This window comes from Streptomyces parvus (genome assembly GCF_032121415.1).
GTDB classification, from domain to species: Bacteria; Actinomycetota; Actinomycetes; order Streptomycetales; family Streptomycetaceae; genus Streptomyces; species Streptomyces globisporus_A.
The window spans coordinates 3982004-4037442 of sequence record NZ_CP135079.1; the positions used below are offsets into that span (position 1 = coordinate 3982004).

Annotated in this window: 52 protein-coding genes and 7 pseudogenes (2 of these 59 running past the window's edge); 33 read left to right on the forward strand and 26 right to left on the reverse strand. The window is 72.9% G+C overall.

Annotation, left to right across the window (positions count from 1 at the left end):
* From RNL97_RS18990 to RNL97_RS19040, 11 genes are all read left to right on the forward strand, one after another.
* Positions 1 to 1649, forward strand: the 3' portion of a protein-coding gene (locus tag RNL97_RS18990) for an acyclic terpene utilization AtuA family protein (protein ID WP_243316372.1). 58 nt of this gene lie to the left of the window's left edge; the window shows 1649 of its 1707 coding nt (coding positions 59–1707); its start codon lies off the left edge, out of view; its stop codon occupies positions 1647 to 1649.
* On the forward strand, positions 1646 to 3244 hold the full coding sequence (locus RNL97_RS18995) for an acyl-CoA carboxylase subunit beta (RefSeq protein ID WP_030591447.1): 1599 nt from the start codon (positions 1646 to 1648) through the stop codon (positions 3242 to 3244). The genes RNL97_RS18990 and RNL97_RS18995 overlap by 4 nt, the downstream gene beginning before the upstream one ends.
* A gap of 34 nt (positions 3245 to 3278) precedes the next feature.
* On the forward strand, positions 3279 to 5270 hold the full coding sequence (locus tag RNL97_RS19000; protein WP_030591451.1) for an ATP-binding protein: 1992 nt from the start codon (positions 3279 to 3281) through the stop codon (positions 5268 to 5270).
* Positions 5267 to 6436 carry an acyl-CoA dehydrogenase family protein gene (locus tag RNL97_RS19005; RefSeq protein ID WP_243314723.1) on the forward strand — a complete coding sequence of 390 codons (1170 nt, stop codon included), beginning with the start codon at positions 5267 to 5269 and terminating at the stop codon, positions 6434 to 6436. Before RNL97_RS19000 ends, RNL97_RS19005 begins: the two co-directional genes overlap by 4 nt.
* A gap of 182 nt (positions 6437 to 6618) precedes the next feature.
* Positions 6619 to 8220, forward strand: a complete 1602-nt coding sequence (locus RNL97_RS19010; protein WP_313750976.1) for a 4-coumarate--CoA ligase family protein — start codon at positions 6619 to 6621, stop codon at positions 8218 to 8220.
* Complete coding sequence (locus tag RNL97_RS19015; protein ID WP_030591461.1) at positions 8217 to 8951, forward strand: enoyl-CoA hydratase family protein; 735 nt, start codon at positions 8217 to 8219, stop codon at positions 8949 to 8951. The genes RNL97_RS19010 and RNL97_RS19015 overlap by 4 nt, the downstream gene beginning before the upstream one ends.
* On the forward strand, positions 8939 to 9544 hold the full coding sequence (locus tag RNL97_RS19020; RefSeq protein WP_030591464.1) for a TetR/AcrR family transcriptional regulator: 606 nt from the start codon (positions 8939 to 8941) through the stop codon (positions 9542 to 9544). Before RNL97_RS19015 ends, RNL97_RS19020 begins: the two co-directional genes overlap by 13 nt.
* 443 nt (positions 9545 to 9987) lie before the next feature.
* Positions 9988 to 10284 (forward strand): ice-binding family protein, encoded by a 297-nt coding sequence (locus tag RNL97_RS19025; RefSeq protein WP_313750977.1) that lies wholly within the window; start codon positions 9988 to 9990, stop codon positions 10282 to 10284.
* A 5-nt stretch (positions 10285 to 10289) separates the two neighbouring features.
* Positions 10290 to 11144 (forward strand): ice-binding family protein, encoded by an 855-nt coding sequence (locus RNL97_RS19030; protein ID WP_313750978.1) that lies wholly within the window; start codon positions 10290 to 10292, stop codon positions 11142 to 11144.
* A gap of 213 nt (positions 11145 to 11357) precedes the next feature.
* Positions 11358 to 11930, forward strand: coding sequence for a DUF5819 family protein (locus RNL97_RS19035; protein ID WP_050500192.1), 573 nt, complete (start codon positions 11358 to 11360; stop codon positions 11928 to 11930).
* Positions 11923 to 13074, forward strand: coding sequence for an HTTM domain-containing protein (locus RNL97_RS19040; protein WP_106978464.1), 1152 nt, complete (start codon positions 11923 to 11925; stop codon positions 13072 to 13074). Before RNL97_RS19035 ends, RNL97_RS19040 begins: the two co-directional genes overlap by 8 nt.
* A 126-nt stretch (positions 13075 to 13200) precedes the next feature.
* Here RNL97_RS19040 and RNL97_RS19045 read toward each other — a convergent pair whose 3' ends face one another.
* From RNL97_RS19045 to RNL97_RS19060, 4 genes are all read right to left on the reverse strand, one after another.
* On the reverse strand, positions 13201 to 14424 hold the full coding sequence (locus tag RNL97_RS19045) for a serine hydrolase domain-containing protein (protein WP_032766583.1): 1224 nt from the start codon (positions 14422 to 14424) through the stop codon (positions 13201 to 13203).
* 157 nt (positions 14425 to 14581) lie between these two features.
* Positions 14582 to 15781: an alanine--tRNA ligase-related protein gene (locus tag RNL97_RS19050; RefSeq protein ID WP_313750980.1), complete on the reverse strand. Its 1200-nt coding sequence runs from the start codon at positions 15779 to 15781 to the stop codon at positions 14582 to 14584.
* A gap of 520 nt (positions 15782 to 16301) precedes the next feature.
* Positions 16302 to 17024, reverse strand: coding sequence for a nucleoside/nucleotide kinase family protein (locus tag RNL97_RS19055; RefSeq protein ID WP_234313505.1), 723 nt, complete (start codon positions 17022 to 17024; stop codon positions 16302 to 16304).
* A 10-nt stretch (positions 17025 to 17034) separates the two neighbouring features.
* On the reverse strand, positions 17035 to 17676 hold the full coding sequence (locus RNL97_RS19060) for a helix-turn-helix domain-containing protein (protein ID WP_050500193.1): 642 nt from the start codon (positions 17674 to 17676) through the stop codon (positions 17035 to 17037).
* 96 nt (positions 17677 to 17772) lie between these two features.
* Here RNL97_RS19060 and RNL97_RS19065 point away from each other — a divergent pair, with 96 nt between their 5' ends.
* Together RNL97_RS19065 and RNL97_RS19070 are read left to right on the forward strand one after the other, a co-directional pair.
* Complete coding sequence (locus RNL97_RS19065; RefSeq protein ID WP_030591486.1) at positions 17773 to 18438, forward strand: SAM-dependent methyltransferase; 666 nt, start codon at positions 17773 to 17775, stop codon at positions 18436 to 18438.
* 507 nt (positions 18439 to 18945) lie between these two features.
* Complete coding sequence (locus RNL97_RS19070; RefSeq protein ID WP_313750981.1) at positions 18946 to 19113, forward strand: hypothetical protein; 168 nt, start codon at positions 18946 to 18948, stop codon at positions 19111 to 19113.
* 65 nt (positions 19114 to 19178) lie between these two features.
* Here RNL97_RS19070 and RNL97_RS19075 read toward each other — a convergent pair whose 3' ends face one another.
* Entirely contained in the window at positions 19179 to 20282 is a 1104-nt protein-coding gene (locus RNL97_RS19075) for a citrate synthase 2 (RefSeq protein WP_010061084.1), read from the reverse strand.
* 266 nt (positions 20283 to 20548) lie between these two features.
* Between RNL97_RS19075 and pdxH the strand changes: the two genes are divergently transcribed.
* Positions 20549 to 21190 (forward strand): pyridoxamine 5'-phosphate oxidase, encoded by a 642-nt coding sequence (pdxH, locus tag RNL97_RS19080; RefSeq protein ID WP_243316373.1) that lies wholly within the window; start codon positions 20549 to 20551, stop codon positions 21188 to 21190.
* 408 nt (positions 21191 to 21598) lie between these two features.
* Positions 21599 to 23020, forward strand: coding sequence for a PAS domain-containing protein (locus RNL97_RS19085; protein ID WP_243314731.1), 1422 nt, complete (start codon positions 21599 to 21601; stop codon positions 23018 to 23020).
* Here RNL97_RS19085 and RNL97_RS19090 read toward each other — a convergent pair.
* Positions 23014 to 23769, reverse strand: a complete 756-nt coding sequence (locus tag RNL97_RS19090; RefSeq protein ID WP_030591498.1) for an SIS domain-containing protein — start codon at positions 23767 to 23769, stop codon at positions 23014 to 23016. The two genes, RNL97_RS19085 and RNL97_RS19090, sit on opposite strands and share 7 nt — an antisense overlap.
* A 222-nt stretch (positions 23770 to 23991) precedes the next feature.
* On the opposite strand from RNL97_RS19090, the gene RNL97_RS19095 reads away from it, so the two are divergent.
* Together RNL97_RS19095 and RNL97_RS19100 are read left to right on the forward strand one after the other, a co-directional pair.
* On the forward strand, positions 23992 to 24684 hold the full coding sequence (locus RNL97_RS19095) for a metal-dependent transcriptional regulator (RefSeq protein ID WP_030591501.1): 693 nt from the start codon (positions 23992 to 23994) through the stop codon (positions 24682 to 24684).
* 522 nt (positions 24685 to 25206) lie between these two features.
* Positions 25207 to 26100 carry an alpha/beta fold hydrolase gene (locus RNL97_RS19100; RefSeq protein WP_030591504.1) on the forward strand — a complete coding sequence of 298 codons (894 nt, stop codon included), beginning with the start codon at positions 25207 to 25209 and terminating at the stop codon, positions 26098 to 26100.
* Positions 26101 to 26127: 27 nt separating this feature from the next.
* On the opposite strand, the gene RNL97_RS19105 is transcribed toward RNL97_RS19100, so the two are convergent.
* Genes RNL97_RS19105 through RNL97_RS19115 form a run of 3 tightly spaced genes read right to left on the reverse strand, consistent with a single transcriptional unit; the run spans position 26128 to position 29337 of the window.
* Positions 26128 to 27768, reverse strand: coding sequence for a hypothetical protein (locus RNL97_RS19105; protein WP_030591507.1), 1641 nt, complete (start codon positions 27766 to 27768; stop codon positions 26128 to 26130).
* Entirely contained in the window at positions 27765 to 28592 is an 828-nt protein-coding gene (locus RNL97_RS19110) for an ABC transporter ATP-binding protein (RefSeq protein ID WP_030591509.1), read from the reverse strand. Before RNL97_RS19110 ends, RNL97_RS19105 begins: the two co-directional genes overlap by 4 nt.
* Before the next feature lie 58 nt (positions 28593 to 28650).
* A complete protein-coding gene (locus RNL97_RS19115) occupies positions 28651 to 29337 on the reverse strand; it encodes a bifunctional DNA primase/polymerase (RefSeq protein WP_030591513.1) in 687 nt (228 codons plus the stop codon).
* A 289-nt stretch (positions 29338 to 29626) separates the two neighbouring features.
* On the opposite strand from RNL97_RS19115, the gene RNL97_RS19120 reads away from it, so the two are divergent.
* Both RNL97_RS19120 and RNL97_RS19125 read left to right on the forward strand, forming a co-directional pair.
* On the forward strand, positions 29627 to 31009 hold the full coding sequence (locus RNL97_RS19120; RefSeq protein WP_030591517.1) for a hypothetical protein: 1383 nt from the start codon (positions 29627 to 29629) through the stop codon (positions 31007 to 31009).
* Between the two features lie 197 nt (positions 31010 to 31206).
* On the forward strand, positions 31207 to 32673 hold the full coding sequence (locus RNL97_RS19125; RefSeq protein WP_030591520.1) for a hypothetical protein: 1467 nt from the start codon (positions 31207 to 31209) through the stop codon (positions 32671 to 32673).
* Between the two features lie 6 nt (positions 32674 to 32679).
* Here the strand turns inward: RNL97_RS19125 and RNL97_RS19130 are convergent, their stop codons facing one another.
* Positions 32680 to 33951: an ABC transporter substrate-binding protein gene (locus RNL97_RS19130; RefSeq protein WP_030578503.1), complete on the reverse strand. Its 1272-nt coding sequence runs from the start codon at positions 33949 to 33951 to the stop codon at positions 32680 to 32682.
* A gap of 174 nt (positions 33952 to 34125) precedes the next feature.
* Here RNL97_RS19130 and RNL97_RS19135 point away from each other — a divergent pair, with 174 nt between their 5' ends.
* The gene (locus RNL97_RS19135; protein WP_030578501.1) at positions 34126 to 34572 is read left to right on the forward strand and encodes an SCO4402 family protein; all 447 of its coding nucleotides are present in this window, start codon (positions 34126 to 34128) and stop codon (positions 34570 to 34572) included.
* A gap of 28 nt (positions 34573 to 34600) precedes the next feature.
* Positions 34601 to 35497 (forward strand): formyltetrahydrofolate deformylase, encoded by an 897-nt coding sequence (purU, locus tag RNL97_RS19140; protein WP_030578499.1) that lies wholly within the window; start codon positions 34601 to 34603, stop codon positions 35495 to 35497.
* A 52-nt stretch (positions 35498 to 35549) separates the two neighbouring features.
* Here purU and RNL97_RS19145 read toward each other — a convergent pair whose 3' ends face one another.
* Positions 35550 to 37028 carry a zf-HC2 domain-containing protein gene (locus RNL97_RS19145; protein WP_243314734.1) on the reverse strand — a complete coding sequence of 493 codons (1479 nt, stop codon included), beginning with the start codon at positions 37026 to 37028 and terminating at the stop codon, positions 35550 to 35552.
* Entirely contained in the window at positions 37025 to 37618 is a 594-nt protein-coding gene (locus RNL97_RS19150; protein ID WP_030578495.1) for an RNA polymerase sigma factor, read from the reverse strand. The genes RNL97_RS19145 and RNL97_RS19150 overlap by 4 nt, the downstream gene beginning before the upstream one ends.
* Positions 37619 to 37947: 329 nt before the next feature.
* Between RNL97_RS19150 and RNL97_RS19155 the strand changes: the two genes are divergently transcribed.
* The 4 genes from RNL97_RS19155 to RNL97_RS19170 all read left to right on the forward strand — a co-directional run bounded on the left by RNL97_RS19155 (position 37948) and on the right by RNL97_RS19170 (position 40786).
* Positions 37948 to 38322: an STAS domain-containing protein gene (locus tag RNL97_RS19155; protein WP_030578493.1), complete on the forward strand. Its 375-nt coding sequence runs from the start codon at positions 37948 to 37950 to the stop codon at positions 38320 to 38322.
* Positions 38323 to 38406: 84 nt separating this feature from the next.
* A complete protein-coding gene (locus tag RNL97_RS19160; RefSeq protein WP_030578491.1) occupies positions 38407 to 38928 on the forward strand; it encodes an EF-hand domain-containing protein in 522 nt (173 codons plus the stop codon).
* Positions 38929 to 39143: 215 nt separating this feature from the next.
* Positions 39144 to 39881, forward strand: a complete 738-nt coding sequence (locus RNL97_RS19165; protein WP_398866953.1) for an acyl-CoA dehydrogenase family protein — start codon at positions 39144 to 39146, stop codon at positions 39879 to 39881.
* 407 nt (positions 39882 to 40288) lie between these two features.
* Positions 40289 to 40786: an ATP-binding protein gene (locus RNL97_RS19170; RefSeq protein ID WP_030578489.1), complete on the forward strand. Its 498-nt coding sequence runs from the start codon at positions 40289 to 40291 to the stop codon at positions 40784 to 40786.
* A gap of 37 nt (positions 40787 to 40823) precedes the next feature.
* Here RNL97_RS19170 and RNL97_RS19175 read toward each other — a convergent pair.
* Positions 40824 to 41134: pseudogene (locus RNL97_RS19175) on the reverse strand (cyclase family protein); the annotation flags it as partial.
* Here RNL97_RS19175 and RNL97_RS19180 point away from each other — a divergent pair.
* Positions 41053 to 41739, forward strand: a pseudogene (locus tag RNL97_RS19180) (zinc-binding dehydrogenase); the annotation flags it as partial. The pseudogenes RNL97_RS19175 and RNL97_RS19180 sit on opposite strands and share 82 nt — an antisense overlap.
* Positions 41740 to 41771: 32 nt before the next feature.
* Here RNL97_RS19180 and RNL97_RS19185 read toward each other — a convergent pair.
* Both RNL97_RS19185 and RNL97_RS19190 read right to left on the reverse strand, forming a co-directional pair.
* Positions 41772 to 42764: a GlxA family transcriptional regulator gene (locus tag RNL97_RS19185; protein WP_030578485.1), complete on the reverse strand. Its 993-nt coding sequence runs from the start codon at positions 42762 to 42764 to the stop codon at positions 41772 to 41774.
* A gap of 212 nt (positions 42765 to 42976) precedes the next feature.
* The gene (locus RNL97_RS19190) at positions 42977 to 43360 is read right to left on the reverse strand and encodes a hypothetical protein (RefSeq protein WP_030578482.1); all 384 of its coding nucleotides are present in this window, start codon (positions 43358 to 43360) and stop codon (positions 42977 to 42979) included.
* A 179-nt stretch (positions 43361 to 43539) separates the two neighbouring features.
* Between RNL97_RS19190 and RNL97_RS19195 the strand changes: the two genes are divergently transcribed.
* Complete coding sequence (locus RNL97_RS19195; RefSeq protein WP_313750982.1) at positions 43540 to 44856, forward strand: MFS transporter; 1317 nt, start codon at positions 43540 to 43542, stop codon at positions 44854 to 44856.
* Here the strand turns inward: RNL97_RS19195 and RNL97_RS19200 are convergent.
* Positions 44846 to 45025 (reverse strand): annotated as a pseudogene (locus RNL97_RS19200) (flavin reductase family protein); the annotation flags it as partial. The gene RNL97_RS19195 and the pseudogene RNL97_RS19200 sit on opposite strands and share 11 nt — an antisense overlap.
* Positions 45026 to 45199: 174 nt before the next feature.
* Between RNL97_RS19200 and RNL97_RS19205 the strand changes: the two are divergent.
* Entirely contained in the window at positions 45200 to 46078 is an 879-nt protein-coding gene (locus RNL97_RS19205; protein ID WP_050499953.1) for an NAD(P)H-binding protein, read from the forward strand.
* Between the two features lie 95 nt (positions 46079 to 46173).
* Here the strand turns inward: RNL97_RS19205 and RNL97_RS19210 are convergent, their stop codons facing one another.
* The 4 genes from RNL97_RS19210 to RNL97_RS19225 all read right to left on the reverse strand — a co-directional run bounded on the left by RNL97_RS19210 (position 46174) and on the right by RNL97_RS19225 (position 49357).
* On the reverse strand, positions 46174 to 47133 hold the full coding sequence (locus RNL97_RS19210) for an AraC family transcriptional regulator (RefSeq protein ID WP_030578471.1): 960 nt from the start codon (positions 47131 to 47133) through the stop codon (positions 46174 to 46176).
* Between the two features lie 80 nt (positions 47134 to 47213).
* The gene (locus tag RNL97_RS19215) at positions 47214 to 47561 is read right to left on the reverse strand and encodes a VOC family protein (protein WP_030578468.1); all 348 of its coding nucleotides are present in this window, start codon (positions 47559 to 47561) and stop codon (positions 47214 to 47216) included.
* Positions 47561 to 48058 (reverse strand): hypothetical protein, encoded by a 498-nt coding sequence (locus tag RNL97_RS19220; RefSeq protein ID WP_030578465.1) that lies wholly within the window; start codon positions 48056 to 48058, stop codon positions 47561 to 47563. Before RNL97_RS19220 ends, RNL97_RS19215 begins: the two co-directional genes overlap by 1 nt.
* 99 nt (positions 48059 to 48157) lie before the next feature.
* The gene (locus tag RNL97_RS19225) at positions 48158 to 49357 is read right to left on the reverse strand and encodes a flavin-containing monooxygenase (RefSeq protein ID WP_313750984.1); all 1200 of its coding nucleotides are present in this window, start codon (positions 49355 to 49357) and stop codon (positions 48158 to 48160) included.
* A gap of 190 nt (positions 49358 to 49547) precedes the next feature.
* On the opposite strand from RNL97_RS19225, the pseudogene RNL97_RS19230 reads away from it, so the two are divergent.
* A pseudogene (locus tag RNL97_RS19230) lies at positions 49548 to 49625 on the forward strand (DoxX family protein); the annotation flags it as partial.
* Entirely contained in the window at positions 49625 to 50050 is a 426-nt protein-coding gene (locus tag RNL97_RS19235) for a Zn-ribbon domain-containing OB-fold protein (RefSeq protein ID WP_313750985.1), read from the forward strand. The pseudogene RNL97_RS19230 and the gene RNL97_RS19235, both read left to right, overlap by 1 nt.
* 25 nt (positions 50051 to 50075) lie before the next feature.
* Here the strand turns inward: RNL97_RS19235 and pspAB are convergent, their stop codons facing one another.
* The 5 genes and pseudogenes from pspAB to RNL97_RS19260 form a co-directional block, all read right to left on the reverse strand.
* Positions 50076 to 50660: a PspA-associated protein PspAB gene (pspAB, locus tag RNL97_RS19240; protein ID WP_243314746.1), complete on the reverse strand. Its 585-nt coding sequence runs from the start codon at positions 50658 to 50660 to the stop codon at positions 50076 to 50078.
* Positions 50661 to 50688: 28 nt separating this feature from the next.
* Complete coding sequence (gene htpX / locus RNL97_RS19245) at positions 50689 to 51597, reverse strand: zinc metalloprotease HtpX (protein ID WP_030578453.1); 909 nt, start codon at positions 51595 to 51597, stop codon at positions 50689 to 50691.
* A gap of 79 nt (positions 51598 to 51676) precedes the next feature.
* Entirely contained in the window at positions 51677 to 52360 is a 684-nt protein-coding gene (locus tag RNL97_RS19250) for a pyridoxine/pyridoxamine 5'-phosphate oxidase (protein ID WP_030578451.1), read from the reverse strand.
* A 67-nt stretch (positions 52361 to 52427) separates the two neighbouring features.
* A pseudogene (locus RNL97_RS19255) lies at positions 52428 to 52625 on the reverse strand (thiolase C-terminal domain-containing protein); the annotation flags it as partial.
* Position 52626: 1 nt separating this feature from the next.
* Positions 52627 to 52869: pseudogene (locus tag RNL97_RS19260) on the reverse strand (acyl-CoA dehydrogenase family protein); the annotation flags it as partial.
* A 14-nt stretch (positions 52870 to 52883) separates the two neighbouring features.
* On the opposite strand from RNL97_RS19260, the pseudogene RNL97_RS19265 reads away from it, so the two are divergent.
* Positions 52884 to 53086: pseudogene (locus RNL97_RS19265) on the forward strand (acyl-CoA dehydrogenase family protein); the annotation flags it as partial.
* Complete coding sequence (locus RNL97_RS19270) at positions 53083 to 53565, forward strand: nitroreductase family deazaflavin-dependent oxidoreductase (RefSeq protein WP_313750986.1); 483 nt, start codon at positions 53083 to 53085, stop codon at positions 53563 to 53565. The pseudogene RNL97_RS19265 and the gene RNL97_RS19270, both read left to right, overlap by 4 nt.
* 119 nt (positions 53566 to 53684) lie before the next feature.
* Here RNL97_RS19270 and RNL97_RS19275 read toward each other — a convergent pair whose 3' ends face one another.
* A complete protein-coding gene (locus RNL97_RS19275) occupies positions 53685 to 54332 on the reverse strand; it encodes a TetR family transcriptional regulator (protein WP_006126763.1) in 648 nt (215 codons plus the stop codon).
* 383 nt (positions 54333 to 54715) lie between these two features.
* Here RNL97_RS19275 and RNL97_RS19280 point away from each other — a divergent pair, with 383 nt between their 5' ends.
* A protein-coding gene (locus RNL97_RS19280) for a VOC family protein (RefSeq protein WP_313750987.1) crosses the window boundary here: on the forward strand, positions 54716 to 55439 show its 5' portion. 86 nt of this gene lie beyond the right edge of the window; 724 of the gene's 810 nt are visible here — the first part of the coding sequence; it begins with the start codon at positions 54716 to 54718; the stop codon falls past the right edge of the window.

The following is a 55439-nucleotide window of genomic DNA, read 5'->3' on the forward strand; positions in this document are numbered from 1 at the left end:
CCGGCGGGCCCCTCGACGTCCTCACCGGTGACTACCTCGCCGAGCTGACCATGCTCATCCTCGGCCGCAGCCGCCTCAAGGACCCGCAGAAGGGCTACGCCACCACCTTCCTGCGCCAGTTGGAGGAAGGGCTCGGCCTCGCCCACGAGCGCGGGGTGAAGATCGTCGCCAACGCGGGCGGCCTCAACCCGGCCGGACTCGCGGCCGCGGTGAGGAAGTTGGCGGGCAAGGTCGGCGTGCCCGTCACCGTGGCGTACGTCGAGGGCGACAGCCTGCCCGTCCCGGACGGGTTCCTCACCGCCAACGCCTACCTCGGCGGCTCCGGGATCGCCGCCTGTCTGCGGGCCGGGGCCGATGTCGTCGTCACGGGCCGGGTCACCGACGCGGCACTGGTCACCGGGCCCGCCGCCGCCCACTTCGGCTGGGGCCCGGGAGACCTGGACGCGCTGGCGGGGGCCGTGGTCGCCGGGCACGTCCTGGAGTGCGGTACGCAGGCGACCGGCGGGAACCACGCCTTCTTCGGCGAGCACGACCCCGCCCGCCTCCGCCGCCCCGGCTTCCCGCTCGCCGAGATCCGCGCCGACGGCTCGTCCGTCATCACCAAGCACGACGGTACGGGCGGGGTCGTCGACCTCTCCACCGTCACCGCCCAACTCCTGTACGAGACCGGCGGAGCCCGGTACGCGGGCCCCGACGTCACCGCCCGGCTCGACACCGTGCGCCTCGCCACCGACGGCCCCGACCGGGTCCGGATCGACGGCGTACGCGGTGAGGCCCCGCCGCCGACCCTCAAGGCCGGGCTGACCCGGCTCGGCGGCTGGCGCAACGAGGTCGTCTTCGTCCTCACCGGCCTCGACGTCGAGGCCAAGGCCCGCCTCGTGCGCGACCAGTTCGCCGACGCCCTGGAGCGGGGCGGCGCCCGTCCGCCCGCCGAGGTGCGCTGGGAGCTGGCCCGTACCGACCACGCCGACGCCGACACCGAGGAGCGGGCCAGCGCCCTGCTCCGGCTCGTCGTCCGCGACCAGGACGCCGAGGCGGTCGGCCGCACCGTCTCCGGGGCCGCCATCGAACTGGCCCTCGGCAGCTACCCGGGGTTCCACGTCACCGCCCCGCCCGGAAAGGGCGCGCCCTACGGGGTGTTCGAGGCCCGGCCCGTACCGGCGGCGGAGGTCGAGCACATCGCCGTGCTGCCGGACGGAACCCGGCAGGAGATGAGACCGCCGCCCCGTACGCAGGAGTTGGCCGAGGTCGAGGACCCGCCGCTCCCCGCCCCGTACCCCTCCGGCCCAACCCGCCGCGCCCCCCTCGGTCTGATCGCGGGCGCTCGCAGCGGCGACAAGGGCGGCGACGCCAACGTGGGCGTCTGGGTGCGCGACGACGACACGTGGCGATGGCTCGCGCACGAGCTGAGCGTCGAGCGGTTCAAGCACCTGCTGCCGGAGACAGCCGACCTCACCGTCATCCGTCATGTCCTGCCCAACCTGCGCGCCCTGAACTTCACCGTCCACGGCCTCCTGGGCGAAGGCGTCGCCGCCCAGGCCCGGTTCGACCCGCAGGCCAAGGCGCTGGGGGAGTGGCTGCGGTCCCGGTGGCTTCCCATCCCCGTCTCCCTGCTGGCAGACGGCCCCATCCCGGAGGTGACCGCATGACCGTCCTGCCCACCGCACTCGACACCAACAGCTCCGAATACGCGGCGAATCGGGCCGGCATGGTGGAGAAGCTCGCCGAGCTGGAGGCCGAGCACGCCAAGGCGCTCGCGGGCGGCGGCGAGAAGTACGTGACCCGGCACCGGAAGCGCGGCAAGCTTCCGGCCCGGGAACGGATCGAGCTGCTCCTCGACCCCGACACCCCGTTCCTGGAGCTGTCGCCGCTGGCCGCCTGGGGCAGTGACTACGCCGTGGGGGCCTCCCTCGTCACCGGGATCGGGGTGGTCGAGGGCGTCGAGTGCCTGATCACCGCCAACGACCCGACCGTACGCGGCGGAGCGTCGAACCCCTGGACACTGAAGAAGGCCCTGCGCGCCAACGAGATCGCCTTCGCCAACCGGCTCCCCGCCATCAGCCTGGTGGAGTCGGGCGGGGCGGACCTGCCCTCCCAGAAGGAGATCTTCATCCCCGGCGGGGCGCTCTTCCGGGACATCACCCGGCTCTCCGCCGCCGGAATCCCCACCGTGGCCGTCGTGTTCGGCAACTCCACCGCCGGAGGCGCGTACGTCCCCGGCATGTCCGATCACACCGTGATGATCAAGGAGCAGTCCAAGGTCTTCCTCGGCGGACCGCCCCTGGTGAAGATGGCCACCGGCGAGGAGAGCGACGACGAGTCCCTCGGCGGGGCCGAGATGCACGCCCGTACGTCGGGGCTGGCCGACCACTTCGCCGTGGACGAGCACGACGCGGTCCGTCAGGCCCGCCGGATCGTCGCCCGGCTCAACTGGCGCAAGGCGCACGTCGATCCCGGACCCGCCGAGCCGCCGAAGTACCACGAGGACGAACTGCTCGGCATCGTCCCCGGCGATCTGAAGGCCCCGTTCGACCCGCGCGAGGTCATCGCCCGCCTGGTCGACGGCTCGGACTTCGACACGTTCAAGCCGCTGTACGGGACGAGCCTGGTCACCGGCTGGGCACGGCTCCACGGCTACCCGGTCGGCATCCTCGCCAACGCGCAGGGGGTGCTGTTCAGCGAGGAGTCGCAGAAGGCCGCGCAGTTCATCCAACTCGCCAACCAGCGCGACATCCCGCTGCTCTTCCTCCACAACACCACCGGCTACATGGTCGGCAAGGAGTACGAGCAGGGCGGGATCATCAAGCACGGCGCGATGATGATCAACGCGGTGGCGAACTCGAAGGTCCCGCATCTGTCGGTCCTGATGGGCGCGTCCTACGGGGCCGGGCACTACGGCATGTGCGGCCGCGCCTACGATCCGCGCTTCCTCTTCGCCTGGCCCAGCAGCAAGTCCGCCGTCATGGGCCCGCAGCAGCTCGCGGGCGTCCTCTCCATCGTCGCCCGCGCATCGGCCGCCTCGAAGGGGCAGCCGTACGACGACGGGGCGGACGCCGGGCTGCGCGCCATGGTGGAGCAGCAGATCGAGGCGGAGTCGCTGCCGGTGTTCCTGTCGGGGCGGCTGTACGACGACGGGGTCATCGACCCGCGCGACACCCGGACCGTCCTCGGGATGTGCCTGTCCGCGATCCACACCGCACCGGTCGAGGGCGCCCGTGGCGGCTTCGGCGTCTTCCGGATGTGAGGCCCAGATGACCACCGCTACCGATGGGGCCCGGATGACCATCACCACGTTGCTCGTCGCCAACCGGGGCGAGATCGCCTGCCGGATCTTCCGCACCTGCCGCGACCTGGGCATCACCACGGTCGCCGTGTACTCCGACGCGGACGCCGACGCCCTGCACGTACGGGAGGCGGACCTCGCCGTACGCCTGCCGGGCGCGGCCCCCGCCGACACGTATCTGCGCGGCGACCTCGTCGTGGCCGCCGCGCGGGCCGCCGGGGCGGACGCCGTGCACCCCGGCTACGGCTTTCTCTCCGAGAACGCCGCGTTCGCCGCCGCCGTGCAGGACGCGGGGCTCGTGTGGGTGGGCCCGCCGGTGAAGGCGATCGAGCTGATGGCCTCCAAGACCCGGGCCAAGGAGCTGATGGCCGGGGCCGGGGTGCCGCTGCTGGCCCCGGTGGACCCGGCGGCTGCGGGCCCCGGCGACCTGCCGCTGCTGCTGAAGGCGGCGGCCGGAGGCGGCGGTCGCGGCATGCGGGTCGTCCGGGAACTCGACGCGCTGTCGGGAGAGTTGCTCGCCGCCGCGGCCGAGGCCGCCTCGGCCTTCGGGGACGGGGAGGTCTTCGCCGAGCCGTACGTGGAGCGCGGCCGGCACGTCGAGGTCCAGGTGATGGCGGACGCCCACGACACCGTGTGGGCGCTCGGCACCCGGGACTGCTCGCTCCAGCGCCGCCACCAGAAGGTCATCGAGGAGGCCCCCGCGCCCGGTCTCGACGACGCCCTGCGCGACCGGCTGCACGAGGCGGCCCTGGCAGCCGCCCGGGCGGTGGGCTACCGGGGCGCGGGCACCGTGGAGTTCCTGGTCTCCGCCGAGGGCCGCCCGTACTTCCTGGAGATGAATACCCGCCTCCAGGTCGAACACCCGGTCACGGAAGCGGTGTTCGGGCTCGACCTCGTCGCCCTGCAACTACGGGTGGCGGAGGGCGAGCCGCTGCCGGCCCCCGAGCCCCCGCAGCCGTCCGGCCACGCGGTGGAGGCCCGGCTCTACGCCGAGGACCCGGCCCGCGACTGGCAGCCGCAGACGGGCACGCTGCTCACTCTGGAGGTGCCGGAGGGGCCCGGCCTTCGCCTGGACACCGGGTACACCGGCGGCGACCCCATCGGCGTGCACTACGACCCGATGATCGCCAAGGTGATCGCCCGCGCCCCGACCCGTGCCGAGGCCGTCCGGCTGCTGGCCCGCGCGCTGGAGAGTGCCCGCATCCACGGCCCGGTCACCAACCGCGACCTGCTCGTACGGTCGCTGCGCCACCCGGACTTCGCGGCGGCCCGTCTGGACACCGGGTTCTACGACCGGCACCTGGCGGACCTCACCGCCCCGGGGGCCGGAACCGGTGACCCCGCCTCCGCCGCCCTCGCCGCCACCCTGGCGCAGGCCGTACGGGGCGCGTCGGCCGGCGGCCCCGCCCCGGCCCGGTTCGGGGCCTGGCGCAACGTGACCTCGCAGCCTCAGCGCAAGCGCTACCGCAGCGAGCCCGACGGCACGGAGCACGAGGTCGCCTACCGCACCTCGCGCACCGGAGTCCCGGAACCGCACGAGGCCCCCGGCACCCGGGTCCTGACCGCCGCCCCCGACCGCGTCACTCTCGAAGTGAACGGTGTGACCCGGCACTTCACCGTCAGCACCCACGCCGAGCGGGTCCACGTGGACGCCGCCGACGCCTCGTACACCTTCACCGCCCTGCCCCGCTTCACCGACCCCGCCACGCACACCGCCCCCGGCTCCCTGCTCGCCCCGATGCCCGGGACCGTCGTCCGCCTCGCGGAGGGCCTGGCCGCCGGGGTTCCCGTCGAGGCCGGGCAGCCGCTGATCTGGCTGGAGGCGATGAAGATGGAGCACCGCATCCTCGCGCCCGCCTCCGGCACCCTCACCGCCCTGCACGCCGCGCCTGGCCACCAGGTCGAGGTCGGCGCACTGCTCGCCGTGGTCCAGGAGGACCCGGCCGCCACCCCCGTACCCGTTCCCGTACCGGAGGAGACCGCATGAGCACCGCACGCACCGTCCTCGAAGCCGAAGAGCACCAGGCCCTGCGCGCAGCCGTCGCCGCCCTCGGAAAGCGGTACGGACGCGACTACATGACCACCGTCATCCGCGAGGGCAACCACACCGACGAGCTGTGGGCGGAGGCCGCCAAACTCGGCTACCTCGGGGTGAACCTCCCCGAGGAGTACGGCGGCGGAGGCGGCGGAATGGCCGAACTCTCCATCGTGCTGGAGGAGTTGGGTGCTGCCGGCTCGCCGCTTCTGATGATGATCGTGTCCCCCGCGATCTGCGGCACGGTCATCGCCCGCTTCGGTACGGAGGAGCAGAAGCGGAGATGGCTGCCGGGCCTCGCCGACGGCAGTCTCACCATGGCCTTCGGCATCACCGAGCCCGACGCCGGATCGAACTCCCACCGCATCACCACCACCGCTCGCCGCGACGGCGACGACTGGGTCCTCACGGGCCGCAAGGTCTTCGTCTCCGGCGTCGACATAGCCGACGCCACGCTGATCGTCGGGCGCACGGAGGACGCCCGCTCCGGGAAGCTGAAGCCCTGCCTGTTCGTCGTGGAGCGCGATGCCCCCGGGTTCGGCCGGAACCGGATCGACATGGAACTCCACGCTCCCGAGAAGCAGTTCGAGCTGGTCCTGGACGACGTACGGCTGCCGGCCGACGCCCTGGTCGGCGACGAGGACGCGGGTCTGCTCCAGCTCTTCGCCGGGCTCAACCCGGAACGGATCATGACGGCGGCGTTCGGCATCGGCATGGGCCGTTTCGCACTCTCCAGGGCCGTGGAGTACGCCCGTACCCGCCAGGTCTGGAAGGCCCCCATCGGCTCCCACCAGGCCATCGCGCACCCGCTCGCCACCGCCCACATCGACCTGGAGCTGTCGCGCCTGATGATGCAGAAGGCGGCGCTGCTGTACGACGAGGGCGACGACGTCGGGGCGGGCGAGGCGGCCAACATGGCGAAGTACGCGGCCGGGGAGGCGTGCGTGAAGGCCGTCGACCAGGCGGTGCACACGCTCGGCGGCAACGGCCTGACCCGGGAGTACGGCCTCGCGTCCCTGATCACCGCGTCACGGGTGGCCCGGATAGCCCCGGTCAGCCGCGAGATGATCCTGAACTACGTCTCGCACCAGTCGCTGGGCCTGCCGAAGTCGTACTAGCGCCATTCGTTCGGATCGTGCCGGGCTCGCGGAGTCCTGGCCGTCCTCCTCGAACCGATCCTGTCCGACCCCTCCCCATCCCTCCCCCACAAGGGTGATTCTGACCCCCACACTCCACACCCGCACGGCGTCCCGCGCCGCCACCCGGGCGGCGCGGGCGACCGCGACGACAGGGGACCGCCATGGTGTTCCGCAGCGAGTACGCAGACGTAACGGCCCTCGACACGCCCATCCACGACGCGGTTCTCGGCGGGGCCGCCGGGTTCGGTGACACCGTCGCCCTGATCGACGGGACGAACGGCATGTCCCTCACGTACGCCCAACTCGACGGTTTCCACCGGCGCATCGCCGCCGCGCTCGCCGAGGCGGGGCTCAGGAAGGGCGACGTCCTCGCCCTGCACAGCCCGAACACCATCGCCTACCCCGCCGTCTTCTACGGTGCGACCCGGGCCGGGGCCTCGGTCACCACGGTCCACCCGCTGGCCACGCCCGAGGAGTTCGCCAAGCAGCTCGCGGACAGCGGGGCGGAGTGGATCATCACGGTCTCCCCGCTCCTGGCGACCGCTCGCCGTGCGGCCGAACTCACGGGCGGGGTAAGGGAGATCTACGTGTGCGACCGGGCGGAGGGCCACACCTCCATCCTGGACATGCTGTCCTCCACCGCCCCCGAGCCAAAGATCGCGATCGACCCCGGCGAGGACGTCGCGGCCCTCCCGTACAGCTCCGGCACGACGGGCACGCCCAAGGGCGTGATGCTGACGCACCGGTCGATCGCGACCAACCTGGAGCAACTGAGACCGTTCATTCCCATGGGCGAGGGCGACCGCATCCTTGCCGTCCTCCCCTTCTTCCACATCTACGGGCTCACAGCGCTGATGAACGTACCCCTGCGCTGCGGCTCGACGGTCGTCGTGCTGCCCCGCTTCGACCTGGCGCAGTTCCTGGAGGCCATCCAGACGCACCGCATCTCCGGTCTGTACGTGGCTCCACCGATCGTGCTGGCACTGGCGAAGCACCCGCTGGTGGGGGAGTACGACCTGTCGTCGCTCCAGTACATCGTCAGTGCCGCCGCCCCGCTCGACGCCGAGTTGGCGGAAGCGTGTTCGGCCCGGCTGGGGGTGCCGCCGGTGCGGCAGGCGTACGGGATGACGGAGCTGTCGCCCGGTACGCACGTGGTGCCGCTCTCCGTCGAGCAGCCGCCGCCGGGCACGGTCGGCAAGCTGCTGCCGGGCACCGAGATGCGGATCGTGTCGCTGGAGGACCCGGCGAAGGACGCGGAGCCGGGGGCCGACGGCGAGATCCTGATCCGGGGCCCGCAGGTGATGAAGGGCTACCTGGGCCGTGCGGACGCCACGGCGGCGATGATCGACGAGGACGGCGGGGTCCACACCGGCGATGTCGGCCGGGTGGACGAGGACGGCTGGTTGTACGTCGTCGACCGGGTGAAGGAGCTGATCAAGTACAAGGGTTACCAGGTGGCCCCCGCCGAGCTGGAGGCCCTGCTCCTCACCCACGAGGAGGTCGCGGACGCGGCGGTGATCGGGGTGTACGACGCGGAGGGCAACGAGGTCCCGAAGGCGTTCCTGGTCCGGGGGCCGGGGGCGGAGGGCCTGACGGCGGAGGACGTCATGGCGTACGTCGCCGAACGCGTCTCCCCGTACAAGAAGGTGCGGCGGGCCGAGTTCATCGAGGCGGTGCCCCGGGCGGCCTCCGGCAAGATCCTCCGGCGCGAGCTCCGCGACCGTGAGAAGACGGATCATTCGGGAACATCGGAGGAACAGTGACCCTGATCGTACGGACGGGGGAGCGGGGCATCGCCACCCTGGCGCTGGACTCCCCGGCCAACCGCAACGCGTTGTCGGCGCGGCTGGTGTCGGAGTTGCGGGATGCCCTCGTGGCCTGCGCCCGAGACGACACCGTACGGGCGGTGGTGCTGGCCCATACGGGGTCGACGTTCTGCGCCGGGGCGGACCTGACCGCTCCGCCGGACCCGGAGGCGTTCGTGGGGCTGATGCGGGAGATCGTGGCGCTGCCGAAGCCGGTGGTGGCCCGGGTGACCGGCCATGTCCGGGCGGGCGGCCTGGGGCTGCTGGCGGCGTGCGACATCGCGGTGGCGGGCGGGACGTCGTCCTTCGCCCTCACCGAGTCCCGCCTGGGCCTGGCCCCGGCGGTCATCTCCCTCACCCTGCTCCCGCGCGTGGACCGCACGGCGGCGAACCGCTACTACCTCACCGGGGAGCGGTTCGACGCGGCGGAGGCGGCGAGGATCTCGCTGGTCACGCTGGCCGCCGAGGACGTGGACAAAGCGCTCGTACCGGTCCTGGACGGTCTGCGCCGGGCCTCGCCCCAGGGGCTGGCCGCATCGAAGGAGCTGGTCACGGCTACGGTGCTGAGGAACTTCGACCAGTACGCCGAAGACCTCATCGCCCGATCCGCCGCGTTGTTCGCCTCCGACGAGGCGAGGGAGGGGATGACGGCCTTCCTCGAACGACGGGACCCGGCATGGGTGCGGTGACCTCTTCCAGCGCGGCGAAGTCCGCTCACGCGCCCAAGCAGGACCGCAGCCGGGCGACGCGGCAGCGACTCCTGGAGGCGGCGGTGGCCTGCCTGGCCGAACACGGCTGGGCGGGCTCCACCGTCTCCGTCGTCGCCGAACGGGCCGGCGTCTCGCGCGGCGCGGCGCAGCACCACTTCCCGACCCGCGAAGACCTGTTCACCGGGGCGGTGGAGTACGTCGCCGAGGAGCGCTCCGCCGCCCTGCGCGCGCTCCCCGTCCAGGGCCGCGCCGAGGTGGTCGCGGCCCTGGTCGACCTCTACACGGGTCCGCTGTTCCGAGCGGCGCTCCAGCTCTGGGTGGCCGCCTCCAACGAGGCCCAGCTCCGCCCGCGCGTGACGGAACTGGAGGCGCGGGTGGGCCGCGAGACCCACCGCATCGCGGTCGAACTCCTCGGCGCGGACGAGTCCCGCCCGGGCACCCGCGAAACGGTCCAGGGCCTCCTGGACATGGCCCGCGGCCTCGGCCTCGCCAACCTCCTCACCGACGACACGGCCCGCCGGGAGCGGGTGGTGGCGCAGTGGGCGGCGCTGGTGGAGGAGGGCTTGGGCTGAGCCTTCGAGGGCCCCTTCAGGTCGGCCGACGGCCGGGACTTCGTTCATTCTGGCGGGAACATGTGACGGAATATTTCCTGATCGGTTATTGGGCGGCTGGGAATGCATTTCCGAGTAAACATTTCTGCAGCGCAGAGAAACGTTTCACGCCGTGTATGGTCGATAAAAGACCGAAGCGGTCTCCTCGGCATTTCCTATAATCGTGAATGAATACTCGAAAAAAAGTCCGGCTCGACACTGTTTATCCAGGTTTAAGAGCTGCCGCTGTGCGTAATGTGCTGCCGACAACACGAGGGCTTCCGGGAAACCGTGAACGACTCGGAAGTCGCCGCCTCGCACAGAAAAATCGGTTTCTGATGAAGCTCAGAACTCCTGATCTTGGAGTACGGCGCATTGTCTCGTCCTGGCTCACCGCAGCTCTCACCACTACGGTCGCCGCAGTCATGGTGGCCGCGACGACGTCCCCGGCGGTAGCCATCGCCACGCCCGTGCCGCTGGGAACCGCGGACAGCTTCGCGGTGCTGGCAGGGGAGTCGGTCACCAACACCGGACCCACCGTGATCACCGGGGACGTCGGCGTCAGCCCGGGAACGGCCATCAGCGGATTTCCGCCGGGGCTCGTGAACGGAGTCCAGCACTCGGCGGACGCCGTCGCTCTCCAGGCCAAGTCCGACCTGGTGGTGGCGTACAACAACGCGGCGGGCCAGGCCACGGACGCCGCGCTGCCGCCGGGGGCCTGACTCTGGTGCCCGGCGTCTACACGGCCTCCTCGACGCTGGGGCTCACCGGCACGCTCACCCTCGACGCCGAGGGCGACCCCAACGCCGTGTGGGTCTTCCAGGTCGGCTCCGGTCTGACGACGGCGTCCGCCAGCCGCGTCAACCTCATCAACGGCGCGCAGCCCTGCAACGTCTTCTGGCAGATCGGAAGTTCGGCCACGCTCGGTACGGATTCGACCTTCATCGGCAACATCCTGGCCCTGACCTCGATCAGCGTGACCACCGGCGCGACCATCGAGGGCCGGGCGCTGGCCCGTAACGGCTCGGTCACCCTGGACAACAACCGCATCACCCGGTCCACCTGCTCCGGCGGCACCACGTCCGGCACCACGACGGGCACGACGACCGGGACCACGACCGGGACCACGACGGGCACGACGACCGGGACCACCACCGGCACCACGGGAGGCGTGCTGGGCGGGGTGCTCGGCGGCGTCCTGACCGGCGGCACCACGGGCGGTACCGGCGGGGTGCTCGGCGGAGTACTCGGCGGCGTCGTGACCGGCGGCACCACCGGTGGCACTCCGGGTGGTTCGACCACCACAGGGACCACCACGGGGAACACCGTCGGCAACACCTCCGGGAACATCGCCGGCAACACCACGGGCGGCGGCAAGGGCGGCGGCACCGGCGGCCACTCGGGCGGTCACACCGGCGGTCACTCGGGCGGTGGCAAGGGCGGCGGCACCGGCGGCCACTCGGGCGGCCACGACAGCGGCGGCTACGGCTACGGCGACGGGCGGCCCGGCGACCACGGCCCCGGCGAGGAGCACGGCGGCTACGGCGAGAAGCCTGAGGGTCCCGGACACCACGAGGGCTGACCGGAGGCGCGGAACGCGAGCCGCCGGATGACCGGCGTGCGGCGGGGCATGTCCTCCTGCCCCGCCGCACGCTTCCACAAGACGGACGACGAACAGAACAGGGCGGGGCACGTGCTGGGTGGAGCCGCGACGGAACATGAACGCACGCAGGTACGCAGTCGGGTGGGCAGTCAGGTGAGAAACCGGTTACGCAGAGGAGTCCTCACCAGCGCCGTGGCGCTCTGTCTGGCCACCGCCCTGGTCCACATCGGTCTGGTCTTCCTGCACGTGGCACCGTCGAACACGGTGTCGCAGCGCTTCAACGCCCAGGTGGACGCCTGGATCTACCCACTCTTCGAGCAGAACTGGCGGCTGTTCGCCCCCGACCCGGACTCCGTCAACCGGCGGATCTCCGCGCGCACGGCGCACACGGCCCCGGACGGATCGGTCCAGGTCAGCGACTGGACCGACCTGACCGCCGTGGACACCTCCGCCATCGAGCACAACGCCTTCCCGAGCCACACCTCGCAGAACATGCTGCGTCGCTCCTGGACGTCCTACGTCGAACTCCACGGCGGCGACGACGTCCCGCGCTCGGACCGGGCCGTGATGATGCAGCGGTACCTGCGCAACATCGCCGCCGACCGCATGGCCGAACGCGACGGCAAGCCGTTCGAGAACATCCAACTCCGGGTCGTCACCCTGCCCGTGGCCGCTCCGGGCAGCCCGGACCGTGACCGCCGTGCCGCCGCGAAGGACGCCGAGACCCGGCTCCTGCCCTGGTGGAAGGTGGCATCGGATGCCTGAGACGGCCAACACTCCGTCCCGCCCTCGCGAGCCGGCCGACGGCCCGGCGTATCCGGCGGCACGGGTGACGGGCGCGGCACGCCGCGCGTGGGCGCTGCTGACCGAACGCCCCCTCTCCCTCTACGCCGTATCGGTCCTGCGTATCGGGTACGGGCTGCTCTACCTGGTCTTCCTGGTGCGCGAGTTCCCCCACCGGGACGCGATCTGGGGACCCGGCTCCCCGTGGACGCCGGACCTGGCCCGTCAGCTCTTCGACCAGACCGGCTGGGTCAGCGTGCTGACCCTCTCCGACAGCCGCCTCTACTTCGAGCTCTGCTACGCGGCCGCGCTCGTCGTCAGCATCCTCTTCCTCCTGGGCTGGCGGACCCGCGCGGTCTCCGTGCTCTTCGCCGTCGTCGTGGCCTCGTTCCACGCGAGGTCGATCTTCATGACGGACGGCGGCGACAACCTGGTCCTCCTGATGGCGCTCTACCTCACCCTCACCGCGTCCGGCCGCCGCTGGTCCCTGGACGCCCTGAGGGCCCGTCGGGCCCCCTCCGGCCGACGCCTGCTCCCGCTCCCGCCCCAACTCGCGGCGGCCGGGCGGACCCTGGTCACGGCCGTGCACAACTGCGGGCTCCTCGTGATCGCCGTCCAGGTGTGCTTCCTCTACGGCGCCGCCGGCCTCTACAAGGTCCAGGGCGGCACCTGGGGGGCCGGGACCGCGCTGCATTACGTCCTCAACCTCGACCTCTTCCAGCCGTGGCCCGCGCTCTCGCACTGGGCGGACGGTCAGGTGCTCGCCATCGCGGTCATCGGCTACCTGACCGTGCTCCTCCAGGTCGCTTTCCCGTTCGTGCTGTTCGGCAGGCTCAAGTACCCGGTCCTGACGATGCTGCTAGGGATGCATATCGGCATCGCGGTACTCATGGGTCTGCCGCTGTTCTCCGGCGCGATGATCATCGCCGACGCGGTGTTCCTGCCCGACCGCTTCTGGGCCGCGGCCGGAAGGCTGGCCCGGCGTGGGCTCGGACGTACGGAGGAGGCGCGGCCCGAACCGGCGGACGTACCGGAGACCTCCGGGGCGCCGGATGAGACGAGGGCCCCGCGCGGCACGGTGCCGAAACAGGGCAGCCCGGTGTCGCGCGTACGCGATCGTCCCTAGGGGACTTGCGCACGCTGCCGCAGCCACGTCCTGGGGCGGGTGAGCTGGGAACGGCCCCGGCGGAGCGTCTGCTCCGCCGGGGCCGCTGTCGTGTGCGGGCGGGCGGCCACGGCCGCCGCCCCGAACTCAGGGGGTGTTGCGCCCCTGGGAGGCGCTGCCGTCGTAGACGTTGTCCGGCGTGGCGAGCTGGGTGACCGCACGGGCGAGCAGCGTGGACGGCTCCTGGCCCCCGCTGAGGGAGTCCGTGTTGATCATGATGACCATCGTGGCCTTCTGCGCGGGCAGGTAGACGGTGACCGTCTCGTACCCCGGCAGGGACCCGTTGTGGCCGATCCACCCGTCGGCGTCGAAGATGCCCAGACCGTAGCTGAGCCCGGGGAACCCGGTCGGCAGGGTCTTGAGCCGCTGCGCCTGGGTCCGGGGGCTCAGCAGCTCCCCGGTGGCGACGACCTCGGCCCAGCGGCGCAGGTCGTGCAGGTCGGAGATCATCGCACCGGCGGCCCAGGCCCAGCTGGGGTTCCAGTCCGTGGAGTCCTCGGTCTCGCCGCTGAGCGTCTGGTCGGTGTAGCCGTGCGCGTGCGGCTCGGGGAACTCGGCCCCGGTCGGGAAGAGCGTGTTGTGCAGCCCGGCGGGACGCAGCACCCGTTCGTGGATGACACGGTCGAGGCGCTGACCGGTGACCTTCTCGATCACCAGCCCGAGCAGGACGAGGTTGGAGTTGGAGTACTGGAACCGCGCGCCCGGCTTGAAGGTGTTCTCGTGCTTCATGCCGTACGCGAGGACGCCCCGGGGGGTGAACGAGCGGTAGGGGTCGCTCAGCAGGTCGTGCACGAAGTCCGCGTCGGCGGTGTACGGGAACAGACCGCTGCGCATCCCGGCGAGCTGGCGCAGGGTGATGCGGTCTCCGTTGCGCACGCCGGAGACGTAGCGGGAGATCGGGTCGTCCAGCTTGACGAGCTTGTCGTCGACGAGTTGGAGCAGCGCGGTGACCGTGAACGTCTTGGTCTCGCTGCCGATCCGGATCCGGGTGTCGGCCGACATCGGCTCACGGGTGACCGTGTTGGCGACGCCGCTCGTGTGGACGTAGCTCCCCTTCCCCGGCATCCACAGCCCGACGACGGCACCGGGGATACCGGCCTGCTCGCGGACGTCGTCGATGGTCCGGTCCAGCTCGGCGGTCAGCGCGGGATCGAGGCCGCCCGGCGGACAGTCCTCCTCGCCGTGCTGTCCGTGCTGGTCGAAGCCCGCGGCGTGCACCGCCGGGGCGGGTGCCACGGCCATCGGGGCCAGGACGGAGGCCGCGAGCAGCGTCGCGGCGAGGAGGCGTCGGGTGGGGGAGCGGCGTCGCATGGCGGAGGGCCTTTCCAGGCGGGGGCGGGGGAGGGGCGGGGCGGGGAGCGGACGGCAACGACACCATCCGGCCACCGGAACACGCGCCGCGTCCCCGCCGCGTCCCGCCAAGACCACTCGTTCGGAGCCGCAGGCCGGGACGGTCCGCTGTGCGTCCTCACTCCCGGCGCAGGCTCCTCACCAGGTCGCGCGGCAGCCCGTGCGTGTCGTGGAGGTAGTGGAAGTCCTCCTCGGTCAGCGGGCCCTGGAAGCGGGGGCGGGCAAGGACGCGGCGGCCGCGTTCCAGGAGGTGGCCGAAGCGGCGCTCCTCGTCGAGCAGGGTCCTGAGCACGTCATCCGGGCTGACGTCCTGGCGGAAGTGGTCCAGGGTGTGCCGGACCAGGTCCTTCGACAGGTCCCCGAGGCTGCGGGAGGCGTCCTGCCGCCACAGCACGGTGAGCACCCGTCGTACCAGGCGGCGCAGCACGTAGCCCCGGCCGGTGCTGGACGGGCGGACGCCGTCGCCGAGCACCACGACGGCCGAGCGCAGATGGTCGCTGACCAGCCGCAGATCGGGCTCCTCCAGGGGCCACAGGGGCGGGACGAGGCGGCGCCAGGGGTCGAAGACGTCGCAGGCGAAGACGGACTGCTCGCCCTGGAGCAGGGCGGCCAGGCGCTCCAGGCCGAGGCCGGTGTCGACGTTGCGCCGGGGGAGAGGCACCAGGGAGCCGTCTCCACGTCGGCGATGGGTCATCGTCACGTGGTTCCACACCTCCACCCAGCGGTCGTCGCGGGTGGGCGTCGACCGCGGCGGGCCGTCGCCGCTCCAGAAGAAGATCTCCGAGTCGGGTCCGCACGGGCCGACGAGGCCGTCGGTGCCGCCACTGCCGGGGTCGTCCGGGCTCTTCGGCCACCAGTTGTCCTCCACCGTGAGTTCCACGGGGACGCCGAGGCCCTGCCACAGCTCGACCGAAGCGGTGTCCGGACCCGTCCGGCCGTCACCGGCGAAGGCGGTGGCGTGCAGCAGGCCCGGGTCGATGCCCAGGCCCTCGGTGAGCAGCCCGTACCCCCAGTCGAGGCTGAGTGGGCCCCCGTAGTCGCCGAGCGACCAGGTGCCCAGCATCTCGAAGACCGTCAGGTGCGTGGCGTCCCCGACCTCGTCCAGGTCCGTGGTGCGCAGACAGCGCTGCACGTTGACCAGGCGCTTCCCCAGGGGATGGGGGCGGCCCTCCAGGTACGGGGTGAGCGGGTGCATGCCGGAGGTCGTGAAGAGGACGGGGTCGCCGGGGGGCGGCAGCAGCGTCGAGCCCGTGATCCGGCGGTGGCCGCGTTCTTCGTAGTACTCGACGAACGTCCTGATGAGGTGGTCCGTACGCATGGGGGTGGCTCCTTCGCGTGGCAGCGGGGGGAGGCACCGGAGAACGGGACCGTTCAGTCACCCGGCCGGGGCCAGAGGCTCCGCGGCACTACCGACGGACCGTTTCCGGTCGCCGGGGGAGAGGACGTCAGGCGGCGGCAACCGGCGAGCTGGTCGCTCGCGCGGTCGCGGTGGTGCTTCGGCCGGTGACGTTCATACGGCGACCCTAGCGCGGGTGCCTCGGCGGAGCACGAGGATTTACGTCGGCGTCGCACCGGCCGGGTCGGGCCGGCGGCATCAGGTCGCTCTCGCTGATGGTGTACGTCAGCGGGGGACTGGAGAAATCCGGGTTCTCGCGACGCCGCAGCCGGTAGAACTCGCTCCTCTGTTCATCGTCGGCCAGGATGAGCCGCGCGCCCTGCGTTCTCCTTCGCCTGCCGGAGAGGGCCCAGGACGATCCTGCGGGTGAAGCGGCGATTCGACGCGACGGAGAAGGCGACCACGCTGTCGTGCGTGACGTGGGACACCTGTGCCGCGTACGTCACGACGCCGCCTGCCCTTTCGCGGACACCAGGCGTGGCCGCGCGAAGTCCGTGTTGTCCACCACCGCGTCCATCCTCGGCAGGGGGTCCACCTCGTCGAGATAGAGGCGCTCCGCCACCAGGTACCGGTCGCGGTGGATCGCCTCCGCGTCCGAGCCCGCCCAGTCCTGGTCGCGTTCCGCGCCGCGGCGTACGGAGAGTTCGGCGTCCACGTCCAGCCAGATCCGGAAGTCCCAGTACGCGTCGATCTCGGGCCGGAACGCGAAGACGCCGTCCACGATGAGGACCGAGTCGGGGGCGAGCGGGGTCGTGTCGGCCGCGTGGCTCTCCTGCGTCAGCGGGTCCAGGGAGCACAGCGCGCAGGCCGTCGCCTCCGGCGAGCGTGCGGGGTCCAGCAGGAGGCGCTTGGCCGAGGCGTAGTCGTACGCGTTGCGGTAGTAGCCCTCGCCCGACTCCCGGTCGTACAGGTGCCGGTCCTTCCACGGGTTCTTGAAGTCGTCCAGCGTGGCCCGGAGCACCGGGCGGCCCGACTCGGCTATCCGCGCCGCCAGTTCGTGGCCGAAGCTCGTCTTCCCCGCTGCCGTGAAGCCGTCGATGCCGACGAGAAGCCGGCCCGGCCCCCGGCTCCGTATGCGGTCCGCCACCGCCTTCGTCAGGGAGCTGCGTTCGGCCGAAGCCGGTGCGGGGCACGGCTGTCGCCAGGTCGAGGGGGAGTGGCTCACGGATGCTGCCTCACGGTGTCCCATCCGCCGATCCTCGCAAAGGCTCCTGGCGGGCCCTCAGGTGGGCCCGTTCGCCCTGGTGGCCGAAGAGGACGAGCAGTTCGACGGTGCGGTCGTCGTCGGGGCCGAGCCAGTGCGGGACATGCGTGTCGAACTCGGCCGCCTCGCCGGGCTTCAGGACGAGCGTCCGCTCGCCCAGGATCAGGCGGAGCCGGCCGGCCAGCACGTACAGCCACTCGAAGCCCTCGTGGGTCCGCAGGGTCGGTTCCGTGCCCGCCGGGCTCGGGCGGATCAGCAGTTTGTGGGCCTGGACCCCTCCCGGGCGGCTCAGCGGTACGTACGTGAGGCCGTCCCTCGTCACCGGGCGGAGGTGGATGCGCGGATCTCCGGTGCGGGGCGCGCCCACCAGTTCGTCCAGCGGGACCGCGTGGACCTCCGCCAGCGGCAGCAGCATTTCCAGTGTCGGCTTGCGCGTGCCGCCCTCCAGGCGGGACAGGGTGCTCTCGTTGATGCCGGTCCGCTCCGCCAGCTCGGCCAGCGTCATGCCGTGCCGGCGCCGCAGTTCGCGCAGGCGGGGGCCCACCGCCGCCAGGACGCCGTCCCGGTCCCTGACGCCCGACACCGATGGTGGCTGTTCTGCCGTGTCTCCCATGCCCCCAGGTTGCCGAAACGGCATGGAAACTTGCAAGGGGGGCAGGCCGCGGCGCACCTTCCTCCCCAGGGAACAGGCTAACGAGAGGAATCAGCCATGAGCAGCGACACCACCGGCACCACCGACTCCGCCGCGTTCTGGGAGGACCACTACGCCGGCGTCGACCCGCGGTGGGGCACCCGGCCCAACGCCGTCCTCGCCGAGGTCGTCACCGCCCTGGCCCCCGAACCGGGCGGTGGAGGCGGTCGTGCGCTCGACCTCGGCTGCGGGCACGGCGGCGACGCCCTCTGGCTCGCCTCGCTCGGCTGGGACGTCACCGCTGTCGACGTCTCGGCGACCGCCCTGGACCGCGTCGCCGCCGGAGCCGCCGCGGCCGGGCTGACCGACCGCGTCCACCCGAGCCGGCACGACCTCGCCCGCTCCTTCCCCGACGGGGCCTTCGACCTCGTCACCGCCTCCTACTTCCACACCCCGGTGGAGATCCCCCGCGAGCAGGTCCTCCGGCGCGCCGCCGAAGCCGTCGGCCCAGGCGGCCTCCTCGTCCTGGTCGAGCACGCCTCGCTCGCCCCCTGGTCCTGGCGGGGCGGCCACGAGGACGTACGGTTCCCCAGCCCCGACGACGTCCTCGCGTCCCTGCGGCTCGACGACGGATGGCACACCGAGCGCTGCCACGCACCCCGGCGCACCGCCACCGGGCCCGGCGGCGAGACGGCGACCGTGACCGACAACGTCATCGCCGTCCGGCGGGGCCGTCCCGCCTGAACTGTCAGAGGCGGGTGGCAGAGTGGAGGCCATCGCAACCGGAGCACCGGAAGGGCCGGGGCGCCGGAAGGGCCGGAGGGGGAGCCGTGGGGGATTACTTCCAGACCGTCGTCGACCGCGATGCCACCGAGGCGGAGGCCGCCCCGCTGGCCGCGCGCGTGGTCGCCTGGCTCGTGGCCGAGGGCGTCATCGGGCCCGACCGCACCGAGCCCGCGCTCGGCAGAGGCCCGGGGTATCCGCCGGGACCGCGTGTCCGGGAGGCCGTCGACAGCAGCGGCTGGGGTGAGCCCTGGCAGGGCGGGCCGCTCCACGTCGACGTCACCCGCACCGTGTTCGACGCCGGGCAGTATGCCGACCCCTCCTCGGCCCGATGCCCGCGCTGCGAGCGGGACATCGCGTTCCACGACAGGGCCCTGCAGGGGATACCGGGGGCCTGGGACCCCTTCTCCGAGGCGATCGAGGACTGGGAGGCGGGCGTCGACGCCCTCGTGCGGTGCGCGCACTGCGATGCGTCGTCCCCCCCTCGTCGACTGGACCGGAATGGGGCACTGCTTCGCCTTCGGCGCTCTCGGCTTCACCTTCTGGGGGTGGCCCGACCTCACTCGGTCCTTCCTCGCGGAGTTCGACCGCCGGCTGGACGGCCACCGTACGGCCGTCGTGAGCGGGAAGATCTGAGGCGCCGGGGACGGGCGGCCTGCCCGCCCGTCCCCGGGACGACGTCCGGCCGGCCCCGAGCCGGCTCAGCCCGCGACGATGTCCTCGTACCCGCTGATCTCGCGCGGGTTCCGCGTGCCCGGACCCACGTACGTCGCCGACGGGCGCACCAGGCGGCCCGTGCGCTTCTGCTCCAGGATGTGCGCCGACCAGCCCGCCGTGCGGGCACAGGTGAACATCGACGTGAACATGTGCGCCGGGACCTCCGCGAAGTCCAGCACGATCGCCGCCCAGAACTCCACGTTCGTCGCCAGGACCCGGTCCGGGCGGCGGTTGTGCAGCTCCTCCAGGGCCGCCTTCTCCAGCGCCTCCGCCACCTCGAACCGCGGGGCCGCCAGCTCGCGGGCCGTGCGGCGCAGGACGCGGGCGCGGGGGTCCTCGGCGCGGTAGACGCGGTGGCCGAAGCCCATCAGGCGCTCGCCCCGGTCCAGGGCCTGCTTCACGTACGCGGTCGCGTCGCCCGTGCGCTCGATCTCCTCGATCATGCCGAGGACCCGGGACGGGGCCCCGCCGTGCAGCGGGCCCGACATCGCGCCCACCGCTCCGGACAGGGCGGCCGCGACGTCCGCGCCCGTCGAGGCGATGACCCGGGCCGTGAACGTCGACGCGTTCATGCCGTGCTCCGCCGCCGACGTCCAGTACGCGTCGACCGCCTTCACGTGCTTCGGGTCCGGCTCCCCGCGCCAGCGGATCATGAAGCGCTCGACCACCGAGTGCGCCTTGTCGATCTCGCTCTGCGGCACCATCGGCAGCCCCTGGCCGCGCGCCGACTGGGCGACGTACGACAGGGCCATCACCGCGGCCCGCGCCAGGTCGTCCCGGGCGGTCGCCTCATCGATGTCCAGCAGCGGCTTCAGGCCCCAGACCGGGGCGAGCATCGCCAGCGCGGACTGGACGTCGACCCGGATGTCACCTGAATGCACGGGGATCGGGAAGGGCTCGGCGGGCGGCAGGCCGGGGTTGAACGCCCCGTCCACCAACAGGCCCCACACATTGCCGAAGGAGACGTGACCGACCAGATCCTCGATGTCGACCCCGCGATAACGGAGCGAACCGCCTTCCTTGTCCGGTTCGGCGATCTCCGTTTCGAACGCGACGACTCCCTCAAGACCGGGTACGAAGTCGGACATCAGGCGGCTCCCTCAGTTCGGCGGGCGACGGGCGGTGCGCGGCGTGCTGGGCTGTGCGGAAGCCACAGCGGCCTGCCCCAAGATATTGGCGGGTTCCTCCGATGCGGGGAAGCGTGACATCCGGCACAGGGCCCCCTTTCGACGGGGCGTGGTTACGGCCCCTCGGCGCCGGGCAGACTCGGCCCCTGCGGCAGGATGGGCCCGTGCCCACACCAGAAGGTTCCACGGGACCCCTCCCGGACGATTCCACCACCGATCCCGCGGCCATGCGCGAGCAGTACCGCTCGGAGGACTTCGTCGAGGGCGACCTCGCCGCCGATCCGATGGAGCAGTTCGCCCGCTGGTTCCGGCAGGTCGCCGTCGGCGGGGTGCTGCACGAGCCCAACGCGATGATCGTCTCCACCGCCGGCCCGGACGGCCGCCCGTCCTCGCGCACGGTGCTGCTCAAGCAGTACGACGACCGGGGCTTCGTCTTCTTCACCAACTACGACTCCCGCAAGGGCCGCGAGCTGACCGCGAACCCCCACGTCTCCCTGCTCTTCCCCTGGCATCCGATGGCCCGCCAGGTGATCGTCGCCGGTACCGCCTCCCGCACCTCCCGCGAGGAGACCGTCGGCTACTTCCGCACCCGCCCGCACGGCTCCCAACTCGGCGCGTGGGCCAGCGCCCAGTCCACCGTCGTGGGCTCCCGCGAGGAGCTGATCGCCCGGTACGAGGAGCTGGCCGCCCGCTACCCCGAGGGCGAGAAGGTCCCGGCCCCACCGCACTGGGGCGGCTTCCGGGTGGTGCCCGAGACGATCGAGTTCTGGCAGGGCCACGAGAACCGGCTGCACGACCGGCTGCGGTACGTCAGGGAGGGCGAAGGGGCGTCCGGGGGCGTGTGGCGGGTGGAGCGGCTCTGCCCGTAACCCCATGAGCTGCGAAGACACCCCGAAAACGCAGAAACCCGCAGGCTCTGGTTCCTCCGTGCACAGAGGAGCCGGCCGGACTTACCGGCGAGCCTGCGGGTCGGTGACTGCTGGGATTGGCCGACGTCCGGCCTTGCACTGCAAAAGAGTGCGACGACGGGCGTCAGCCCGCGGCCACCTCACGAGTCCGAAGAGAAATCACTTCCGGAACACCTCCTTTCCTGTGTGCTCCACAGCCTAGGAGCGCCCCGCACCGGCGTACAACCGATTTGTTTCGCCGGACCGGGCCAGAAGATTTGGGTGAAGTGGATGTGTGCTGGGTCACGTTCGAGTTGAATGGTCTGACGTGCAGCGATACACGCGGTGACGCGTGGGACAACGGCCGACACGTTCTGCGGGAGGTGCGGAGTGGGTGCTTCCAGGAGCAGTGGGACCACCGACGAGCTCGGACCGGACGAGGACTCCGGCGGCGGGCCACCGGGGTGCTCCCCGGATTCCCGGAGCCGGGCCGGCGAGGACGCGATCCCCGGTGCGCCCGACGGCTCCGAGCTGCTGGCGGCGCTGCTCGACGGCATGGACGCGGCGCTCTGCGCGTTCGACGCGGCCGGCACGGTCACCCACTGGAACCGTGAGGCCGAACGCGTCCTCGGCTGGTCGGCGGACGAGGCCGTCGGCCGCAGCGGCTTCGCGGGCTGGGCGGTGCGGCGGGCCGACGCGGACGAGGTGCGGGCCAGGCTGATGTCGGCCATGGAGGCGCCGGGGCGGCAGGTGCACGAGTTCGCGCTGCTGCGCAAGGACGGCGGCCGGGTGCTGGTGCGGACCCAGTCCGCCGGGGTGCGCGGCGCCGACGGGAAGCCGGCCGGGGTCTACTGCGCGTTCAGCGAGGTGCACGCCCAGATCGACCTGGAGCGGGCCATCGCCCTGAGCGAGGTGCTGCTGGAGGACGCGTCCTGGGGCGTGGTCCTCGTCGACGTCGACCTGCGCCCCACCGTCGTCAACGCGCACGCCTCCCGCGCGCTCGGCGGAAGCCGCACCTCCCTCCTCGGCCGCCCGCTCGGTGAGTTGGTGGTCCAGGGCGTCGAGGAGCTGGAGGCCGCCCTGCACCATGTGCTCGCCGAAGGGGCCCCGAGCGCCCCGGCCGACCTTTGGGTGACGCTGCGGACAGCCGAGGGCGAGCGCCGGCGGTGCTGGCGCAGCGGATTCCTGCGGCTCGCCTCGCCGCTGACGGAGGAACCGGTTCCGCTCGGGGTGGGGTGGCTGTTCCAGGACATCACCGCCGCCAAGCTCGCGGAGCAGGAGGCCGACCGGCTGCGGTTCCGCACGAGCCAGCTGCACCGGGCCGCCCGGACGGCCTGCGAGTGCGAGGACCCGATGGAGGCGGCGACCTCCCTGCTGGACTTCGCGCTCGCCGGGTTCGCCGATCACGTCCTGGTCGATCTGGTGGCGGGCGAGCGCCTGGTACGGACGGCCGCCACGCCGTTCGACGCGCCCGGCCCGTGCCTGTTGGTCGCCGGGGGCTCCATCCCGGCCCGGTACTCCCCCGGCCACCCGGCCCTCCAGTCCGTCGAGCGCACCGGCACCGTGCGTACGAGCGCGGGGGCCGGGGCCGCCGCGTCACCGGCCTGGGCCGCGGAGCGCCGCTGGCCCCGGGACGCGGCGCACGCGCTCTGCGCGGTGCTCCGGAGCCGGGGCCGGACGCTGGGCGTGCTGACGTTCCTCCGCGCCGCGAACCGGGCCGCCTTCGAACGTACCGACGCGGCGTACGCGGAGACGGTCGCGGCCCGGGTCGCGGGAGCGGTCGACCTGGCGCAGGTGACGCGGGCTCAGTGACGGTAGAAGATCCGGTCCCGGTTCTCCGTCATGACCCGGCCGTTCCACTCATGGCCGCCGTCCACGTTCCCCGAGCGCAGCATCGGCGGCTCGACGCCCCTGGCCACCAGCCGCTCCACGGCGGCGGCCAGCATCGACTGCATGATCGCGCTGGTCACCACGGTCGAGGCGGGGGCGAAGGGGGCATCGACGCCGGGGGCCGTCAGCTCCGCGTCGCCGATCGCGATCTTGCTGTCCAGGACGATGTCGCAGTGGTCCCGCAGGAAGCCGCCCGAGGCGTGCCGGGACCGGGTGTTCTCCGCGTAAGCGACCGAGGTGACGCCGATGACCTTCAGCCCGAGGGCGCGGGCGTTCTGCGCCATTTCGACCGGCAGGGCGTTGCGCCCGGACAGTGAGACGACCACCAGGAGGTCCCCGGCGGTGGCGGGGCTGGAGTCCAGGACGGCCGAGGCGAGCCCGTCGACCCGCTCCAGCGCCGAGCCGAGCGGCGCGGGCATGACGTCCACGCCGACCACGCCGGGCACGGTGAGCAGGTTCATCAGGGCGAGGCCGCCCGCGCGGTAGACGACGTCCTGGGCGGCCAGCGAGGAGTGGCCCGCGCCGAACGCGAAGAGCCGCCCGCCGGATTCGACGGTGTCCGCGACGGCCGCGCCCGCGGCGGCGATGTTCTCCGCCTCCTCGTCCCGTACCCGCGTCAGCAGGCCGATCGCCGCATCGAAGAACTGACCGGCCAGCTTGCTGTCGCTCATGGGGGAGAGCCCTTTCGACGGGGTGTGGGGCAGGTGTTCGGCGGCCCGGGAATGCCTGTGCCGCCGATCACGTTGCGGTCTGGACCAGTGGGCTGTCAATACCGCCCCGCGTCCCCGCCCGCACCCCCTTCCACCGGGACGCCACGGTTGTCGGCGCTATGCGTCAGAATTGGTGCAGGGCCATCGCACGACGTTCTCTAGTCACTCCATCGAGGGGCACGTATGTCCGGACTGATCGACACCACGGAGATGTATCTCCGCACCATCCTCGAACTGGAAGAGGAAGGCGTCGTCCCCATGCGCGCCCGGATCGCTGAAAGGTTGGACCAGAGCGGTCCGACCGTCAGCCAGACGGTGGCCCGCATGGAGCGCGACGGTCTGGTCCGGGTCGCGGGGGACCGCCATCTGGAGCTGACCGAGGAGGGCCGCCGCCTCGCCACCCGCGTCATGCGCAAGCACCGGCTCGCCGAGTGCCTGCTCGTGGACGTGATCGGCCTGGAGTGGGAGCAGGTCCACGCCGAGGCCTGCCGCTGGGAGCACGTGATGAGCGAGGCGGTGGAGCGGCGGGTGCTGGAGCTGCTGCGCCACCCGACGGAGTCGCCGTACGGGAATCCCATCCCGGGCCTGGAGGAGCTGGGCGAGAAGGCCGAGGCCGAGTCGTTCCTGGACGCCTCCATGGTGAGCCTGGCCGAGCTGGACCCGGGCGCCGAGGGCAAGACCGTGGTGGTGCGGCGGATCGGGGAGCCGATCCAGACCGACGCCCAGCTGATGTACACGCTGCGCAGGGCCGGGGTGCAGCCCGGGTCCGTCGTGAGCGTCACCGAGTCGCCCGGCGGGGTGCTGGTCGGCTCCAGCGGGGAGGCGGCCGAGCTGGACACCGAGGTCGCCTCGCACGTGTTCGTCGCCAAGCGCTGACCGCGCCGCCGCCCGGCGGCCCTGTTGCCGCGCGGCAACACAACCGTGATGTGCGCTCGCCGATTTCCCGTCCGGAACGGCAGCGCCCGGACGCGTCACATGCCAGGCTGATGCCAGGCAGAGGACCTGAGGGTGTCGGCCGGCTCAGGTCGGCACGGTCGGGGAGGGAGCAGGGAATGCGCCCGTCGCACCATCACGCGCACCGCGCGGTTGCCATCGTTGTCGAGACCGCCGGCGGCCGCCCCCGGGCAGGGGGCGGCCCCGGCGTCCGAAGACGCCGGGGCCGTTCCTCCCCTGTGCTGACCCGGAGCCCCGAGCTCTCAAGGTCAACTCCCGCGGGCCCCTGTCCCCGAGCGGCCCGCCTCCCGCTGATGATCTCCCCAGGCCGGGCGGCATCAATCCTTGACCGGTGTCACTCGAACGTGGGGTGTTGGGTGGCGGAACCCCATTTTCGAATATGAGTTCGATAGCCTGGCGGCGCGACCACACGGTGATCGAGGACCAGAAGGGGGTGCCAGGACTATGGTGCGGCGCATCGACGTAACCGGAACCGACGGCGTACGCCTCGCGGCATGGGAGTTCGCCGACCCGCCCAAGGAGCGCGCGGAAGCGGGCGGCGCTCCCGGGGTCTTACTGCTGCACGGACTGATGGGCCGGGCCTCGCACTGGGCCCCGACCGCCCGCTGGCTCGCCGAACGGCACCGCGCGGTCGGCCTCGACCAGCGCGGCCACGGCCGCAGCGACAAGCCCGCCGACGGGCCGTACACCCGCGACGCCTACGTCTCCGACGCCGAGGCCGCGATCGAACAGCTCGACCTCGGCCCGGTCACCGTCGTCGGCCACGCCATGGGAGCGCTCACCGGCTGGCAGCTCGCCGCCAAGCGCCCCGACCTCGTCCGCGCCGTCGTCATCTGCGACATGCGGGCCTCCGCCCTCGGAGCCGCCTCCCAGCGCGAGTGGAGCGACTGGTTCGACTCCTGGCCGCTGCCCTTCGCCACCCTCGCCGACGTACGGAAGTGGTTCGGCGAGGACGACCCCTGGGTGGAGCGCCCGAACCCCGCCCGTGGCGAGTTCTACGCCGAGGTGATGGCCGAGGGCGAGGACGGCTGGCGCCCCGTCTTCTCCCGCCGTCAGATGCTCCGTTCCCGCGCCACCTGGGTCTTCGACGCCCACTGGGAGGAGCTGGCGCAGGTCCGGTGCCCCGCGCTGGTGCTGCGCGGCCTCGACGGGGAGCTGGGCCGTGCCGAGGCCCAGGAGATGGTCCGGGTCCTGCCCCGCGGCCAGTACGCGGAGGTGGCGGACGCCGGCCACCTCGTCCACTACGACCAGCCGGAGGGCTGGCGGGCCGCGGTGGAGCCGTTCCTGGAGCAACTGGCCGAGGACAACCGCGGCGACTGCGAACCGGTCTCGCCGTAGCCCTCGCCCACTGCCGAGGGCGGCGGCTCAGCCCTTGCTGACCGCCGCCAGGATCTCCGGCAGCCGGTTCGCCGTGCGCCCGGCCGCGATCCGCAGCCCCGCCCACCCGGTCAACGCCCCGTACACGAGCCCGCCCGGCACCATCAGCCACAGCGCGTCGTGGTGGTCCGTGACATGCATCCAGACCGTCGGCACGATCACCGGCGCGGACAGCAGCGCGGCGGCCAGCATGCCGCCGAGGATCGAGATCCAGGCCAGACCGCCCTGCCCGGGCACCACGTTCTTGAACGCGCCCTCCTGCGGAATCGAGTACGGGAACAGCGCCGAGGCCACCGCGCCCGTCGCCAGCATCGAGCCCAGCAGCGCGAAGGACAGGCCCAGCGCCCCCGGCAGCGACCGCCAGTCGCCGAGCATCGCCGCCGTCACCCCGCACACGAGCAGCGTGAACGGCAGGGTGAGCAGCAGCAGGACCAGCGCCCGCGCCCGCAGTTCGACGTACGCGTCCCGGGGCGAGGAGATCGTCAGCGCCACCATCCAGAAGGCCGAGGTGTCCTGGCCGAACTGGTTGTACATCTGCATGCCGAGCATCCCGGCGGCGAAGCACGCGAAGTAGACCGAGCCGGTGCCCTGGAGGGCGTTGAGCAGCGGCACGATCGCGCCGACCGCCAGCGCCGTCACCCAGGCCGCCTTGGTCTTCGGGTCCCGGGCCACATACCGCAGGCTGCGCTGCATCACCGTCGCCGTACGGCCCTCCGGCAGCAGCGCCGAAAGGCCGCCCCGGCCGGACGCCTTCTCACGGGTCGGCTCCGCCGCCGCCAGCGTCGAACCGTCCGGCGCGGTCATCAGCTTCACCAGACTCCGCTGCCACATCCACATCAGCGCCACCAGGGTGCCGACCGTGATCAGGAGCTGGGCGACGGCGACCCCGTACGCCCCGTCCGAGGCCGCCTCCACCGACGCCACGGCGGAGGCGCCGGGCAGCCAGCGCACCACGCTCGCCGCCGGGTCCAGCGTGGAGAGCCCGCCCGCCTGCCCGAGCCGCTGCGCGCCGAAGTTGACGAACTGGATGCCCACCGCGATCACCAGCCCGCTGAGCACCGCGAGGTCGCGGCCCTTGCGGGAGTTCAGCAGCCGTACGTTGGCGGTGGCCACCGCCCTCGACAGCGCCACGCACAGCAGCATCGTCAGCGGGACCGCGAGCACCCCGAACACCGCGCCCGCCGCCCCGTGCGCCAGGGCGATCGCCGAGCCGACCACCAGGCACAGGGTGAAGAGCGGGCCGATGCCGATCATCGAGGACACCAGCAGGGCCCGGATCAGCGGCTCGGGCCGCAGCGGCAGCATCACCAGCCGGGTCGGGTCGAGCGTGTCGTCGCCGCTCGGGAAGAACAGCGGCAGCACCGCCCAGCCGAGCGCCACCACTCCCGTGAGCAGCACCACGACGGTGCCCGCGTGGTCGTTGCCGCGCAGCAGGACCAGGCCGAGCACCTGGCCTGCGGCGAGCAGCAGGCTGACGACGAGGGAGGCGATGAACGCCGCCCTGCGCCCCGTCGATTGCCGCAGCCCGTTGCGCAGCAGCGCCAGCTTGAGGCGGACGAAGACCGGGGTCAGGCCCGTCGTCGGCGCGACGGGGGCGGCCGCGGAGACCGGGGCGTCCAGCACGCTCATCGGGAGCCGCCCAGCCAGTCGAGGGAGTCGCCGTTGTCCCGGCCGCCCGCGCCGACCAGTTCGAGGAACGCGTTCTGCAGCGAGGGTGCGTCGCCACGCACCTCGGCCAGCGTGCCCTGCGCCTTGATCCGGCCCGCCGCCATCACGGCGACCCAGTCGCACAGCGACTCGACCAGCTCCATCACATGGCTGGAGAAGACCACGGTCGCCCCGGACCGGGTGTAGCGCTCCAGCACCCCCCGGATGGTCTGCGCCGACACCGGGTCGACGCCCTCGAACGGCTCGTCCAGGAACAGCACTTCGGGGTTGTGGAGCAGGGCCGCCGCCAGCCCGATCTTCTTCCGCATGCCGGTGGAGTAGTCGACGACCAGCTTGTGCTGCGAGCCCGCGAGATCCAGCACGTCCAGCAACTGCGTGGCCCGCTTGTCCACCTCGTCGCCCGGCAGCCCGCGCAACCGGCCGTTGTACGCCAGCAGTTCACGGCCCGAGAGCCGCTCGAACAGCCGCAGCCCCTCCGGCAGCACCCCGATCCGGGACTTCACCTCGACCGGGTCCGTCCACACGTCGTGGCCCGCGACCTCGATCTTCCCCAGGTCGGGCCGCAGCAGCCCGGTGACCATCGAGAGCGTCGTCGTCTTGCCGGCCCCGTTGGGCCCCACCAGGCCGATGAACTTGCCCGCGGGCAGCTCCAGATCGATCCCCGCGACGGCGACCTGTTCCCCGAACCGCTTCCACAGCCCCTGCACACGGACGGCGGGCCGCACCTCGTGCGCCCCGCCTGTCGCCGCTTCCGTCGTCGTACGCGCATCCGCCCGGTCCGGCATGGCACAACCTCTCGATATCCCCACGTGGTGAGGACACCCTACGAAAGGCCCCCGGTCCCTACGAGGTCCGGGCGCGGGCGGCGGCCGCCTCCCGGGCGCAGGCGTACGCCAGCGGGCTGATCAGCTCGTCCACATCGGGCAGCCAGCGGTTGGCGTTGGTGGGCCCGCAGGCCCACTGCACCCCGCCCCGGCCGCCGACCCGGGTGGGCGGGGCGGCGATGTAGTGGCCCTCGCCGCGGCCGGTCAGGTCGATCGCCTCGGCGTTCCAGCCGAGCGCGCGCACCAGTTCGGCGGCCTTGGCGCCGCCGCCCGGCAGCACGAAGAACATCATCCGGCGGTCGGGCGTGCAGGTGACCGGGCCGAGCGTCAGGTCCATCCGCTCCATCCGGGCCAGCGCCAGGAAGCCCGCCGCCTCGGGGACCTCCAGCGCGTCGAAGGCGCGGCCGGTCGGCAGCAGCACCGAGGCGCGGGGCTGCCGGGACCACATGCGCCGGGCCGCGGCACCGCTCCCGGTCGCCTGGCCCGCCCAGTCCGGCCGGTCCGCGTGGGCCCCGGGCAGGGCGCAGCCGGCGTCGCCGCAGGAGCACCGCTCCCCGCCGCCCACCGCCTCCAGCCAGGTGCCGGGGAACACGTCCCAGTGACGCTCTTCCGCATACCGCACCGCGGCGTCGAGCAGCCGCTCGCTCCGCTGCTGAGGGACCTGTGCGGCTTCCGTGACTCCGATGGGCTCTTCCACGCCCAGCACAACTTCCGCCGTCACCTGGGGTTACGGCCTCCCCTGAACCGGGCCCGGCGCATCGATCCTGCACGCGGGGCGCATCGGTGCACGGGCGGGGGCGCGCGTGAGGCGTCGCACCGAAGGGCGGGTAACCACCTCCAGGACCGCCGCCCAGGGCCGCACCCGGCTCTCCGCGCCGGTGCGACGCGCCATGTCCGTACCGAATGCCGATGGAATATGCGCATTTCTTGTGTATGTGCCGGGCAGTGATCCCTTTCACCGATCACTGCACATAACCGATGTTTCAGGGGGACATATGGCTGCAAGGCCTCTCGTAGCCCGCCAGCCCAACGAACGGCTCCAGACGCTCATCCAGGAGGCCGCCTGTTCCAACGCGGGCCTCGCGCGCCGGGTGAACATGGTCGGGGCCGAGCGGGGGCTCGATCTGCGCTACGACAAGACCTCCGTGGCCCGTTGGCTGCGGGGACAGCAGCCCCGGGGCCGCGCTCCGGGGATCATCGCCGAGGCGCTGGGCCGCAAGCTGGGCCGTACGGTCACGATCGACGAGATCGGCATGGCCAACGGCAAGAACCTGTCCTCGGGGGTCGGCCTCCAGTACGCGCCGACCGTCGCCGGGGCCGTCGAGCAGGTCTGCGAGCTGTGGCGCGGCGACGTGGGCCGCCGGGATCTGCTCACCGGGTCGGCGGTCGCCGCCTCCGCGCTCGTGGAGCCCAGCCGGGACTGGCTGATCTCGGGCCCGGACGCCCAGGTCGAGCGGACGGCGGGGGCCCGGGTCGGGATGTCCGACGTGGAGGCGGTGCGGGCGATGACCACCGCGCTCACCGACCTCGACCACCGTTTCGGCAGCGGCCATGTCCGGCCGGTGCTCGTGCACTACCTCAACAGCGTGGTCTCCGGGCTGCTTTCGGGGGCGTACCGCGAACAGGTGGGACGTGAGCTGTTCGCGGCGGTGGCCCGGCTCACCGAGCTCGGCGGCTACATGGCGGTCGACACCGGCCAGCCCGGACTGGCCCAGCGCTACTACATCCAGGCGCTGCGGCTCGCCCAGGCGGCAGGCGACCGGGCGTACGGCGGCTATGTGCTCGCCGCCTCGATGAGCCACCTCGCCGCCCAGCTCGGCAACCCCCGCGAGATCGCCCAACTCGCCCGTGCCGCCCAGGAAGGCGCCCGGGGCCGGGTCACCCCCCGCGCCCAGGCCATGTTCTACGCGGCGGAGGCCCGGGGCCACGCGCTCCTCGGGGACGCCCGGACCTGCCACGCGGTGGCGGGGCGGGCCGTCGCCGCGCTGGAGCAGGCCGATCCGGACGCCGGTGACGACCCGGTCTGGATCCGGCACTTCGACACCGGCTATCTCGCGGACGAACTGGCCCACTGCCACCGGGATCTGGGGCAGCCGCACGAGGCGGCCCGGCGGGCCAAGGAGGCCCTGGCCGCGCTGCCGGAGACCCGGGCCCGGCGCCGGGGCATCGCGCTGGTGCTGCTGGCCTCGGCTCAGGTGCAGCAGCGGGAGGTGGAGCGGGCCTGCCACACGGGGACCCGGGCGATGGAACTGCTGTCGACGGTGCGCTCCAGCCGGGGCGCCGAGTATCTCGACGACCTCCAGCAGCGGCTGACACCCTTCGGCGAGGAGCCCGCGGTGCGGGAGTTCGGCGAGCGGCTGGAGCTCCAGGCTGCGTGAGGAAGAGGCGGTCGTCCGGGGCGGGCCGGGCCGCCCGGGACCTCGCGCGGCGGTCCGGCCTATAACAGCGTCGTCGGGCCGCGCGGTGTTACCCCCCCTGTGAAGGGGTGGTGAGGGGCACCACGCGCTTGGCGGAGGCGGGCGACCACCCGATAGCGTGAGTCGACGATTCCGTAGGTTCACACGTAGGAGTCCCGGTGACGCAGAGCGGACAGGGCGGCGAGCATCAGCTCCCCGCCGCACGACCCGCGCACGAGGGTGTCGTGCTGCCCGCCGACGGCGGAGCCCCCTGGACCCCGGGGGCGCCCCCGGACGGACAGGGCGGGCAGGGCGCTCCCGCGGGCGGTGAGCCGTGGGGTCAGACCTGGGGACCCCAGTCCGCCGGGCCGCAGCCGGACCAGCGGGCGCAGGGCGGCTACGGCTACCCGCAGGCGCAGCCCCTGCCGCCCGGGCAGCAGCAGCCGGGCCCGGAGTCGTACCAGCAGCCCGGGGCGTACCAGCAGCCCGGCTCCTATCAGCAGCCGCAGCAGCCCGGGCCGTACCAGTCGCCGTACCAGCAGCACCAGCCCCCCTCCCAGCCGCTCCCGTACGCGCAGCCGCTGCCGCCGGAGGCCGGGCCGGGCGGGGACGCGGACGCCACGCAGTACATCGCGCCCGTCCCGGGCGGTCCCGGGCCCGTGGGGCCGCAGCCGGGCGGCGGGGACGCCGACGCGACCCAGTACATACCCCCGGTGCCGGGCGGAGCCCCGTACGGGATCAGGCCGGGCGCGCCGGGGGACCGGCAGCCCCCCGCGGAGTTCGACAACCTGTTCCGCAGCGAGGAACCGGCGGGTGCCACGCAGCAGATGCCGCAGTTCGACGCGGGGCAGCAGCCCCCGCCCCCGTACCAGCAGCAGGGCCACCAGCCCCAGCACCCGTCCCAGGGCGGCGCGTTGCCGCCGCAGGCGTCCGGCGGCTACCCGTCGGGCCTCCAGGGCCGCGCGGCGGAGGACGGGGCGGTTCCGCAGCAGAGCGGCGAGGTGCCGCGCCGGCGGTCCGCGCACGTTCCGCTGATCGCCGCGGTCGTCGTCGGGTGCGCGGTCATCGGCCTCGGCGCGGGCGCGTTGATGAGCGGCGGCGACGACTCCGGCAAGGACGACAAGCAGCCGGTCGCCGCGCAGAGTTCACCGGCCGGGGCGGAGCCCACGGCCAAGGCGGCGGTCGACCCGGCGAAGCCGCAGGCCGAGGCGTTGGACAAGCTGCTGGCCGACAGCAACAACAGCCGGGCCACGGTGATCGGCGCGGTCGAGAAGATCAAGTCCTGCAAGGACCTGGACCGGGCGGACGCCGACCTCAGGGGCGCCGCCCAGCAGCGCCGCGACCTGGTGACCCGCCTCGACGGCCTGACCGTCGACAAGCTCCCGCAGAACGCGAAGCTGACGGCCGCGCTGAACCGGGCGTGGAAGGCCTCGGCGGCGGCCGACGACCACTACGCCGCCTGGGCGCGGCAGGCCAAGAAGAACAAGTCCGTCTGCAAGGGCGGCCAGGCCCGGTCGACGAACGAGACGGCCAAAGCGAACAACCAGAGCGGGGTGGCCACCCAGGCCAAGCGCGAGGCGTCCACCCTCTGGAACGCGATCGCGGGCGAGTACGGCCTGACCGAGCACACGCCCACCGAGCTCTGAGAGGCCCTAGCTGCGCGGGGCGTCCGTCAGGGCGTCCGCGACGTCCACGAAGCCCTTCTTCTGGGCCGTGAGGCGGCCCTCGCGGACCACCTGGAACGTCACCTTCGTGTTGACGATGCGCGGGTAGCCCAACGTGCCGACGAGGTCCTTGAAGCGCCAGCGGAGCGTCGGGGTCAGGCCCCCGGTGTCGACCTCGACGCCCCCGTTGAGCGCGGCCACGACCCGGCCCGGGGTGACGTCCTCGCCGCCGATCGCCCGGACGGCCGCCCGCAGTGAGGTGTACGCGATCCACGTCGTCTGTACGGCGGTGTCGTCCGGGTCGATCCGGTTGTCTCCGAAGGCGTACTTCTCGATCACGTCGCGCATCTGCTGCCACCGCGCGTTCTTCGCGTCCGGGTACCAGCCGGTGACGTAGGCGCCCTCGAAGGGGCTGTTCCGGCCGCCCGTGCGGTTGATGAGCGGCTGGCTGACGCTGCCCAGCACCGAGGAGATCCTGACCTGCTGTCCGTCCGGCTCCAGCCGGCGGAAGGAGTCGAAGAACGTCTCCGTGCGGGCGCCGAGCACCGCCGTCACACAGCCGCCGCCGGACCGCTCCAGCGCCTGCGCGGCCTGCTCGTCGTAGGACGTGGCGTCCAGTGGGGCCAGGATGTCGGTGGAGGCGGGCCGGTCGGCGGCCATCAGCCCGTTGTTGAGGAGCGGCGGCATGCCGTCGCCGCCGATCGAGTCGGGCCGCACCAGCGAGACCCGGGTGCAGCTGCCGCCCAACTGCCGTCCGTGGCCCGCCAGCAGGGCCGACTGGCCGCCGTTGACCGGGTAGGAGAGGTAGCTGCTGAACTCCTCGGTGGAGGCGCCGTAACCGCCGATGTACGGGACGCCGCCCGCCTCCAGCGCGGGCATGAAGCTCTGCCCGTGGCTGCTGTACGAACCGACGACGGCGGCCACCTTCTTGTCGACGGCCTCCCGCGCGCACCGCTCTGCGCCGATCGAGGTGTCGCCCTCGTCGCAGACGATCACCCGCAGCTCGCGCCCGTCGATGCCGCCGGTGTCGTTGACCCAGCGGGCGTACGCCTGCGCCATCGCGGGCACTCCGGCCATCTTCACCGCGTTGATGTCCTCGGACCGGTCGGGGGCCCAGGTCATCACGGTGACGGGCTCCCTGGATCCCCCCGTGGCCCCAGGGAGCCCGCCGCAACCGGACAGCAGGACCGCCCCCGCCGCCGCCGCGCTGATGACGCCAGGGAAGGGGCGGGGAAAGGTGGGCCGTCGCCGTCCGGTCATGGAAAGGGACCCTTCCGGGCTCGGGGTAACGGCGCGGTGTGCCCCCCTCAACGCTCGGTGACGTCCAGGTGAATTGCGGGGGTCCGTGCGGAGGTGCGGTGAAGGAACGTACGATCGACCACCGTGCAGCAAGGTTCGGAGAACTCTTCCCGTCGCGGCCGTCGCTCCTCCACCATGGGCGGCATGCCGCTCACTGACATGCCGTGGTGGCGCTGGCGCACCAACGTGCGCTCGGCGCTGCACATGCTCTCCGACCCCGTCTTCCATCACGAGTGCTGGCTCGCCGGCCGGGAGGGGTACGGGGACGTCACCGACGCCGTGTACCGCCTGGTCGAGGACACCTGGCTCGACAACTGGTCCGCAGAGAAATACGTCGGCACCATATTCAGGGACTCCGCCGAGGCCGCCGCCGTGGACGCCGCCGCCCTGCGGGTGCTGCGGATCATGCACCAGGTCGGCGCGGACGCCCCCGTCTCCGCCTACCTGGAGCACCACGGCTGGCCCGATGCCGTCCACGCGGCCCGCGAGGCCCATGTGATGCTCGCCACCAACGATGCGGAGGATCCGGACATACCGCCCCGCTCGCTGGATGTCATCCGCATCATGACCAGGGCCGCCTAGCGGGCGGCGGGTGTGGCACGCTACAAGGATGACCGCGCCACAGCCCGCCTCCGCCGCCATCTCGGACGCCGCCGCGACCGAGCAGTACGTCCTCACGCTCTCCTGCCCCGACAAACAGGGCATCGTGCACGCCGTGTCGAGCTATCTCTTCATGACCGGCTGCAACATCGAGGACAGCCAGCAGTTCGGGGACCACGACACGGGTCTGTTCTTCATGCGCGTCCACTTCTCGGCGGACGCCACCGTGACCGTGGACAAGCTGCGCGCCAGCTTCGCCGCGATCGGCGAGGCCTTCCGGATGGAGTGGCAGATCCACCGGTCGGACGAGAAGATGCGGATCGTGCTGATGGTCAGCAAGTTCGGCCACTGCCTCAACGACCTGCTGTTCCGCTCCCGTACGGGCGCGCTGCCGGTCGAGATCGCGGCCGTCGTCTCCAACCACACGGACTTCGCCGAGCTCACCGCCTCGTACGGCATCCCCTTCCGGCACCTGCCGGTGACGAAGGACAGCAAGCCGGAGGCCGAGGCGCGGCTGCTGGAGCTGGTCCGCGAGGAGGACGTCGAGCTGGTCGTCCTGGCCCGCTACATGCAGGTCCTCTCCGACGACCTGTGCAAGCAGCTCAGCGGCCGGATCATCAACATCCACCACTCCTTCCTGCCGAGCTTCAAGGGCGCCAAGCCCTACCACCAGGCGCACGCCCGGGGCGTGAAGCTGATCGGCGCGACCGCGCACTACGTCACCGCCGACCTCGACGAGGGCCCGATCATCGAGCAGGAGGTCGAGCGCGTCGGCCACGACGTCACCCCCGACCAGCTGGTCGCCATCGGCCGGGACGTGGAGTGCCAGGCGCTGGCGCGTGCGGTGAAGTGGCACGCGGAGCGGCGCGTCCTGCTCAACGGCCGCCGTACGGTGGTCTTCGCGTAGCGGGTCGGCCCGGCCAGGTCCTCCGGGGCCGGCCGAGGCGGCGCGGCCGGTGTCAGAGGCGGCTGAGCGAAGCCGCCGCGCACAGCACGTCGCGGATGGCCTCGCGGTCGCCCTCCTGGCCCGCCGCCGCTTCGACCGGCGAGATGTGGCCCGCGACGAGCCGGCAGAACTCGACCCCGTCCAGCGCGACCTGTGCCACGGCGCGCTCGGGCGCGCCGAGGGCGGCCGGGGAGTCCAGTGCGATGTACCAGTCGCCTCCGCCGTGGCCCTCGATCTCCAGGTGGAGCGAGCGGCCCGGCGCACCGGCCGTGACGAGGTCCTTCGCCGGTGGGGCCAGTCCGGCGCTGCGGCGGCCCGCGAGGGCGGCCGGAAGCATCCGGGCCGCCAGGTCGATCATCCGGTGCAGATGGGCGGCGGACGGGGCCGGGTACGGGTAGTCGACGGCGTCGGCTATGTCCCCGCCGTGCACCCAGCACTCGAACGCCCGGTCCAGAGCGGCGTCCTGGAACGGCAGGGCGAAGGCACCGTACGAGACGGAGGTCTCGGCGGCGTTCCGCCCGGCGAAGGACGCCGTACGGATCAGCTCGTGGCTCTGCGCCCGCCAGGGCTCACGGACGGCCCGGGTGGGCGGCCGGCACGTTGCCGACCAGTACGTCTCGGTCCGCTCGGTGGGGTCCAGCGGCACCCGGCCGCCGTCGAGCGGGTCGTCGAGCCCGAGCGCGGCGGACAGCAGCCCGTCGACGGCCATCAGATGCCCGATCACCCCGGCGACCGTGGTCCGGCGGCTGACCTGGCGCTCCTCCTCGAACCACCGCAGGCGCACCGGGGCGTGCCATTCGGAGTCCCCGATGTCGCGGAGGAGCGCGTCGAGCCGGGCGGTCTCGGCGTCGTACGGGGCGGCCCACTCCGGCACCGGGATCCGGGCCGGGCGGCGGCCGAAGCAGCCGTCCAGCACCCGGGTGCGGAGCGTCGGGTCGAGGTCCAGGGAGCCGTCGGTGTGCAGCAGTCCCACCGCGTCCCGCAACCGCAGCGCCTCGTCCGCGCACGGGGCGCACCCGGTGAGGTGGTCCTCCACGGCAGCGGTCTCCTCCGCCGAGCAGGCGGACAGCGCCCAGGCGCCGAGGAGGGCCTTGAGGACCTGGTGGGGGAGGACGACCGGGGCGGAGCTCACGAGGGGGTCCGGCTCGTCGGGCGGCTCCGGCGCGCCGTCTGCCGGTTCGGAGTCGGGCTCGGGACCTGGCTCGGGCCAGGCAACCGCCGCCGGACCGGGCTCGGGATCCGCCTCCGCGACGGCGGGTTCCGGCTCAGGGCCGGGCTCGGGTTCCGGCTCAGGCCCGCGCTCCGGTTCCGTCCTCGGGGCCGCCTGTTCCGGTACGGCGTCGTCCGGGGCCGTACCGCCGGGCGGCGGCAGGGGAGGCAGCGGGACGGACGCCAGGTCGAGGTCGTCCGCCGCCCCGCGCGGGCCCGGTATCCGCCGGGCGCCGCGCACCTCCTCCTCGCCGCCCTCGCTCTCGCGTCCGTCGCCGTTCACCGGACCCGTCCGTAACCGGGTGGCGCGGACCCTTCGAGCGGGCGGGCGTTCGCCGTGGAGAGCAGTTGGAGCCCCAGCCGGAGCCGGCGGCGCGCCTCGTCCTCGGTGACCCCGAGATCGGCTGCGGTCTGCCGGTAGTCCCGCCGGTATGTGTAGGCCAGCTCCAGGGCCTCCCGCAGCGGTACGGGCATCGAGGAGACGATGTAGTCGGCGCGGGCGGCGGCCGTGGCGCTGCGGACCCGCCGCTCCAGTTCCTCCGGATCGGGCACCGCGCCCTCGCCGTGCTCCGCCTCGTACCGGGAGGCCGCCGCGCGGCGCAGGCACTGGACGGACCGGCTGTGGGTGAGGCGGGCCACCCAGGAGCGCATCGAGCCCTGCTTCGGGTCGTACGCCTCGGGGTTCTCCCAGACCTGGGCGAAGACCTCGCGGGTCACCAGGTCGGCGGCGTCCTCGTCGTCGAGCATCCGGTGCGCCTGGCTGTGGACGAGGGCCGCGAACCGGTCGTAGAGCTCGCCGAGCGCCGCCGCCTCACCGCGGGCCAGCCTCTGCTGCATCCTGCGGTCCCAGCGGGGCGCCGTGTCCTTCGCCATGAACCCCCCAGCCCCCGGCCTGTCCTGCCCAGCTCCGTGTTGCACCCTGTGCCCGTGAGGACCGAATGTAGTCCGCCGGGTGTCCGGTGCACGCGCCTTTGAGGCAACTCTCTTCCCGCTGCGCGTGGCCGACGACGGTAGTCCATTTCCGGCCCGGATGCCTCCCCTGCCGCTCTGATCAGCGGAAACGGGCCGAACCGCGCCTTTCCACCGGAAACCTCCTGGGCCTTGATGGGTGCTTCGGTGTTTCATGGGGGTGCGGTTGGGCAGCCGCGATGAGGAACGGAAACTTCCGGATTGCCGGGAGCCCCGGAACGAGAGGTCCAGTCGTGACGCTCAAGGTGGACGAGGCAGAGCAGGGCTCCTGGACCGTGCTGCGCATAAGCGGTGAACTCGATCTGGTGACCTCGCCCGTCGTACGCCAGTCCGTCCACGAAGCGGTCGCGGAGGGGCAGCACGATGTGGTGCTCGACCTGTCGGAGGTGTTCTTCTGCGACTCCAGCGGCGTCGGTGTGCTGATCGCCTCCCGCCGGCTGATGAAGTCCTGCGGCGGCAGGCTGCGGCTGATCCTCCCGGCCCGGGGCGCGGAGGACGGCTCGCACGTCAACAAGGTGCTCGGCGCGCTCGGCGTGCGCCGGCTCTTCGACGTCTACCCCGACGCGCTGTCGGCCGCCGACGAGAAGTGCAGGCCGCTGAGCGCCTGAAGCGGCGCCCGCCGGTGCGAGGTTGTCACACAGGAACAGCTTCTCGGTGACACGTGAGGGCTCCCGGCGACGTACGCTCCCCGCATGGACAGCGCAGAGTACGAGCGAAAGATCGCGCACCGCTTCGCCGCCTTCGACCAGGACGGCAACGGCTACATCGATCGCGCCGATTTCAACGCCGCAGCCGCCCGTCTGCTCACCGAGTTCGGTACGACGGCCCGCTGCGACAAGGGGCAGGCCCTCTACACCGGGGCCGAGGCCTTCTGGCAGGGCATGGCGGGGATCGCCGATGTGGACGGGGACCAGCGGGTCACCCGTGAGGAGTTCGCGGGCGGGGCGGTGAAGCGGCTCCGGGACAATCCCGAGCGGTTCGCCGAGATCGCCCGGCCGTTCCTGCGGGCGGTCATCGCGGTCGCGGACGGCGGCGACGACGGCAGAGCGTCGGTCGCGGACGTGGAGCGGGCGCTCCGGGTTCTCGGGGCCAGCGCCGAGATCGCGGGCGTCGCCGCCCAGAGCCTGGACACCGACCGGGACGGGAAGGTCGCGGAGAGCGATGTGGTGTCGGCGCTCGCCGTGTACTTCACGGTGATCGAGCCCGACGCTTAGGTGTTCCCGGCGTTACGGGGACGGCGCACCCGCCCCCGTAACGCCTCCCTCACCCGCCGAACCGTTCCCGCAGGCGGTACGTGGGCACCTTGCGCAGGGTCTCGTTGCGAGGCAGCGCGTCGAGCACTTCCCAGCGCTCCGGCACCTCGCGGCCGGGTTCTTCGCGCTGCGGCTGCCGGAGGAGGCGGGCGGGGGGCCTCGGGCTGCCGGAGGCGGTGCTGCTCTTCGAGGAGGCGGGCCGGGGCTGCTGCCTGGACCGCTGGTCGCCACTGCGTGCCTTCGTGGCCGCCGCCCGGCCCGTACGGTCGATGGACCCGCTCACCCCGCTGCACCGCGCGCCGGCGGACGCGGCAGTGGCGGCGGCGGGGCGCGTGTCGGCGACGGAAACCTCTCGTGCGGCATCGGAGCGCACGCGGGCGGATACGGACGTGCTCCGGCTGCGACGGAGCGCACCCCGGCGCACGCCGGGCGGTTTCGCTTCGAGGCCGCGGCTGCTCACCGCCGCCGAGCAACTCGGCAGCGCCGCCCGGACCACCGAGGCGGCCGTCCAACACGCCGGGAGCCGCGAGCAGTTCGGATCGCCCATCGGATCGTTCCAGGCGGTCAAACATCTCTGCGCCGACATGTTCGCCCGTACCGAACCGGCCCGCGCCGCCGTGTGCGCGGCCGCCGTGACCGGCGACCCGGTGGAGACCGCGGCGGCGAAACTCCTCGCCGACGAGGCGGCCGTACGCGACGCCCGTGACTGCCTCCAGATCCACGGCGGGATGGGCTTCACCTGGGAGGCAGATGTTCACCTCCACCTGAAACGGGCCTGGCTCCGGGCCGCCTCCTGGCTCACCGGGGCCGGGGCCGAGGAACTGCTCGCCGCCGATCTGGGGACGGCGGGGCGGCTTCCGCGCAGCTCGGCGGCGTACGGACGACCGGTCCCGGAAGCAGGGGGCGGAGGGTGACGCAGCGCATCCGCCCGGTGCCGATACCGGGTTGTGTCCTTTGCGTGATTCGTCACCGGGTGGAGTCGGGGCGCCGCTCGGGTACGCTCCGTGGGATGCGAGTGGTTCTGGAACCGGGCGATCCGGGGGCGGCCTGTGCGGCGGCTCCGGTCCGGAGCGAGGACTCTCGCCGGAGATGTGCCGGGCCTGCCCGAAGAGCGTTTCTCGCAGTCTCTGCGCGCTCCTGTTCGACTCCCCGCAGCGTGCGTCGCACAGTATGCACCACGCGTACTCCTTCGCGCTGGAATATGCCCGAAGCGCTTGTTGCGGTGACTGTACGTCAACCATGCTGTCGCGCAAGGGAATCACGTTCCGTGACCCTGAGGAGGCGCGAGGCGATGTGTCCGCCGGTTCGGATGGTGTGAGCGGTGCAGGTGCTTCAGGTTCAGCTGGAGGTCGGTCCGGATCCCGCAGAGGTGGGGCGGGCCCGTAGGTGGGCGCGGTCGCGCCTGGTCGGTTCCGGGATAGGGGATGACGAGCCGCTCGCCGAGACGCTCATCCTGCTGATCTCGGAGCTGGTCACCAACGCCGTCGTCCACACGGGGTGTCCCGCCGTGCTGCGGATGCTCTTCGGCGGGGCCTCCGGCGCGGCCGGGACGGTCCGGGTCGAGGTCGCGGACGCCAGTGACTGCCCGCCGCTCCAGCGGCACGCTGCGGGCGAGGACACCAACGGCCGGGGCCTGGAGCTGGTGGACGGGCTCGCCGACCGCTGGGGCTGGCTGCCGGAGGGCGCGGGCAAGCAGATCTGGTGCGAGGTCGACCGGAGCGGGCCGGGGCGGGCCGCGGAGCTGCCCACGGTGGTCGTGCAGGGCGGTGGCGAGGTGTGCGAACCGCCCTCGTGCGTCTTCACGGACAACCTGGCCTGAGATCCGCCTGACCTGAACCGCTCGTCGCCCCGCGCTGCTACAGGACCGCGACCGGGGCGACCGGCGCCCCGGTGGCCCCGGTGAACGGCTCCGGCGCGGCGGTGAGCAGGAAGGCGTACCGGCCCTCCTCCGCACAGGCCGTGGACAGCGCCTCCAGGTTCCAGTTCTGGCCCTGGAGCAGCCCCATCTCGACCAGGTGCAGCGCGTGCACGGGCAGCCGCGGGTCCGCGATCTCCGGCCCGGCGACGGGTGGCCGTACGCGTCCCTGCGCCCGGCCGGCGCGAGGCGCACCTGCCCGGTCCGTACGAGCACGATGGCCCGGGCGGCCGTTCCCGCGGGGCGGGAAGCCGGTGTTCCGGTTCGCCTCCAACTCCGCCTTCGCGGAACGTACGGTGGTCCGCGCCGTCCAGGCCGTGAAGATCCCGGCCGATCTGCCCCTCACCTCGGCCGCCCTGATCGGCTGCGGGGTGCTCACCGGGGTCGGGGCCGTCCTGAACCGGGCGAAGGTCGGCCTCGGCGACAGCGTCGTGGTCATCGGTACCGGCGGCATCGGCCTCAACGTGCTCCAGGGGGCCCGGCCGGCCGGTGTGCGCACCGTCGTCGCCGTCGACAGCAACCCGGCGAAGGAGGCGGTGGCCCGGCGGTTCGGCGCCACGCACTTCCTCACCTCGGCCGACGGCGTACGCGCCGTCCTGCCCGACGGCGCCGACCACGCCTTCGAATGCGTCGGCCGCACCGAGCTGATCCGCCAGGCGATCGACCTCCTGGACCGCCATGGCCAGGCCGTGCTGCTGGGCGTGGCGGCGGCGACCGCCGAGGCGTCGTTCCTGGTCTCGTCGATGTACCTGGACAGGTCGATCCTGGGCTGCCGCTACGGCTCCTCACGGCCGCAGCGCGACACCGCCCGGTACGCGGACCTGTACCGGGAGGGCCGTCTGCTGCTGGACGGCCTGGCGGGGCGCAAGGGCTGACCCCCGGGCCCGGCTCAGCGCGAGGCGCCCGCCGAGGAGCGGAACGTACGCCGGTAGACCGTCGGCGGCACGCCCAGCGCCGCCTGGAGGTGCTGGCGCAGTGAGGTCGCCGTGCCGAACCCCGCGTCCCGGGCCACCTGGTCGATGGACAGGTCCGTCGACTCCAGCAGATGGCGGGCCCGCTCCACCCGTTGCTGGGTGAGCCACTGGCCGGGGCTGATCCCGACCTCCTCGCGGAAGCGGCGCGTGAACGTCCGTACGCTCATGGCCTCCTGCTCCGCCATGTCCCGCAGCAGGATCGGCCGCTCCAGCCGGGCCAGCGCCCAGGTCCGGGCGGCCGTCGTGGTCGCGAACTGCGGTTCGGGGAGGGGGCGGTGGATGTACTGGGCCTGCCCGCCGTCCCGGTGCGGGGGCACCACCGTGCGGCGGGCGATCTCGTTGGCGACGGCGGCCCCGTGGTCGCGCCGCACCAGGTGCAGGCAGAGGTCGATCCCGGCGGCGACCCCGGCGGAGGTGAGGACGTCGCCGTCGTCGATGAACAGGACGTCCGGGTCGACACGGACCTGCGGGAAGGTCCGCTGGAAGTGATCGGCGGACGACCAGTGCGTGGTGGCGGGCCGGCCGTCGAGGTATCCGGCCGCCGCCAGGACGTAGCTGCCGGTGCAGATGGAGACCATCCGGGTGCCGGGCCGGACCAGGGCGAGCGCGGCGGCCAGCTCATCGGTGAGCCTGCCCTCCTCGAAGACCGGGCCCAGCTCGTAGGAGGCGGGGACGACCACGGTGTCGGCGGTGGCGAGCGCCTCCGGGCCGTGCTCCACGAGGACGGCGAAGTCCGCGTCGGTCCGGACCGGGCCGGGCGGGCGGACCGAGCAGGTCACCACGTCGTACAGCTTCCCGCCCGTGCCGCCCGGCCCGGTGCCGAGGGAGCGGCCGAAGATCCGCTGGGGGATGCCCAGTTCGAAGGGGAGCAGTCCGTCGAGGGCCAGAACGACGACGCGGTGCGGCATGACGGCCTCCTCGAAGACCACGGGCGGAGCCTGTAGCTGGTATAGACCAAGAGGCGACAGGTTAGCGATGTGATGGAGAAGCCGACAGGGCCCGCGTCCATTCCCGGCGCGGATCGTGACAGCCGTAGGTCCCCGTCCCCGGACCCGCCCTCGACCCGGCCCCGGCGGAGCCGGCGGCGCGCAGTACGGCGGCCCGGCCCGGGCCCGGCCCCTCACTTCTTGCCGCGGGCCCGTTCCTCGCTCGCCCGCATCTCCAGTATCGCGAAGACGTGGGCGCTGGTGCGCCGCCGGGAGGTTCCGCTGACGACGAGGGCCGCGCCCGCCACGGCCGTGGGGACGGACAGGGCCAGGATGCCGACCAGTTCGGGCCAGTCGCGCTCCCCGGCGCACAAGGAAGGGCTGGTGTGCGAACCGCCGTACGCCAGCGGGGACTCGCACTCCAGGTCGCGGCTGGGGGAGGACGCGACGGTGTACGGAGCCAGCAGCAGGTAGCCGAGCCAGAGCAGCAGCCCGGCTGCCACGGCGGACAGGCCCACTCCCCAGGCCACGCGGGCCCCGGCTCGGCGGTCGAACTCCTGGCGGACGGCCCAGTGCATGGCGCTCCTCGTGTCGTGCAGGCTTCCGGCGGGCAGCCTCTCTCCCTCGGACGGCGATCGTACGCAGTGCCCGAGCCCGCGCCCGCCCACCCCGGACCACGCCGTCGTGGCCCGATTCCTGCGAACCATTTCCTTCAGGCCACTCGTGGGGAAATCCCCAGGCCAAGAAGCTGGTCCACGTGACCGAGACCATCGAAAGCGCGACCCCGGACGACCGGCGTCCGCCCAGCGAGGCGCGCCGCCGTCCCCGCGTCCACCGGGCGTGGCTCGTCGCCGCCGTCACCTTCGTGACGATCATCGGCGGCGCTGCCTTCAACTCCCTGCCCGGCCTGCTCATCGGCCCGCTCCACGGCGAATTCGGCTGGTCGCGCGGGGAGATCGGGCTCGCGGTCTCCATCGACATGGCGCTGTACGGGCTGACCGCACCGTTCGCCGCCGCGCTCATGGACCGGTTCGGCATCCGGCGGGTCGTGGCGAGCGCGCTCACGATGGTGGCGGCCGGGGCGATCGCCAGCGTCTGGATGACGGCGTCCTGGCAACTGATGATCTACTGGGGCCTGTTGGTCGGCCTCGGCACCGGGTCCATGGCGATGGCGTTCGCCGCGACCGTCACCAACCGCTGGTTCGTCGCCCGCCGGGGCCTGGTCACCGGCATCCTCACCGCGGCGGGCGCCTCCGGGCAGCTCGTCTTCCTCCCGCTCTGTGCCTGGATCGTCGACGAACACGGCTGGCGGCCCGCCTCGGTCACCGTGGGCCTGGCGTCCCTCGTCGTCGTCCCGTTCGTCTGGCTCCTGATGCGCGACCACCCGGCCGATGTGGGCCTCGCCCCGTACGGCGGTACGTACGTGGAGAAGCCCGCCCCCGCCCGGGGCGCCGCGCGCCGAGCGGTGCGTGTGCTCGTCGACGCGGCCCGCACCGGCCCGTTCTGGCTGCTCGCGGGCGCCTTCGCGATCTGCGGGGCCTCCACCAACGGCCTGATCCGCACCCACTTCGTGCCCTCCGCCCACGACCACCACATGCCCATCACCGTGGCGGCCTCGCTGCTCGCCGTGATCGGGGTCTTCGACGTCATCGGCACGATCTTCTCCGGCTGGCTCACCGACCGCTTCGACGCCCGCAGGCTGCTCGCCGTCTACTACGCGCTGCGCGGGATCTCGCTCCTGTTCCTGCCGATGCTCATGGCCCCCGACGTCCGGCCGCCGATGGTCTTCTTCATCGTGTTCTACGGTCTCGACTGGGTCGCCACCGTCCCGCCGACGCTGGCGCTCTGCCGTGAGCAGTACGGCGACGACAGCGCGATCGTCTTCGGCTGGGTGCTGGCCTCGCACCAGGTGGGCGCTGCCGTGGTCGCGTTCCTCGGCGGAGTCGCGCGGGACGTGTTCGGCAGCTACGACGTGGTCTGGTACGCGGCCGGGGCGCTGTGCGCGATGGCGGCGCTGATGTCGCTGGTGATCCGCCGCGTCCCGGCGCCGAAGGAACCCGTCGTCAGCGGCTGAGGCGGCCGAACGCGCCCCGGTGGAACAGCAGCGGCTCGCCCTCCTCCTGCGCGCCCAGGGCCTCCACCCGGCCCACCACGATGAGGTGGTCGCCGCCGGTGTGGACGGTGTGGATGCGGCAGTCGATCCAGGCGGGCACGGAGTCCGGCAGCGGTGACCGCCGCCTCGGCCGCGAACGCCGTGGTCCGGTCGCCGTCCAGCGAGGCGTTCACCCGCTGCTTGGCCAGGGCGACGGCCCGGCCCGAGGCCTGGTGCCCGGTGCCGGTGCCGGCCGGACGCTCGGACATCCCTCCCGGACGCTGAGCCATGGGCGGGGACCGCCCCGCCGCGTGAGGCTGGTGCCATGACTCAGACAGACGCGACCACAGCAGCGACCTCCGTGCAGGGACCCGTACTCGTGACCGGCGGCACCGGCAAGACCGGCCGCCGGGTGGTGGCCCGCCTCCGTGAGCTGGGCGTGGAGACCCGGGCGGCCTCGCGGTCCGGGGAGACCCCGTTCGACTGGGCGGACCCCGCCACCTGGCAGGCCGCCCTGGACGGCGTCACCGCCGTCTACATCACCCCGCTCGACGCCTCGCCCTCCCCGACCCCCGCCTTCGTCGAACAGGCCGTCGCGAGCGGGGTGCGGCGGCTGGTGCTGCTCTCGGCCCGGGGCACGGACGTGCCCGGCTACTTCGGCCCCGCCTACGAGGACGGCGGACCGCACGCCGAGGGGGAGCGGGCCGTCCGCGCCTCCGGGGTGGCCTGGACGATCCTGCGGCCCGGCTGGTTCGCCCAGAACTTCAGCGAGGGCGTCTTCCTCGACGGCGTACGGGACGGGGAACTGGCCCTGCCCACCGGGGACGGGAGGGCCGCGTTCATCGACGTCGACGACATCGCGGACGTGGCCGTCGCCGCGCTCACCGAGGACGGCCACGCGGGCGAGGAGTACGGACTCTCCGGCCCCCGCGCGCTCGGCATCGCCGACGTCCTGGACGAGATCGCCAAGGAGACCGGGAAGCGCGCCGCGTACGTCCCCGTCGACGCCTCCACCTTCCGGGCCGGGCTCATCGCCCAGGGCTTCGCGGACGGGGAGGCCGATCTCTGGACCGACGCGCTGGTCCCGATCACCACGAGCCGCGAGGCACCCGTCCTGGACGGCGTACGCCGGGCACTCGGCCGGGAGCCGCGCGACTTCGCCGACTTCGTCCGGGACGCGGCGGCGCGCGGGGTCTGGGGCTGACGCCCGGGGCCGGGCTCACTCCGGAGGGGCCCGGCACCGCCCGGGGGCCGGGCCCCCGGGCAGGGCTCCGACCCGCCCCCGCGCTCAGCCGCGGCTCAGCCCGCCGGCGCCGCCGCGTCCACCGGCCCGGACGCCAGGGCCTCCCGCCGGAACGCGGTCGGGCTCTCGCCGCGCACCCGCTTGAACGCCGCGCTGAACCCGAACGCGTCCGCGTAGCCGACCCGGCGGGCCACGGCCGCCACGGTCAGCTCGGGGTGGGCGAGCAGGTCGGCGGCGAGCGTCATCCGCCACTCGGTCAGATACGCCACCGGGCCGTCCCCGACGAGTTCGGTGAACCGCTTCGCCAGGGTCGTCCGCGACACCCCCGCCCGGCTCGCCAGCTCCGCCGTGGTCCAGGGGTGCGCCGGGTCCTCGTGCATCGCCCGCAGGGCCGGGCCCGCGACCTCGTCGCCGAGCGCCCCGTACCACCCCGGCGGGTTCGCCTCGGGCCGGTCGAACCAGTCCCGCAGCGTGCACACCAGCATCCAGTCGAGCAGCCGGTCGAGCACGATCTGGTCGCCCGGCCGGCCCCGGCCGAGCTGCACCTCCAGGTAGTCGCGCAGCGGGGCGCAGTCCTCCTCGTCGGGCACCACGAGGGCCGGGGGCAGCGCCCGCAGGAGCCGCTGGGGAAGCTGCTCCTGTACGTCGTAGGCGGCGGCCAGCAGCACGGTGGCGCAGTCGAATTCGGGTGCACCAGCCGATACGGCGCCGCTGTCCCGCACCTGGTCCCAGCGCACCTCCCGTACGCCGCCGGCCCGCCCCGGCCCCGTACCGTCCGCCGGATCGTCGGTGAAGACGAACGGGGCCGGCCCCCGCACGATCGCGGCCTCGCCGACCTCCACCCGCAGCGGCTCACCGTCCTCCGGCACGATCCACCCCGCACCCCGCAGCGGCAGGCACAGCGTCAGATACGCCCCGTCGGTGAACCGCAGCGACCAGGGTGCGCACAGCACCGAACGGCCGAACACCGCACCCCGGCCCCGCACGCCCCGCAACAGCTCGTCGAACACGTCCATGACGCCCAGCCTAGGCAGAGGCGGCCCCGTTCCGGGCGGGGGTCTCCGTCAGCCGGGCGGTGGTCAGCCGGGCCAGGCCCTCAGCGGTGGCTGAGCACCTTGACCACCCGGCCGTCGGGGTCCCGGACGAAGAACCTCCGCACGCCCCACTCCTCGGCCTGGAGCGGGTGGACGATCTCCGCGCCCCGGGCCCGTACGGCGGCGTACACCGCGTCCACGTCGTCCACCTCGACGCTCAGGTCGGGGACGACCGGGCCGGTCAGGTCGTGGGCCATGAAGCTGACCTGCTCCCGCGGGCGGGACGGCGAGGCGAGGGTCGTGATCCAGCCGAGGTTCATGACCTCCTCGAAGCCGAGCAGACCGTAGAAGTCCCGGTTCTCCTCGACCGCCTGCGTCCGGAGGTTGGGCACGACACGGCGAACGGTCATCATCGACTCCTCGGAAGAAGGGTTTCCGCCAGGCCGACCCGGCCGTCGCGGACTTCGAGGGGGCTCGGCGCCGGGTCCTCGCAGGCACGGTAGTGCCCCAGCCGGACCGTGCCGTCCGCCTGCCGCCGGGTGTCGTGCACGTGCTCGGCGAGCCAGCGGAGCAGCGCCCCGATCTCCTCCGCCTCGTCCGGGTGGATCTCGGTGCGGGAGGTCAGCGCCCAGCCGCCGCCGGGGAGCCCGTCGCGGGCGACCAGGGCCGAGCAGAGCGCGCCCGTCGTACGCCGTGCCGGTCCGCCGCCGGCCAGCAGCGGGCGGGGCTCGTTCTCGATCCGCGGGACCCCGTCGTCGTCGACCACCACGCACGGGAAGTCGGTCACGACGGTGAGGCGCCCGGGCCAGGGGCCGAGCCCCAGGTGCCAGCGCAGCTCGGCCAGTTGCTGCTCCGACAGCCCGTCGCGCAGGTCGACCGTCACGGTCAGCTCATGGATGTCGCTCATGGTTCCGGACCCTGACCACCGGCACTGACAGTCCCGTGCGGTCCGGTCCGGTCGGGCCCCGTCCGTCCGGCCCGGCCGTCCGGTCCGTCCGATCGTCCGTCATCGGCGCGGCGGCCGGGCCACCCTCTTGGCGATCTTCTCCGCGTCCAGGGCCATTTCGCGCAGCATCCCGCTGATCGGGTTGGTGAAGCCGGTGAAGTAGAGCCCGGGGGCGCCCTTCGGGGACCGGCCGCCGTGGGTCACCGGGCGCCCCCGTCCGTCCAGCACGTCCAGGTGGCCCAGCAGCGGCTCCAGGGCGCGGTGGTAGCCGGTGGCGGCGATGACGGCGTCCGGGGTGATCCGGGTGCCGTCGGCCAGGACCACCGTGTCCCTGTCGAAGGAGGCGACCGTCGCCACGGGGATCACCCGGCCGGTCTTCACCGCGTCGATCAGGCCGACGTCCTGGACCGGAATGGCTCCTTCGCGGACCCGGGAGTAGAGGCCGGTGGTGGGGCGCGGGAGGCCCTGGGCGGTCAGGTCGGGCACGGCGATCTTCGCCAGCACGCTCCCGGCGCGGTCGACGAGGCGCACCGGCAGGCGGCGGACCAGGATGGCCGTGGCCTGGGCCGGCCAGCCGGCGGTGGAGCGGCGGACGATGTGCGGGGCCGTACGGACCGCGATGCGCACGGCGGACGCGCCGCCAGCGGCCAGGTCCGCCGCGATCTCCGCGCCCGTGTTGCCGATGCCGACGACCAGGACGTCCTTGTCGGCGTACGGGGCCGGGTTCCGGTACGCCGCCGCGTGCAGCAGCTCGCCCGTGAACGTGTCGCGGCCCGGCCACTCCGGTATGCGCGGGGTGTGGTTGAAGCCGGTGGCGACGACGACCGCGCGGCCCCGCAGGACCCGCCCGCCCGTCGCGGTGAGCTGCCAGTCGCCGGAGCCGTCGGGGGCGGGGTCGACCCTGGTCACCTCGACGCCCGTCACCACCTCCAGCTCATGGTGCTCGGTGTACTTCTCCAGGTACCGCACCACGTCGTCCCGGCCCACCCACCGCCCGAACCTCCGCGGCATCTTCAGCCCCGGCAGGGCCGACCAGCGGCGGGTGGTGTGCAGGTGCAGCCGGTCGTAGTGGCCGCGCCAGGACGCCCCGACCCGGTCCGACTTCTCCAGGACGACCGCCCGTACGCCCCGGGCACGCAGCGCGGCCGCGGCGGCGAGGCCTCCGGGGCCGCCGCCGATGACGTAGACGGGCCGGTCCTCCGTACGGTCGGTGAGGGCGGCGGCGTCGGGACTGACTGCGGAGGACGGGCTGTTGGGCATGGTTCGGAGCGTAATCGTCCGCTCTGTTGATGGGTCTCGGTCAAGAGGGAAATCGATTGCGAATTGATCACGGGTGTTCGGATGCGGTGGCTGCCCAGGGGGTCTGGGTCCCGTCGGCCGGAGAGGGCCGCCCCCTCCGGCCCGTACGGGGGCGGGTGCGCGCCCCTTGCGCGGCGCGGCCCGCATCCGCCGCCGGGTCGTCGAGCCCCGCCCGAGGCTGATCGCGTACGTCGTCGTCCATGCCGAACTGGCCCTGGGGCTGTTCCTGTGAGCGCCGAACGTGCGGCCGCGGCCCCGCGCTTCGACCTGCCGGAGCCGGACGCCTTCACCCGCCCGTACTGGGACGCGGCGGCGGAGGGGCGGCTGCTCATCCGCCGCTGCGCCGGATGCGGCCGGGCGCATCACTACCCGCGCGAGTTCTGCCCGTACTGCTGGAGCCAGGACGCGGGGCGGGAGCCGGCGAGCGGGGAGGCGACGCTCTGCACCTGGTCCGTCGTCCACCGCAACGACCTGCCGCCCTTCGGCTCCCGCGTCCCGTACGCGGCGGCCGTCGTCGACCTCGCCGAGGGGCCCCGGATGATGACGGAGATCGTGGAGTGCGCGCACGAGGCCCTGCGGATCGGGATGCGGCTGGCCGTCGCGTTCCGCACGGCGGGGGAAGATGCCGTACCGGTGTTCCGGCCCCGCGGCTGAGCGGCGCGCTTCTGTGGAAGGCTGGTCACAGCCCCGGCGCGCCCCACACCGGGAACCACCGGGACAGGTCCTTCTCCACCCGGAGGTCGTCGCCGAGGGCGCCCCGCACCTGGAGCTCCAGTTGGTTGTCCCGCTTCTCGGCGGTGCCGGGCAGCGGGGCGAACGGGTAGAACGTGCCGCGCTTGTAGAGGTAGACGAGAGCCAGCGCACGCCCCTCCGTGTTCCGGAATCCGATCAGGGAACACAGCAGATGCGGGCCGAAGCCGCCGTCCTGGAGCATCGTGTTGACCGCGTGCAGGTCGTTGACCAGGCCCGCCGTGTCGTCGGCCGGGTGGGTGGCCAGCAGCCAGGTGTAGCCGTACGCGTCCCGGCTGAACTCCACCGGGACGCCTCCGCGTTCCGTGTCCGCGTCCAGCAGTTCGCGTACGTCCTCCTGGAGCCGGGCGAAGCCGCCGCCCTCCACCCCGGCGAAGCAGACCGAGCCCCGGCCGGTCGGGGTGAAGCCGGTGGCGGCCTGGAGGGTGAGGGCGGCGGAGGGGACGGCGAAGAGCCGGTCGAGGTCGGGACGGACCGGTTTGCTCCGGCCGAGGATCGCGTCGAGCAGGCCCACGGGCACAACTCCTTCCACGCTCGATGGTTCAGCGGGACAGGTCGGTGGAGATCCGGGACAGCTGGTCCAGGCGCTGTTCCAGCGTCGGGTGCGAGGAGAACAGCCGGCCCATGCTCTCCTTCGCGGAGAACGCGGGCATGAAGTAGAACGCGTTGTACGGCTCCGCCTTCCGCAGGTCCTCCGTCGGAATGCGGGCCATCTGCCCGCTGACCTTCGTCAGGGCGGAGGCGAGCGCGGAGGGGCGGCCGGTGAGCAGGGCGGCGGCCCGGTCGGCGGAGAGTTCGCGGTAGCGGGAGAGCAGCCGGGTCAGCAGGAAGCTGATCGCGTACACGACGGCGCTGATCAGCGGGATCAGCAGAAGCAGGATGCCCGCCGGGTCGTTGCCGGGGCGGCTGCGCGCGAAGCCGCCCCACAGGGCGATCCGGGTGATGACGCCCGCCAGGACGCCCAGGAACGAGGCGATGGTCATGACGGCCACGTCCCGGTGCGCGACATGCGACATCTCGTGGGCGAGGACCCCCTCCAGCTCCTCCGGCTCCAGCCTGCGCAGCAGGCCCGTCGTCGCGCAGACCAGGGCCGTCTTCTCGCTGCGGCCGGTGGCGAACGCATTGGGTACGTCGCTGTCGGCGATGGCCACCCTGGGCTTCGGCATGTCCGCCAGCGCGCAGATGCGGTCGATGGTGCCGTGCAGCTCGGGGGCCTGTTCGGGGGTGACCTCGCGGGCGCCCATGCCGTACGCGGCGATGCGGTCGCTGAACCAGAACTGGGCTATGAACATGCCGCCCGTGATGATCAGGATGATCGGCCAGGAGCCCCGCAGGGCGGCGAGGAGCACGCCCACGAAGACGACGTAGAGCAGACCGATCAGGAACATGGTGGTGACCATGCGACCGGTCAGGCCCCGGTCGGGGGCGTAGCGCGAACGGGCCCGTGGCATCGATGCCTCCCTACAGCTCAGCTGTCTCCCATAGTGCCCTTTTAGGGTGAGAACCGGATAAACGTGCTGTCTGCACCGGTCAGGGCCAGAGCAACGCACGCGTCCAGTTGCCGCCCGTGGCCCCCTCGGTACGGCGGTAGCGCAGCCGGATGTGGCGTCGCCGGGCGTCGCCCTGGAAGAACTCGACCTCGGCCGGCTCGACCACGTACCGGGTCCAGGTCGGGGCCTCCGTGTCCGGCTCCTCCACCGCCCGGTCCCGGGCCGCGTCCGCCGTCCGGTGCAGCTCCGCCACCGAGCCGACGACCTCGCTCTGCGCCCCGGTCAGCGCGGCGGCGAGCGCCCCGGTGGACCGGGCGTGCAGGTCGGCGTGGCTCTCGGCCGGGGTGCAGCGGACGACGGGGCCCCGGACCCGTACCTGCCGACCTTGCGCGGGCCAGTAGAAGCCGAGCGCGGCGTACGGGCGGGCGGCGAGCTGGTGGCCCTTGGCGCTGGTGGCGTGCGAGGCGAAGTGCCAGCCCCGCTCGTCGGCGTCGTGCAGGAGCAGCGTGCGGACGTCGGGGAGGCCCTCGGCGTCGGCCGTGGCCAGCGCCATCGCGTGCGGCTCGGGCTGCCCCGCCGCCACGGCCTCGGCGAACCAGGAGTGGAAGAGAGCGAGGGGCGCGGGCGGGGCGGAATCCGGATCGAAGGCGGGCAGCTCGGTGTCCCAGACACGCTGGGCGTGCAGAAGGTCGCGGAAGGGGCGCTGGGAGGTGTCGTCGGTCATGGGGCCATTGGACCCCACGGGGCCTGGAGGGCGTGGTCACCGTCGTCGGACTCTGAGGGCCGGGCCCTCACGTCCGTCCCAGCACCACCGTCCCCGACGAGCAGAACCAGCCGCCCGTCCCCGACGCCACCGCCAGCTCCGGCAACCCGCCTCCGGCCCTGTGCACCTGCCGCGGTCCCGCCTCGCCGCGCAACTGCCGTACCGCCTCCACCAGCAGAAACAGCCCGCGCATCCCGGGATGGCAGGCGGACAGGCCGCCGCCGTCCGGCCGCCTCCAGGGCCTGGGCGAGCGCGAGCGGCCCGGCCACCGGGTCCCGGGCGGCGTGGTAGGCGGCGGAGCGGGCCGCCTCGACCCGTACGTACAGGTCGGCGAGGCGGTGCTTGACCGCCTGGAAGGATCCGACGGTCCTGCCGAACTGTTCGCGGGCCTTCACGTACTCCACGGTGCGCTCCAAAGCGCTCGCCGCCGTTCCGACCGCCTCGGCGGCGAGGATCGCGGTGGCCGTGCGCCTGGTATCGGTGCAGGACCACCACCGGTGAGGCCGTCGAGTCGCACGGCGGCATCGGCTTCACCTGGGAGCACGAGGCGCACCGCTACCTCAAGCGGGCGGCGAACTGCTCTTCGGCCCGGTCCACCGGCTGCGCGACCACGCGGCCGGGCGGGCCGGGCTGTTCGGGCCCGCCACCGCCGCCTCGGGGGTCCCGCGCGGGGCGGGCGTCCGGTGACCCGCGCCCGGGGTGCGCGGCTGGTCCAGCAGGTCTCCGCGACCCGGGCCTTCGCGCTGATCGCCCCGCATGTGGTTCCCCTGCTGGACCAAACCGTGCACCGGCTCACCCGGGCAGGGTGCTGCTCAGCCCGGATGCTGCCGGGGCTCGTCCTCACGGTGCCGGGGGCGCGCACGGGCCGGCCGAGGACCGCCCCGCTGGCCTGCATGCCCGAGGGGGAGGTGGAGGGCGCCTGGATCGTGGTCGGCAGCAACTTCGGCCGTACGGGTCACCCGGCCTGGACCGCGAACCTGCTGGCCCGCGGCGGCGAGGCCGTCGTCAACTGGCGCGGCCGGGACATCCCCGTACGCGCGACCCTGCTGGAGGGGGAGGAGCGGGCCCGGGTGTGGGAGGCCGCGCTCGCGTTCTGGCCGCCGTACGCGGCGTACGAGCGACGGGTGGGGCGGCAGATCCGGCTGTTCCGGCTGGAGAGGCGGTAGCAGGAGGAGCGGCGGCCCGGGGTGGTGGCCGGGAGCGTCCGGGGACGCCGACGGCGGACCACCCGCAGGGGTGCGTGGGTGGTCCGCCGTCGGTGAGACAGGACGTGGCGGGGGGGGGGCTACTTCGTCGGCTTCTTGCCGGTGATGCCGAGGTGGACCAACAGCGCCAGGTTAGGGCGCAGTTCGGCCTGCTTCACACCCCAGGTGGTGAAGCCCTTCTGGTGTGAGGCGACCGCCGCCAGCATCGCCACCAGGGAGCCGGCCATCGCCGCCGGGCTGACGTCCTTGTCGACCTTGCCCTTGCTCTGGAGCTCCTTCACCGAATCCGTGAGGGAGTTGGTGACCGAGTTCAGGATCTTCATCCGGATCTTGTAGAACCGTTTGTCCCCCTCGGCCGCGCCGAGGTCGATCACCCGGAGGATGGCGTCGTTGTGCCGCCAGAAGTCGAGGAATCCTTCGACGAGTTGCTCGGAGGTGGTCCAGCCGGCCTTGCCGACCCAGGAGCGTCCGGCGACCAGTTCGGTGAGTCCGGCACCCTCCTTGGCGACTTCCTCGGCGATTTCGAGGACGGCGCCCTCAACGTCGGGGAAGTACTGGTAGAAAGTCGCGGGTGAAGTCCCGGCCTTCCGGGCGACGTCGATGACTTTGACGTCCCGGTACGGCGAGGAGCTGAGCATCTCGCTGAGGCAGTCGAGCAGCTTCTGCCGCGTCGCCTGACCGCGTCGACCAGCCACGCGGCCGTCGACGGTGCGTACTTGTCCTGTCATGCCGTCAGCTTACCGAGGGGTGATGGGAGCGCGATTCGGCCGACTGCAAATGGGGAACGGCGCAGGATCGGCGGGGCGCGCGGGGGCGCGGAGGGGCAGTTTTCGGCCGCGGCGCGCGAGGGTGATGAAGCCGCAAGCGAGGGCGGTGGCGCTGGGGATGCTACGGACGGTAAATGTTATCAACAGCCTGTGGATAACTTCGGTGGACAACTTTCGTCCACGTGCTGGGCGACCTCTTCATCAATCGGGCAGATGTTCCCCATAGGTGCATCTGCCAGGCGTCGGAGCGCGCGGGTGCAGGGGCGAGGTTACGTTGACTGTGACGGGCGTCACGACGTCACGGTGTCACTGTCGGCGTCACTGCTAAGGAAGGACCCGGTCCCATGGCCGCATTCGCGCATTCCGCGCCGTGCTGGGCGGACGTGCAGCTCTCCGACCTCGAAGCGGGCAAGCGCTTCTACGGCGGGCTCTTCGGCTGGACCTTCCGGGCGGGCGACGGCATGCCCTTCGCCGACGCGCTCAGCGACGGCCGCCTGGTCGCCGCGCTCGCCGCCAAGAAGGACGGCCGGATGCCCACGGCCTGGGGCGTCTACTTCTCCACCGACGACATCCGGGCCATCGTCGCCTCGATCCGCGAGCACGGCGGCCAGATCATCACCGACCCCGTAAGGGCGGGGCGCGCCGGGATCGTGGCGGAGGCGGCCGACCCCGGGGGCGCGGTCTTCGGGCTCTGGCAGCCGGAGGAGCGCGCGGGCTTCGAGAAGCAGAACGACCCCGGCTCCTTCTGCTGGACCGAGGTCTACACCCGGCAGCCGGACCGGGTGGACCCCTTCTACGAGAAGGTCTTCGGTTTCCACGGCACCGACCTGGACGAGGCGGGCCGCGATGTCTCCGACGACACCGAAGCCCTCGTCGACTTCCGGATGTGGTCCCCCGAGGGCGCCGAACCGGGCCCGGACACCGCCGTCGGCGGCCGCAGCGTCATCACGGACGCGTTCCCGGCCGAGATGCCGAGCTACTTCCTCATCTACTTCGCCGTCGCCGACTGCGACGCCGCCGCCGAACTCGCCGTACAGCTCGGCGGCCGGGTCGCCCAGCCGCCCTTCG

Bases quoted from the DNA above. Each gene is read 5' to 3' on its own strand.
- RNL97_RS18995 (WP_030591447.1), top strand. From the start codon at position 1,646: ATGACCGTCCTGCCCACCGCACTCGACACCAACAGCTCCGAATACGCG.
- RNL97_RS19000 (WP_030591451.1), top strand. From the start codon at position 3,279: ATGACCATCACCACGTTGCTCGTCGCCAACCGGGGCGAGATCGCCTGC.
- RNL97_RS19005 (WP_243314723.1), top strand. From the start codon at position 5,267: ATGAGCACCGCACGCACCGTCCTCGAAGCCGAAGAGCACCAGGCCCTG.
- RNL97_RS19010 (WP_313750976.1), top strand. From the start codon at position 6,619: ATGGTGTTCCGCAGCGAGTACGCAGACGTAACGGCCCTCGACACGCCC.
- RNL97_RS19020 (WP_030591464.1), top strand. From the start codon at position 8,939: ATGGGTGCGGTGACCTCTTCCAGCGCGGCGAAGTCCGCTCACGCGCCC.
- RNL97_RS19025 (WP_313750977.1), top strand. From the start codon at position 9,988: ATGGTGGCCGCGACGACGTCCCCGGCGGTAGCCATCGCCACGCCCGTG.
- RNL97_RS19040 (WP_106978464.1), top strand. From the start codon at position 11,923: ATGCCTGAGACGGCCAACACTCCGTCCCGCCCTCGCGAGCCGGCCGAC.
- RNL97_RS19045 (WP_032766583.1), bottom strand. From the start codon at position 14,424: ATGCGACGCCGCTCCCCCACCCGACGCCTCCTCGCCGCGACGCTGCTC.
- RNL97_RS19050 (WP_313750980.1), bottom strand. From the start codon at position 15,781: ATGCGTACGGACCACCTCATCAGGACGTTCGTCGAGTACTACGAAGAA.
- RNL97_RS19060 (WP_050500193.1), bottom strand. From the start codon at position 17,676: ATGGGAGACACGGCAGAACAGCCACCATCGGTGTCGGGCGTCAGGGAC.
- RNL97_RS19065 (WP_030591486.1), top strand. From the start codon at position 17,773: ATGAGCAGCGACACCACCGGCACCACCGACTCCGCCGCGTTCTGGGAG.
- RNL97_RS19070 (WP_313750981.1), top strand. From the start codon at position 18,946: ATGCGTCGTCCCCCCCTCGTCGACTGGACCGGAATGGGGCACTGCTTC.
- RNL97_RS19075 (WP_010061084.1), bottom strand. From the start codon at position 20,282: ATGTCCGACTTCGTACCCGGTCTTGAGGGAGTCGTCGCGTTCGAAACG.
- pdxH (WP_243316373.1), top strand. From the start codon at position 20,549: ATGCGCGAGCAGTACCGCTCGGAGGACTTCGTCGAGGGCGACCTCGCC.
- RNL97_RS19090 (WP_030591498.1), bottom strand. From the start codon at position 23,769: ATGAGCGACAGCAAGCTGGCCGGTCAGTTCTTCGATGCGGCGATCGGC.
- RNL97_RS19095 (WP_030591501.1), top strand. From the start codon at position 23,992: ATGTCCGGACTGATCGACACCACGGAGATGTATCTCCGCACCATCCTC.
- RNL97_RS19100 (WP_030591504.1), top strand. From the start codon at position 25,207: ATGGTGCGGCGCATCGACGTAACCGGAACCGACGGCGTACGCCTCGCG.
- RNL97_RS19105 (WP_030591507.1), bottom strand. From the start codon at position 27,768: ATGAGCGTGCTGGACGCCCCGGTCTCCGCGGCCGCCCCCGTCGCGCCG.
- RNL97_RS19110 (WP_030591509.1), bottom strand. From the start codon at position 28,592: ATGCCGGACCGGGCGGATGCGCGTACGACGACGGAAGCGGCGACAGGC.
- RNL97_RS19120 (WP_030591517.1), top strand. From the start codon at position 29,627: ATGGCTGCAAGGCCTCTCGTAGCCCGCCAGCCCAACGAACGGCTCCAG.
- RNL97_RS19130 (WP_030578503.1), bottom strand. From the start codon at position 33,951: ATGACCGGACGGCGACGGCCCACCTTTCCCCGCCCCTTCCCTGGCGTC.
- RNL97_RS19135 (WP_030578501.1), top strand. From the start codon at position 34,126: ATGGGCGGCATGCCGCTCACTGACATGCCGTGGTGGCGCTGGCGCACC.
- purU (WP_030578499.1), top strand. From the start codon at position 34,601: ATGACCGCGCCACAGCCCGCCTCCGCCGCCATCTCGGACGCCGCCGCG.
- RNL97_RS19150 (WP_030578495.1), bottom strand. From the start codon at position 37,618: ATGGCGAAGGACACGGCGCCCCGCTGGGACCGCAGGATGCAGCAGAGG.
- RNL97_RS19160 (WP_030578491.1), top strand. From the start codon at position 38,407: ATGGACAGCGCAGAGTACGAGCGAAAGATCGCGCACCGCTTCGCCGCC.
- RNL97_RS19185 (WP_030578485.1), bottom strand. From the start codon at position 42,764: ATGCCGCACCGCGTCGTCGTTCTGGCCCTCGACGGACTGCTCCCCTTC.
- RNL97_RS19190 (WP_030578482.1), bottom strand. From the start codon at position 43,360: ATGCACTGGGCCGTCCGCCAGGAGTTCGACCGCCGAGCCGGGGCCCGC.
- RNL97_RS19205 (WP_050499953.1), top strand. From the start codon at position 45,200: ATGACTCAGACAGACGCGACCACAGCAGCGACCTCCGTGCAGGGACCC.
- RNL97_RS19210 (WP_030578471.1), bottom strand. From the start codon at position 47,133: ATGGACGTGTTCGACGAGCTGTTGCGGGGCGTGCGGGGCCGGGGTGCG.
- RNL97_RS19215 (WP_030578468.1), bottom strand. From the start codon at position 47,561: ATGACCGTTCGCCGTGTCGTGCCCAACCTCCGGACGCAGGCGGTCGAG.
- RNL97_RS19220 (WP_030578465.1), bottom strand. From the start codon at position 48,058: ATGAGCGACATCCATGAGCTGACCGTGACGGTCGACCTGCGCGACGGG.
- RNL97_RS19225 (WP_313750984.1), bottom strand. From the start codon at position 49,357: ATGCCCAACAGCCCGTCCTCCGCAGTCAGTCCCGACGCCGCCGCCCTC.
- htpX (WP_030578453.1), bottom strand. From the start codon at position 51,597: ATGCCACGGGCCCGTTCGCGCTACGCCCCCGACCGGGGCCTGACCGGT.
- RNL97_RS19250 (WP_030578451.1), bottom strand. From the start codon at position 52,360: ATGACCGACGACACCTCCCAGCGCCCCTTCCGCGACCTTCTGCACGCC.
- RNL97_RS19275 (WP_006126763.1), bottom strand. From the start codon at position 54,332: ATGACAGGACAAGTACGCACCGTCGACGGCCGCGTGGCTGGTCGACGC.